We start from the raw sequence: 56,570 nt of genomic DNA on the forward strand, positions 1-56,570 counted from the left end.
CCGGTGGGCATGCGCTTTTTCAGGCTGTTGGCGAATTTCATGACTGCAGTACCACGCCGCTGTCGTCGTACCAGCTGATGTACACCGACTGGTCCCAGGTCGGCCGGGCGACGTGGCGCTCGGCGTTGGCCATGAAAGCCTGGACGATCATCCCGGAGGCCAGCTTGATGTAGTACACCGAGTGGCCGCCAAGGTAGGCGATGTCGTAGACGGTGCCCTGGGCCCAGTTGTGCCCGGCGTGTTCCAGGTTGTCCGGCTTCTGCGCGCTGATCATCACCTTCTCCGGCCGCAGCGCGTAGGTGATGCGCTTGTCCTCGGCGCGGGTGCTGATGCCGTGGCCGATGTAGATCGGGTTCTCCAGCTGCGGGCAGGCGATCACCGCATGGTCCTGCACGTCCTCCACCAGCACGCCGTCGAACAGGTTGACGTTGCCGATGAACTCACAGACCAGGCGGCTCGCCGGGGTCTCGTAGATGTCCATCGGGCTGCCGATCTGCTCGATGCAGCCCAGGTGCATGATGGCGATGCGCTGGGCCATGGTCATGGCCTCTTCCTGGTCGTGGGTCACCATCACGCAGGTCACGCCGACGCGCTCGATGATCTCCACCAGTTCCAGTTGCATCTGCGAGCGCAGCTTCTTGTCCAGCGCGCCCATCGGCTCGTCGAGCAGCAGCAGCTTCGGCCGCTTGGCCAGCGAACGGGCCAGGGCCACCCGCTGGCGCTGGCCGCCGGAGAGCTGGTGCGGCTTGCGCTTGGCGTACTGGGTCATGTGCACCAGCTTGAGCATCTCGGCCACGCGCTCGTCGATCTCGGCCTTGGGCAGGCCGTCCTGCTTGAGGCCGAAGGCGATGTTCTGCGCCACGCTCATGTGCGGGAACAGCGCATAGGACTGGAACATCATGTTGATCGGTCGCTCGTAGGGCGGCAGGTCGGTGATGTCCTGGCCATCGAGGAAGATCCGCCCCTCGGTGGGCCGCTCGAAACCGGCGAGCATGCGCAACAGGGTGGATTTACCCGAGCCGGAGCCGCCGAGCAGGGCGAAGATCTCGCCCTTGTTGATGGTCAGGGACACGGTGTCCACCGCCAGCGTCTCGTCGAACTGCTTGGTTACCCGGTCGATCTTTACCAGCACCTCTTTCGGCTGCTGGTTGCCCTCTAGGGCTTTCTTGTAGGCACCGGAGGCTATCGCCATTACCACAACTCCCAAGTCGTTGAGCCCGGTCACGCTACCGGGCGGAATTTGAACTTATTTGCCGGTCTTGATCCGGGTCCAGGTACGGGTCTGCAGGCGCAGCACCTTGGCCGGCAACACGGCGGAAACGTAGAGCTTGTCGAGCACGGCCTGCGGCGGATACACCTCCTCGCTGTCGCTGACGCTCTTGTCCATCAGCGGGCGGGCCCCCGGTATCGCGTTGGCGTAGCCGACGTAGTCGCTGACCTTGGCGATCACCTCCGGACGCAGCAGGTAGTCGATGAACGCATAGGCGTTATCGGCGGCCTTGGCATCGGCGGGAATCGCCATCAGGTCGAACCACAGGTTGGCGCCTTCCTTGGGAATCACGTACTGGATGTCGATGCCCTTGCCGGCCTCTTCGGCGCGGGCAGCGGCCTGGAAGACGTCCCCGGAATAGCCGAAGGCGACGCAGATGTTGCCGTTGGCCAGGTCGGAGATGTACTTGGAGGAGTGGAAGTAGCTGACGTAGGGGCGAACCTTGGTCAGGACTTCCTCGGCCTTCTTGTAGTCCTTCGGGTCGTGGGTGTTGGGATCCAGCCCCAGGTAGTTGAGGGCGGCGGGCAGCATCTCGTCACCGCTGTCCATGAAGGCCACGCCGCACTTGGCGAGCTTCTTCATGTTCTCCGGCTCGAAGAGGATGGCCCAGGAGTCGATCGGCTGGTCACCGAGGACTTCCTTGACCTTGGCCACGTTGTAACCGATGCCGTTGGTGCCCCACAGGTAGGGAACCGCGTACTGGTTGCCCGGGTCGCTGACCTCCAGTTGCTTGAGCAGCGCCGGATCGAGGTTCTTCCAGTTCGGCAGCTTGCTCTTGTCCAGCTTCTGGAAGGCACCGGCCTGGATCTGCTTGCCGAGGAAGTTGTTCGACGGCACCACGATGTCATAGCCGGAGTGGCCGGAGACCAGCTTGCCCTCGAGGGTCTCGTTGGAGTCGAAGACGTCGTAGCTGACGTCGATCCCGCTCTCCTTGGTGAAGTCCTTGAGGGTGGTGGGAGCGATGTAATCGGTCCAGTTATAGATGTGCAGGCTCTTCTTCTCCGCCTGCACGGGGCCCGCGATCGCCGTAGCCAGAGCGGCTACCAGCAGTGTCTTGCCAATGGAATGTTGCATGTCCGACTCCTGTTCCGGGCCTTTTCACGGCAGCACCCTGCCTGTTCGACCCGTGTTCTTCAAGTGCCGATGTAAGCCCAGATCACTCGGGTTTCATGACAACCCGACGATTCCGCCGGGAAACATGAGTGAGCTGGGTTCCCTACCGGCGTGTTGGTTTCAGGTTTTCCGGGCCCTCGGCCCCGGTGCGAGCGACACGACCGGCCCCGGCGCGGCAGATTGGCGCAGCGCCCATGGCAGCGTCTTCGTCGTCGATACTGCGTCCGGTCGTCGGGCCCCCAGGAGGAAGCGTCTGGACGAACGGGCAAAAGAGTCGAACCTCTTCGCAGGGGAGCGTGGCCGGAGGAAACCCGGCCGCGTTCCGGTTCTCTCGTGCCGGAGCGCCGGCGGCTTCAGGCGCCGCCGGGCTCCTCGCGGATCACTTGCCGGACTTGATCTTGGTCCAGCTGCGGGTCATCGCCCGCTGGGTCTTGGCCGGCAGGTCGGGGAAGGTATACAGCTTCTTCATGACCTCTTCGCTCGGGTAGATGCCCGGGTCGTTGCGGATCGCCTCGGACACCAGCGGGGTGGCCGCCGCGTTGCCGTTGGGGAACTGAACCACGTCGGTGATCTCGGCCATGATTTCCGGCTTCATCAGGAAGTTGACGAAGGCCAGGGCGCCCTCGGTGTTCTCGGCGTCCTTCGGAATGGCGACCATGTCGAAGAAGCTGCCGGCGCCTTCCTTGGGAATGTTGTACTTGACGGTGACCTTGTTCTTCGCCTCTTCGGCGCGGGACTTGGCCTGGTAGATGTCGCCGGAGTAGCCGATGGCGACGCAGATGTTGCCGTTGGCCAGGTCGGAAATGTACTTCGACGAGTGGAAGTAGGTGACGTAGGGACGGATCTTCAGGAACAGCTCTTCGGCCGCCTTGAGTTCCTTGGGATTGTCGGTGTCCGGCTTGTAGCCGAGATAATGCAGGGCCGCCGGGAGGATCTCGGTCGGCGAGTCGAGGAAGCTGACGCCGCACTGCTTCAGCTTCTGGATGTTCTCCGGCTTGAATACCAGGTCCCAGGAATCCACCGGCGCGTTGTCGCCGAAGGCCGCCTTGACCTTGTCCGGGTTGTAGCCGATGCCGATGGTGCCCCACATGTAGGGAATCGCATGCTCGTTGCCCGGGTCGCTGACTTCCAGGGTGTGCATCAGGTCCTTGTTCAGGTTCTTCCAGTTCGGCAGCTTGGACTTGTCGAGTTTCTGGTAGACCCCGGCCTTGATCTGCTTGGCGAGGAAGGAGTTGGACGGCACCACCACGTCGTACCCGGACTTGCCCGCCAGCAACTTGGCTTCCAGCACTTCGTTGCTGTCGTAGACGTCGTAGACGACCTTGATCCCGGTTTCCTTGGTGAACTTCTCCAGGGTGTCCGGCGCGATGTAGTCGGACCAGTTGTACACGTGCAGCACCTTGTTGTCCGCAGCCTGCGCCATACCGGCCACAGAGCCCGCCAAGGTCAGGGCGAGCAGGGTCTTACCGAAACGTTTCATCATGCGGGGTAGCTCCATTTTTGTTGAAGTATCCGGGCGGTGGCGCAACCGATCGCGTCACCACCCGGTGAGCCTGGCCAACGCACTGGCGCAGTCTGGCAAAAGTCCGCTCAGGGACTCAAGCCAGGACGGCGGCGGCGGTCTGATCGAGGCACTTGCGCGCCAGGGTGATCAACTCATCGATCTGCGACGGATCGATCACCAGCGGCGGCGAGATAATCATAGTGTCGCCCACCGCGCGCATGATCAAACCGTTGCGGAAACAATGTTCCCGGCACAGCATCCCGACGCCCTTGTCGGTGAAACGCTCGCGGGTCTTCTTGTTCTTGACCAGCTCCAGGGCGGCGACCATGCCGACCCCGCGCGCTTCGCCCACCAACGGGTGGTCGGCCAGCTCCTGCCAGCGTTTCTGCAAATACGGTGCCGTTTCCGCCTTGACCTTCTCGATGATCTTCTCTTCGCGCAGGATGCGGATGTTCTCCAGGGCCACGGCGGCCGCCACCGGGTGACCGGAATAGGTGAAGCCGTGGTAGAACTCGCCGCCCTGGTTGAGCACTTCGACGATCTCGTCGCGCACCACCACCCCGCCCATGGGGATGTAGCCGGAGGTGAGGCCCTTGGCGATCGGCATCAGGTCCGGGGCGTTGCCGTAGTACTGGCTGCCGAACCACTCGCCGGTACGGCCGAAGCCGCAGATCACTTCGTCGGCGATGAACAGGATGTCGTACTTGGCGAGGATCTCGCGGATCTTCGGCCAGTAGGTGTCCGGCGGGACGATCACGCCGCCGGCGCCCTGGATCGGCTCGGCGATGAAGGCGGCGACGTTTTCCTCGCCCACTTCGAGAATCTTCTTCTCCAGCTGCTCGGCGGCCCAGACGCCGAACTCGTCCGGCGACATGTCGCCGCCCTCGCCGTACCAGTAGGGCTGGGCGATGTGGACGATGCCCGGGATGGGGAAATCACCCTGCTCATGCAACGCCTTCATGCCGCCCAGGCTGACGCCGGCGACGGTGGAGCCGTGGTAGCCGTTCCAGCGGCCGATCACCACTTTCTTCTGCGGCTGGCCCTTGGTCGCCCAATAGTGGCGGACCATACGCAGCACGGTGTCGTTGGCCTCGGAGCCGGAGCCGGTGAAGAACACGTGGTTCATGCCTTCCGGAGCGACGTCGGCGATCGCCTTGGCCAGCTCGACCACCGGCGGGTGGGCGGTCTGGAAGAACAGGTTGTAGAACGGCAACTCGCGCATCTGCCGGGTGGCGGCCTGGACCAGCTCCTCGCGGCCGTAGCCGACGTTGACGCACCAGAGGCCGGCCATCGCATCGAGGATCTTGTTGCCCTCGCTGTCCCAGATATAGACGCCTTCGGCCTTGGTGATGATCCGCGCGCCCTTCTCGTTCAACTGCTTGTAGTCGGTGAACGGCGGCAGATGGTGGTCGCGGCTCAACGCCTGCCACTCACGGGTCTTGGCATTGGTGATTTGGCTGTTCATGTCACACCTCTTCTATTCAAGACTGTCCGGGAGCGGCGGACCACGCCGGCCGCCCCCGGTCAGGATCAAACGGAAAGCAGGAGGAATTCCCGCTCCCAGGAGCTGATTACCCGCTTGAAATTCTCGTGCTCCGCACGCTTCACCGCGACGTAGCCGCTGATGAACTTGCTGCCGAGATACTGCTCGAGGGGCTTGCAGTTCTCCATGCGCTCTAGCGCCGCTTCGATCGTCAGCGGCAGGCGCAGGTTGCGGCGTTCATAGCCGCGACCTTTGACCTGGGCGCTCGGCTTGATGCCTTCGACCATGCCGATGTAGCCGCACAGCAGGCTGGCAGCCAGCGCCAGGTAAGGGTTGGCGTCGGCGCCGGCGAGACGGTTCTCGACCCGGCGGTTCTCCGGGCTGGAGTCCGGCACGCGCAGGCCGACGGTACGGTTCTCTTCGCCCCACTCGACGTTCACCGGCGCCGAGGTATCGGGCAGGAAGCGGCGGAACGAGTTCACGTTGGGCGCGAACAGCGGCAGCACTTCCGGGATGAACTTCTGCAGGCCGCCGATATGGTGCAGGAACAGCTCGCTCATGGTGCCGTCGGCATTGGAGAAGATGTTCTTGCCGGTCTTCACGTCGACGATGCTCTGGTGCAGGTGCATCGCGCTGCCCGGCTCGCCGGTCATCGGCTTGGCCATGAAGGTCGCGGCGACGTTGTGCTTGAGCGCGGCCTCGCGCATGGTGCGCTTGAACACCAGGATCTGGTCGGCCAGGTCGAGGGCGTCGCCATGACGGAAGTTGATCTCCATCTGCGCGGTGCCTTCCTCGTGGATCAGCGTATCCAGGTCAAGGCCCTGGGCCTCGCACCAGTCGTACATGTCCTCGAACAGCGGGTCGAACTCGTTGGCGGCGTCGATGGAGAACGACTGACGCCCGGTTTCCTGGCGTCCGGAGCGGCCCACCGGGGCCTGCAACGGATAGTCGGGGTCGTCGCTGCGCTTGGTCAGGTAGAACTCCATCTCTGGCGCCACGATCGGCCGCCAGCCCTTGTCGGCATACATCTTCAACACGCGCTTGAGGATGTTGCGCGGCGACAGCTCGATGGGATTGCCGAGCTTGTCGAAGGTGTCGTGGATCACCATCGCGGTGGGCTCGATGGCCCAGGGGACGAGGAACACGGCATTCTCGTCCGGGCGGCAGACCATATCGATGTCGGCCGGGTCGAGCAGGTCGTAGTAAATGTCGTCTTCCACGTAGTCGCCGGTGACGGTCTGCAGCAGAACGCTCTCCGGCAGGCGCATGCCCTTTTCCGCGATGAATTTGTTGGTCGGCGAGATCTTGCCGCGGGCGATGCCTGTCAGATCGGAAATCAGGCATTCCACTTCGGTGATCTTGCGTTCCTTCAGCCAGCTGGTCAGCTGGTCTAACTTGGTAGTCATAAAGACCTCAGGGTTGAGAGTCCGGCCCCAACAGCCGGACTCAACGTTGCCCCGCCCTCTTGCTGCAGGCCTTACCGAAAGCCTGGAAGATAGCGAGATAGTTGGGGTTCGTCAGAACCTGCCACTCCGGGTGCCATTGCACACCAAGAGCGAAGGCTTTTGCACCTTCTACGGAGATGGCTTCGACCAACCCGTCAGGCGCCAGTGCTTCTACTCGAAGGCCCGGCGCCAGACGATCAACGCCCTGGCCATGGATGGAATTGACCTGGAACTCGCTCGGCAAGCCGATACCGGCGAGCACTCCGCCCGGCTGCACATGCATGGCATGGCGCGGCGCGTACTGAACCTCGAGCGGCTGGTCGGCCGGCTCGCGGTGGTCCATGAAGGTTCCGACCTCGTGCACCTTCTGGTGCAGGCTGCCGCCGAAAGCCACGTTCATTTCCTGGAAACCGCGGCAGATGCCGAGGACCGGAATGCCGGCGTCGATGGCGGCGCGGACCAGCGGCAACGTGGTGGCGTCGCGGTCGGAGTCGTGGAGGGTGCCGGGCTCGCTCGCCGGTCCACTATAATGACGGGGCTCGACGTTCGACGGCGAGCCAGTGAAGAGCAAGCCGTCGACGCTGTCCAGCAGGGCTGCCTGGTCGATCGACTCGCCCAGCGCAGGAATGATCAGCGGGAGACCGCCAGCGCCGTTGACGACGGCACGCAGATATTTGTCGCCGGCAATGTGGTAGGGATGAAGACCGATCTGCTTGGTGCAGGCGGTGACGCCGATTAACGGCAGGCGAGACATGAGACACCCGTTGTTTGTAGATGTTATGGGGTTTGGCCGAGCTTAGCGTTGTTCATTTTTTTACACAATAGGCCTGTAAAAAATTGAACACGCACTCCTGAACACCCTTCGACGCGAGGTTTTTTTCGGCTTTTCGTCCGGCGAAAATGCCCTGAAAACGGCCTCAACGCCCCACAAGAGGGCATTTTTGGCGGCTATTGACATCCCACAGGCTTTCGGATTGACTCATAGCCTACCCCCCGCATGATTGAAATTTTTAACAAAAAAGGTGTTGCATCATGTCGGTACCCCAGCGTGCCGTTCAGCTCACTGAACCGAGCGAGTTCCTCAAGGAACATCCCGAGGTCCAGTTCGTCGACCTCCTTATTGCAGACATGAATGGCGTGGTTCGCGGCAAGCGGATCGAACGCAACAGTCTGAACAAAGTCTTCGAAAAAGGTATCAACCTTCCCGCTTCCCTGTTCGCCCTCGATATCACCGGCTCCACCGTAGAGAGTACCGGCCTGGGTCTCGACATCGGCGACGCCGACCGGATCTGCTACCCGATCCCCGGCACCCTCTCCATGGAACCCTGGCAGAAGCGCCCGACCGCGCAACTGCTGATGACCATGCACGAACTGGAAGGCGAGCCGTTCTTCGCCGACCCCCGCGAAGTCCTGCGCCAGGTGGTGGCCAGGTTCACCGAGATGGAACTGACCATCGTCGCCGCCTTCGAGCTGGAGTTCTACCTGATCGACCAGGAGAACGTGAACGGCCGGCCGCAACCGCCGCGCTCGCCGATCTCCGGCAAACGTCCGCAGTCGGTGCAGGTGTACTCCATCGACGACCTCGACGAATACGTCGAGTGCCTCCAGGACATCATCGACGGCGCCCGCGCCCAGGGCATCCCGGCCGACGCCATCGTCGCCGAATCCGCACCGGCGCAGTTCGAGGTCAACCTCAACCACGTCAACGACGCCCTCAAGGCCTGCGACCACGCGGTGCTGCTCAAGCGCCTGGTCAAGAACATCGCCTACGACCACGAGATGGACACCACCTTCATGGCCAAGCCCTATCCGGGCCAGGCCGGGAACGGACTGCACGTGCATATCTCGCTGCTCGACAAGCATGGCAACAACATCTTCACCAGCGAGGATCCCGAGCAGAACGCCGCATTGCGCCATGCGATCGGCGGTGTGCTCGAGACCCTGCCGGCCTCCATGGCCTTCCTCTGCCCGAACGTCAACTCCTACCGCCGCTTCGGTTCGCAGTTCTACGTGCCGAACGCGCCGAGCTGGGGCCTGGACAACCGCACCGTGGCCCTGCGCGTGCCCACCGGCAGCCCGGACGCGGTACGCCTGGAACATCGGGTGGCCGGTGCCGACGCCAACCCCTACCTGCTACTGGCAGCGGTGCTGGCAGGCGTTCATCACGGGCTGACCAACAAGGTCGAGCCGGGCGCGCCGATCGAAGGCAACTCCTACGAGCAGATGGAGCCGAGCCTGCCGAACAACCTGCGCGACGCCCTGCGAGAGCTGGACGAAAGCGAGATCATGGCGAAGTACATCGACCCGAAGTACATCGACATCTTCGTCGCCTGCAAGGAAAGCGAGCTGGAGGAGTTCGAGCACTCGATCTCCGACCTCGAGTACAACTGGTACCTGCATACCGTCTGAGGTAGCGGTATCGGCGCGCCGGTCCTGGGCCGGCGCCGTACGCAGCGAAATCCGGGGCGGTTTCGCAGACACTCAACGCGGGGGCGTCTGTGTCTGGGAAACCGCCCCGGTCCTTTTCTCGGAACCGGGAAATGTGCGCCACGGCACAGCCTGCCGCCACGCCTCCCGCCAGACTCGATGCTGGCCTGCATCAATGCCTCTGCCGCCTGGCTCCGGCACCATCGTCCGCTCCGTTCCGTCCAGCGAGAAGATTCCATGCCCCGCCTTTCCGCCCTGCTGTTCCTCGCCCTCGCACCCTGGCTGGCCCAGGCCGAGGAGACCCTGCGCGTCTACAACTGGAACGACTACATCGACCCACAGGTGCTCGAGTCCTTCCAGAAGGACACCGGCATCCGCGTCGAGTACCACACCTTCGCCACCGCCGAGGAACTGGACAAGGCGCTGCGCAGTGGCGAGGCGATCGACGTCGCCGTCCCCTCCCACGACACCCTGCCGGCCCTGCTGAAGGACAACCTGCTGCGGCCGCTGGACTTCACCCAGCTGCCCAACCGCAGCCATCTCGACCGTCAATTGCTGAGCAAACTGGCCGCGGTCGATCCTGACAATCGCCACGCCGTCCCCTATCTATGGGGTGCCGTAGGCCTGGCCATCAATACCCCGCAGGCCGAAGCCGCCTATGGCGGGCCGCTGCCCAACAGCTGGAGCCTGCTGTTCGACGCCAGCCAGAGCCAGCGCCTGAAAAGCTGCGGCATCAGCCTGCTGGACGCGCCGGACGAAACCCTGGCGATCCTCCTCAACTACCAGGGCCGCAACCTCGGTCGTACTGCGCCGAGCCAGGTACGCCGCGCCGCCGAGGCGCTGCACGGACTGCGACCGAACCTGCGCTACGTCGACAGCGAGCGCTACATCGCCGACCTCGAAGGCGGTCGCCTCTGCCTGGCCATGGCCTGGGTCGGCGACGCCCTGCGCGCGGCCAAGGCGGGCCAGCCGGTAAGTTTCGAGGTACCGCAGGAAGGCTCGGTGCTGTTCATCGACAACCTGGTGATCCCGGCCGGCGCCCAGCATCCACGCGAGGCGCACCGTTTCATCGACTACCTGATGCAACCAAAGATCGCCGCACAGATCACCGCCGCCACCCTCTACCCCAGCGGCAACGCCGACGCCGCCGGCTTCCTCGATCCCGCCCTGCGCCAGCAACCGGGCCTGTATCCGGACCGCGACACCAGCCGCCGCCTGTTCGCCCTGGAAACGCCGCCGGAAAAGCTCCGGCCGGTGGTCGACGAGATCTGGAAGGCCTTCCGCGGCGCCAGCCACTGAGCGGCTTGCTCCGGTCGCGTGAGCTGGCGTCCAATAGCCGCTCACGCCCGGAGACCCGCCATGCAGCCCACCTCGTCCACCCGCAAGCCCCGCGCCAGCAGCCAGGCCCGGATCGCCGCGATCCTCGACGCCGCCCGCGGCCTGCTCGCCGACGAAGGCATCGGCGGCCTGACCATCTATAGCGTGGCCGAACGCGCGGAAATGCCGCCATCGTCGGTCTACCACTTCTTCCCCAGCGTGCCGGCCCTGCTCCAGGGGCTGACCGGCGAGGTCCACGCCGCCTTCCGCGCGTGCCTCGAACAGCCGGTGGACCATGCAGGCCTGCGCTGCTGGCGCGACCTGTCGCGGATCGTCGAGGAGCGCATGCTGGCGGTCTACGCCCGCGACGCGGCGGCCCGCCAACTGATTCTCGCCAGCCACGGCCTGGCCGAAGTCACCCAGGCCGATCGCCAGCATGACGTGCAACTCGGCCAGGCCATGCGCGCCCTGTTCGAGCGGCATTTCCTGCTGCCACCGCTGCCGACCGATATCGAGATCTTCAGCCTGGCCATGGAGCTAGGCGATCGCGTCTACGCATTGTCGGTCCAGCGTCACGGGATCATCGACGCACGCCTGGCGGAAGAAGGCATGCGGGTGTTCGACGCCTACCTGGGGCTCTACCTGCCGCCGATCCTGGAAAAGCGTAGCGAACCATTATCCGGATTTATATCCGATTTAAATCGATAGAAAATCCATGACACCCTCTTAAACCGCTTCACAGTCCGATTTTTATCGGATATAAATCCGCCCATCACTCGATCGGGCGCGACACCCCGTTCCCGCCCGCCCGACCCACAACCGGCCGCCGCCAAGCCCGGCAGCCATCCGAGCCAGCACACGAGGTGCTCCATGACCCGCAACGTCACCGTCGCCGCCACCCAGATGGCCTGCTCCTGGGATCGTCCGGCGAACATCGCCCGCGCCGAGAAACTGGTGCGCCAGGCCGCCGCCAGGGGTGCGCAGATCATCCTGATCCAGGAACTGTTCGAGACCCCCTACTTCTGCCAGAAGCCGAACCCGGACTACCTGCAGCTGGCCACCACGGTCGAGGAGAACGCCGCCATCGCCCACTTCCAGGCCCTCGCCCGGGAGTTGCAGGTGGTATTGCCGATCAGCTTCTTCGAACGCGCCGGGCGCGCCCGCTTCAACAGCATCGCGGTCATCGACGCCGATGGCGGCAACCTCGGGGTCTACCGCAAGAGCCACATCCCGGACGGCCCGGGCTACCACGAGAAGTACTACTTCAATCCGGGCGACACCGGCTTCAAGGTCTGGCAGACCCGCTACGCACGGATCGGCGTCGGTATCTGCTGGGACCAGTGGTTCCCCGAATCGGCGCGCAGCATGGCCTTGCTCGGCGCGGAACTCCTGTTCTACCCGACCGCCATCGGTAGCGAACCGCACGACGCCAGCATCAGCTCGCGCGATCACTGGCAGCGCGTGCAGCAAGGCCATGCCGGAGCCAACCTGATGCCGCTGGTGGCTTCCAACCGCATCGGCCGCGAGGAGCAGGATGGCTACGACATCACCTTCTATGGTTCTTCGTTCATCGCCGACCCGTTCGGCGAGAAAGTCGAGGAGCTGAACCGCACCGAGGAAGGTATCCTTGTCCACACCTTCGACCTCGATGCGCTGGAGCGCACCCGCAGCGCCTGGGGCGTGTTCCGCGACCGCCGGCCGAACCTCTACGGTCCGCTGAAGACCCTGGACGGTTCGCTGGAGTCGTGAGGCCTCGGGAAACGATCCGCGCGGGGACGCCCCGCGCATTCCGCGCCGGCGTCCGCCGCGCATAGCAACGATTTCAGGAGCAGCGATGAGCAACCCGACCAGCACCCCACGCGCCGACGGCTTCCGCATGCCCGCCGAATGGGAACCCCACGAGCAGACCTGGATGGTCTGGCCGGAACGCCCGGACAACTGGCGCAACGGCGGCAAGCCGGCCCAGGCGGCCTTCGCCGCGGTGGCCAAGGCCATCGCGCGCTTCGAGCCGGTCACCGTCTGCGCCAGCGCCGGGCAGTACGAGAACGCGCGCGCACGCCTCGACGACGGCAACATCCGCGTCGTGGAAATCAGCAGCGACGATGCCTGGGTCCGCGACACCGGCCCGACCTTCGTCATCGACGACAAGGGCGATGTACGCGGCGTCGACTGGGGCTTCAACGCCTGGGGCGGCTTCGAAGGCGGCCTGTACTTCCCCTGGCAGCGCGACGACCAGGTGGCACGCAAGATCCTCGAGATCGAACGGCGCGCCCGCTACCGCACCGACGACTTCGTCCTCGAGGGCGGCTCGATCCACGTCGACGGCGAAGGCACGCTGATCACCACCGAGGAATGCCTGCTCAACCACAACCGCAACCCGCACCTGAGCCAGGCGGAGATCGAGCGGACCCTGCGCGACTACCTTGCGGTGGAGAGCATCATCTGGCTGCCGAACGGCCTCTACAACGACGAGACCGACGGCCACGTCGACAACTTCTGCTGCTACGTGCGTCCCGGCGAGGTGCTGCTGGCCTGGACCGACGACCAGGACGACCCGAACTACCTGCGCTGCCAGGCCGCCCTCCGCGTGCTGGAAGAAAGCCGCGACGCCAAGGGACGCAAGCTGGTGGTACACAAGATGCCGATCCCCGGCCCGCTGTACGCGACCCAGGAAGAGTGCGACGGCGTGGATATCGTCGAGGGCAGCCAGCCGCGCGATCCCTCCATTCGCCTGGCCGGCTCCTACGTGAACTTCCTGATCGTCAACGGCGGCATCATCGCGCCGAGCTTCGACGATCCCAAGGACGCCGAGGCCAGGGCGATCCTCCAGCGCGTGTTCCCCGAGCACGAGGTGGTGATGGTCCCGGGGCGCGAGATCCTCCTCGGCGGCGGCAACATCCATTGCATCACCCAGCAGCAACCGGCGCCGCGCAAGGCCTGACGGGCATCCCGCAGGGCGGATGGCCAGCCGCGGCGCTGTTCGCCCTGGCCGGCCCGGCACGCCGAGTGGCGCCATGAATGAAAAAAGCCCGCGTCCTCCAGGAGGACGCGGGCTTTTTCCTGTCCGGCCGGAGCTTACAGCAGCGGCAGGGTGTAGCTGACGATCAGGCGGTTCTCGTCCTGGTCGCGCTGGTTGTTGCTCGAACCGGCAGCCGGCAGGCCGCTGCGGAAGGAGGCGTTCTTCCAGGTGAAGCCCAGGCCCTTGAAGGTGCCGTCCGGGATCACGTAGGCCAGGGAGATATCGCGTTCCCACTCGCTCTGGTCGCCGCGGGCGGTCTTGATCTTGTCGCCGCTCAGGTAAATGGTGTTGAAGGTCAGGCCCGGCACGCCGACGGTGGCGAAGTCGTAGCCGTAGCGGACCTGCCAGGTGCGCTCGCCGGCACGCTGGAACTTGCCGATCTGCACGTCGGTGATCAGGTACGCGGTAGAACCTTCGCCATCGCCACGGTTCAGGAACGGGAAGTCACTGTCGCCGTTGAGGATCTGGTAGCCGGCGCCGATGCTGTGGCCGCTGACGGTATAGGTGAAGAGGCCGCTGAAGGCGCGGTTGTCGACTTCGCCCTTGGTCACGCCGCTGCCGTAGTAGCCGCTGCTGACGTAGCCGTCGGCACGGCCGGAACGGCTGCCGTTCTTGCCGTCGGAGCTGCTGTCGAAGGCGCGCAGGTCGGTCTTCAGGACGCCCGGGCCAATCTGCCAGTTGTGGATCAGGCCGAGGAAGTGCTGCTTGTAGAAGTCGTCCAGGTTGCCGTAGTAGTACTGCAGGGTCAGGTCCTTGTTGACCTTGTAGTCACCACCCGCGTAGTAGAACTTGTTGCTGTCGCGCGAACTGGCGCTGCTGCCGTTGGCGCCGGCGATGCTCAGGCTGCGGTTGTCGGTGGAGTTACGGCCCTTGGAGTGTTCCAGTTGGCCGGCAACCAGGGTGAAGTCCTTGAGGTCGGTCGAGGTGACCTGGCCGCCCTCGAAGGTGACCGGCAGCAGGCGGCCGTCGTTGTAGGTGACCACCGGCAGCTTCGGCTGCAGGGTGCCATAGCGGAACTCGGTGTTGGATACCTTGGCCTTGGCGGTCAGGCCCAGGCTGGCGAAGTCGTGCACCGGCTCGCCGTTGCTTTCCAGCGGGAACACGGTGCCCGGCTGGCGGTCCAGGCCGCTCTTGCCGGCACGGCCGCCGCCGTCCAGGCGCACGCCGAGCAGGCCCAGCGCGTCGACGCCGAAGCCGACGGTGCCCTGGGTGAAGCCCGACTGGTAATTCAGGATGAAGCCCTGGCCCCACTCTTCCTGCTTGCTCGGCGAGGCGGTGCCATTGCGGTTGTCGGTATTGATGTAGAAGTTGCGCAGGGTCAGCGATGCCTTGCTGTCCTCGATGAAACCGGCGGCGACCGCCTGTTGCGCCAGGGCACCGAGGGTACCGGCAGTGATGGCCAGGGCCAGTCGTGACTTGTTGATCTTGCGACTCTTCATTGGTCTTTTCCCCATTGGTATTGCTAATTGTCTTCCGGTCGGGGGAAGTGGAACGCGTGGGCCCGACCGGTCGTTGAAACACTGAGCGCCGTACCATCCCGGAAGATGGCGCGCGCGAAACTCGGCATTCGATGGATCAGGAAACGGCGCAACCCGCGACGATGGAACGACGGGGCAGGCAAGCAGGCAGGGAGGCAGCGAACGGAAGCGTGTGCATGGGCGTACTCGTGTCTTGTTATTGTGCGGCGGGTGTCTCGACCCACCGCCAGTGAAGGCAATTTGTAAGCCAATCTTTCCATCGGGCTCCGCCTTCGCGTCCTCTCGGGCTTCCTGCCCTTCTCCCGGCTGACGGGCCGAAGGGTGTCGGCAGAAAACCGCCTATTACAGCTTCCTTTCTGGCGAGTTACCGCCACGTTTCAGAATTCGTTATTTCCCGCGCTTTATAGCGCGTGGGTAATAAACAGTAAAATATCCGCAATAAACCTAAAAAGAATTAATTATTCATATTTAATAGCTTTAAGGAATATTGTACCGCAGTCGCGACCTGCCGGTCGCCTCCCCAAAGAGGTATTCCGTGGCGCCGTCGACAAAACGGAAACGTTTGCCCAGCGGTCAGCCCACGACGATGCAGTCCTTGCCCTGGCGCTTGGCCGAGTACATCGCGGCGTCGGCCCGGCTGTAGAGGGCACCGAGTCCCTCGTCATCGGCCTGGAGGACCGTCAGGCCCTGGCTGACGGTGATCCCGAAGCTGTGCTCGCCCTCCTGGAAGCGCAGGCGTTGCACCTCGCGCTGCAGGCGTTCGCCGATCTGTCGCGCGGTCTGCTCGTCGCAGCCGGGCAGCAGCACGGCGAACTCCTCGCCGCCGATCCGCCCGAACAGGTCGCCACGGCGCAGCGCGGCACTGCCGCTCTGGGCGATACGCTGGAGGACCTGGTCGCCGACCTGGTGGCCGAAGCGGTCGTTGATCTTCTTGAAATCATCGACGTCCAGCAGCAGGAACGCCAACGGTATCCCCTCGCGGCGACACTCCTTGAAGGCCGCCTCGGCACTGTCGAAGAAATAGCGACGGTTGCTGCTCTGGGTCAGCACGTCGGTGGTGGCCAGCCGTTGCAGCTCGCTCTCCATGTGCTTCTTGTCGGTGATGTCCTCGGCGATGCCCACCACCATCAGCGGCAGTCCCGCCTCGCCCTGGCGGCTGACGAAGCACTTGTCGTTGAGCCAGCGGACCTCGCCGTCGCCACGCACGATGCGGTATTCGCGTTGTTCCACGGCGCCACGTTCGAGCACCTGCAGCAGGCTGCTGTCGGCGTAGTCGAGGTCGTCCGGGTAGATGCTGTTGCGCCATTCCTCGTAGTCCGCCAGCAGCAGCGCCGCGGAACGGCCGAAGATTTTCTCGTAGGCGGGACTGACGTAGACCATTCGCCGGTTCTGCCAGTCGTAGGCCCAGAGCACCGAGTTGACGCTGGCCAGCAAGGCGCTGAAGAGTTGCTCGCGCTCCTTCAGCCGGGCCACTTCGGCACGGCTGTGCAGCAAGGCCAGCGCGGCCTCCTGCGGGTCTTCGGGAATGCCGGTTAGGTCGTCCATGGATCGTCGCTCTGCTCGCGGAACGGGTTCGACCGCCAACTTAGCGCAGGGGTCGCGGCGATACAGAAATGCCCGCCGAACGGCAGGGAAAGGCTCCAGCCAGTGCGCTTGATCACAATTGCCGAGCGATGCCGTTCGTATTCGCCGGAGCCTGCACGCCCAGTTGTTTCTGCGCCTCGAACAGCGAGCGCAGGAACAGGGTCAGGGTCGGTCGTTCTTCGTGTCCCTGACGGGTAATGCAATGGAATTCCGAGTCGTAGGCCAGTTGCCGTGGCCGGATCGCCCGCATGCGCCCTTCGGCGACCCAGGTGGCGGCATAGTGCGTCGGCAGGTAGCCGATGTAGGTGCCGCTGAAGACCAGGGTAGCGATGGCCTCCATGGTGTAGGCGTCGGTCCCCTGGTTGAAGCGCAGGTCGTGCGGGCGATGGTTTTCCGCCATGTAGCCGCGGCCGACATAGTCGGCGGCGCAGATCTCGTCCAGTGTCGGCTCGTCGTCCGCCCGGGCGAAGAAGGGGTGCGCGCTGCCGCAATAGAGGTTCTGCTCCTCGCGGAACAGGGGTTGGTAGTAGAGCCCGGACAACCGGTGGTGAAAGGCCCCCACCGCCAGTTGCAGGCGCTCTTCCAGCACCGCGTGCTCGAGTTCGTCGGGACGCCGCGTGTGCAGCTTGAGCAGCACCTCCGGGGCGCGCTGGCGAAACAGCCGGATGGCCAGCGGCAACGGCAGGCAATGCTGGCCGATGACGCCATCGACGCAGCCCAGGTGCAACGCCTCGCGATCGCGCCCGCCGAGGCCGCGGACCTGCTCGCGGAAACGGGCGATGTCGCTGAACAGGCCGAGCGCGGCGTCGTAGAGCTCCTGCCCCTCCTCGGTCAACTGGAAACCGCCGTTGCCGCGCCGGCACAGGGAATAGCCCAGGCGCACCTCCAAGTCGCGCACCAGCACGCTCAGGCGCGACAGGCTGGTGTTCAGGCGCGCCTGGGCGGCAGTGAAGCCGCCGGCCTCGACGATGGCGCAGAAGGTGCGCAGCATGCGCAGGTCGATGTCGTTGAGGTTGCCCAGCATTCCCGCCCCCATGGCGTTCGGTCCGCCTTCGTTATAGCGCCAAAGCCAGGCCGGCGGAACGCCGTCAGGCGCTTCGCGCGGCCGACTCGGCAAGCAGGCAGAGCAGTTCGAACATCATGGTCGCCCCCACCAGCGCCGTGGCGCCGCCGACATCGAACGGCGGCGAGACTTCCACCACGTCGGCGCCGACCAGGTCCAGCCCGCGCAGGCCGCGGACCAGTTGCTGGGCCTGGAGGCTGGTCATGCCGCCGATCTCCGGGGTGCCGGTGCCAGGCGCGAAGGCCGGGTCGAGCACGTCGACGTCGAAACTCACATAGGTCGGCCCGTCGCCCACCACCCGCCGCGCTTCGGCCAGGGTCGCCTCGACGCCCAGTTCGACGAACTCTTCCATGTGGATCACGCGGATGCCGCACTCGCGGGCGAAAGCGTCGTCGTCCGGCGAATACACCGAGCCGCGAATGCCGATCTGCACCGTGCGCAGCGGGTCGAGCAGACCTTCCTCGATGGCCCTGCGGAATGGCGTGCCGTGGGTGTAGGGGTTGTCGCCGAAGTAGCGGTCGTTGGTATCGGAATGCGCATCGAAATGCACCATGCCCAGCGGCCGCTCGCGACCCAGGGCGCGAAAGATCGGCAGGGTCACCAGGTGGTCGCCACCGACCGACAGCGGCAGGGTACCGGCGGCATGGACCTGGCGATAGAAGCCTTCGATGCGGCGCAGCGAATCGAGCAGGTCGATGGGATTCACCGGCGCATCACCGAGGTCGCCGACCCGCACCAGGTCGTAGGGCGCGATGCGGCTGACGTGATGCACCTTGCGCATCAGGCTGGACAGGTTGCGCACCTCGCGCGGGCCATGGCGGGCACCGGCGCGGTTGGTGGTGCCGCCATCCCAGGGCACGCCGATCAGGCCGACCTGCAGCGCCGCCGGGTCGGTGAACGCCGGCAGGCGCATGAAGGTCGGGATGCCGGCGAAGCGTGGAATCTCGGCGGCGTCGAGGGGCTGCGGATGGTCGTTCGACATGGGGCGTCTCCGTGTGGCGGGAAGAAAGCGCCGGGCGCCGCCCGGCGCGGTGGGTTCATTCCGGCTGGGCTCGCAGGCTGGCGGCAGGACGGGTAGCCAGGCTGACCGCGACGAAGGTCGCCAGGCTGGCCAGCAGGCCGTAGACGATTGGCGAGTTGGCGAGCAGGCCGTCGCGGGCCATGCAGGCGATCACCGCCAGGCAACCGGCGACGATGCTGGCGATCGCCCCCTGCGGACTGGCCCGGCGCCACAGCAGCGCGCCGACGATCGGCACCAGCAGGCCGCCGACCAGCAGGTTGTAGGCGATGCTCAGGGCCGCGATGACATCGTTGACCAGGCACGCCAGGACCAGCATCGCCACGCCCATCAGCAGGGTGATGCAACGGCTCAGGCGGATGTCGCTGGTGGTACCGGGGCGCAGGAAGCGCGCGTAGATGTCTTCCTGCAGCACGGTGGCCGCCGCCAGCAGGCACCCACTGGCGGTGGACATGATCGCCGACAGCGCGGCCGCCACCACCAGGCCGCGTAGGCCCGGCGCCAGTACCTCGCGAGTGATCTCGGCGTAGGCGTTCTCCGGCACCGCCAGGTCCGGCAGGAGGACCCGCGCCGCCGCGCCGATCAGCGCGCAGGCGGCGCCGTAGAGCATGCAGTAGACGCCGGCGCCAAGCCCGGCGTAGCGCACCACCGTCTCGCTGCGCGCGGTGAACACCCGCTGCCAGATGTCCTGGCCGATCAGCGCACCGAAGAAGTACAGGAGGAAGTAGGTGAGTATGGTATCCAGGCCGATGTGGCCGAGGTCGAAGAAGCCCGCCGGCAGCACCTCCTGCATGCGCGCCAGGCCACCGGCGCCGTCGATCGACAACGGCAGCAGGACCAGGAAGATACCGACGGTCTTGATCACGAACTGGATGATGTCGGTCAGCGTAAGGGACCACATGCCGCCGATCACCGAATAGACGATGACGATCCCGCCACCGCAGAGGATCGCCGGGATCCGCGGGATGCCGAATACCACCTCGGTGACCGAGCCGATGGCGATGGTCGCGGTGACCGCCACCATCAGGTCGTAGGCGACCATGACCACCCCGCCGATCAGGCGCGAGGAGGCCTGGTAGCGCTGCTCCAGCACCTGGGTCACGGTGAACACCCGCAGGCGCGCGATCTGCCGCGAGAACACCAGGCTGAGGACGATGATCCCCAGGCCGAGCATGAACACCAGCCACAAGCCGGACAGGCCGAACTGGTAGCCGAGCTTGACCGTACCGATGGTCGACGCGCCGCCGAGCACCACCGCGGCCATGGTTCCCAGGTAGAGGCCGGGGCCGAGGCGGCGTCCGGCGACGAGGAAATCGCTCTGGCTCTTCGCCTTGCGCATTCCGTACCAGCCCAGGCCCAGCATGGCCAGGGCGTAGACCAGCATGATCAGGTAATCCAGCAACATCGCCCGCGCTCCTTTTCTTGTTGTTCTGCGTGACGCCCGGCGTGGCGCCTGGGCACGCCGAAGATAGGCCGGGCGCCGCCCGGGCTGAATCCCGGATCGGGCAAGTCGACTTGCGGAGGAAGAGAAGTATCGGCGGGGCGTCGCATTGGCGACGCCGAAACGCAACGCGCCGGCAGGAGCCGGCGCGTTGCAGAGGCGGCTGACGCACCCGCGAGGGCGCGCCAGGCGTCAGGCGGGACGCAGCGAGTAGGTCTTCAGTTGCGCGGCGAACTCCTTCAACGACTGGATACCGCTGGCTTCCGCCTCATGCACCCAGTCCTTGATCGCCGCCAGCATGTCGTGGCCATTGGCGCTGGTCTTGGCCCAGATCTGCTGCAACGCCAGGCGCTTCTCGTAGATCACCTTCAGCGCCTGGCTGTGGGCGAGCATCGAGTCGATGCGCACGTGGTGGCGGTCCTGCAGCAGGCTGGTCTCGCGCGACAGCAGGCGCTTGGCGCGGCGGAACAGGTGGCGCACCGACTCGTCGGCCTTGGCCACTTCCTGTTTGACCAGCGGCGCGATCACCAGCTTGCGGTACTGCGCCATGATCTGGAAGCGGTTGTTGAGGATCGCCATGGCGGTGTCCATGTCCAGGCTGTGCTTGCCCTCGACCCGATGGGCGATCGGCGCGACCCGGGCGACCCTGGCCAGGCGCAGGAAGCTGAACAGCTTGATCCAGGCCCAGCCCAGGTCGAATTCCCACTTCTTCACCGACAGCTTGGCCGAGTTCGGGTAGGTGTGGTGGTTGTTGTGCAGCTCTTCGCCGCCGATGAGGATGCCCCAGGGCACCAGGTTGGTGGCGGCGTCGCGGCATTCGAAGTTGCGATAGCCGACCGCGTGGCCGAGGCCGTTGACCACGCCGGCGGCCCAGAACGGAATCCATACCATCTGCACGGCCCAGACGGTCAGGCCAAGGGCGCCGAACAGGGCCAGGTCGATGAGCGCCATCAGCACCACGCCGCCGATCGGGAAGCGCGAGTAGAGATTGCGCTCGATCCAGTCGTCCGGGCAGTTCTTGCCGTAGATGCGCAGGGTGTCCTGGTTCTTCGCCTCGGCCTTGTACAGCTCCGCGCCTGCGCGCAGGACGGTGAACAGGCCCTTGTGCACCGGGCTGTGCGGATCCTCGACGGTCTCGCACTTGGCATGGTGCTTACGGTGGATCGCGGTCCATTCGCGCGTGTTCATCCCTGTGGTCAACCACAACCAGAAACGGAAGAAGTGCTGCAGCGCGGGGTGCAGGTCGAGTGCACGGTGGGCGGAATAGCGATGCAGGTAGACGGTCACGCTGACGATGGTGATATGCGTCAGCACCAGGGTAACTGCCACCAGTTGCCACGGCGACAGGTCGAGAAAACCGTTGAACCACATAGGCAGTACTGAACCTCGGGGGGACTTGGGAGTGATGAGGGCCTTGTCTGACAAAACCTGGGGGCATTATCACCAAGCGGCTGGGGATTACCATCCGTTCTTTTAGATATGAACAGGGCCGGATGGCCATCATTTATACTGCCCGGCCAATAATTGCCCACTGAAAATCCCATGAGCCCCCGCCTGAGTGCCCTTCGCCTGAGCCTGGCTTATCTCGCAATCGCCATCGCCTGGGCGTTCCTGAGCGATCATTTGTTACAAAACCAGGTCCAGGACCACGACCAACTGGTGTTCTGGATGACCGCCAAGCGGCTGTTCTTCTTCGCCGCAACCGGCCTGCTCCTGTACCTCTACCTGGTACGCCAGTTCCGCCGCAAGGCCCAGGCCTACGACGAACTGCACGGCAGCGAGCAGCGCCTGAACCGCGCCCTGGAAGCGGTGCGCGACGGACTCTGGGACTGGGACCTGGTGACCGACCGGATGTTCGTCTCGCCGGGCTACGCCGCGCTGATCGGCCTCGCTCCGGAGGAACTCGGCGACCCCATCGAGACCTGGAAGAAGCGCCTGCACCCCGAAGAGTACGCCACCGTGCTGGAGGCCCACCGCAACCACCTGCAGGGCCTGACCGACAATCTCGACCACATCTACCGCCTGCGCCACAAGGACGGCGACTACCGCTGGATCCACTCGCGCGGCCGGGTCCTCCGCGACGCCCTGGGCAAGCCGCTGCACTACACTGGCGTGGCCCGCGACATCACCCTGCAGCGGCTCAAGGAAGACCACCTGCGCCAGGCCGCGGCGGTATTCGACAGCACCCGCGAGGGCGTTCTGGTCACCGATGCCCAGGCGGTGATCGTGCACGTCAACCCTTCCTTCGAGCGCATCACCGGCTACCGCTCCGAAGACGTGCTCGGCAAGACCCCGGCGATCCTCCGCTCCGGCCGCCAGGACCAGGCGTTCTACCAGCGCCTGTGGCTGGCCCTGCGCGAGCAGGACGTCTGGAGCGGAGAAATCTGGAACCGGCGCAAGAGCGGCGAGATCTACCCGCAGTGGCTGCACATCCGCGTGGTGCGCAACGACCAGGGCCAGCTGACCCACTACGTCGGGGTGTTCTCCGACCTGAGCAGCATCAAGCGCTCGGAGAACGAGCTGGACTTCCTCGCCCACCACGACTCGCTGACCGGCCTGCCCAACCGCGTGCTGCTGCGCGAGCGCATCGAGCAGGCGCTGGAGAACGGCAAGGACCGGACGGTGGCCGGGGCCCTGCTGCTGATCGACCTCGACCACTTCAAGCACATCAACGACAGCCTCGGCCATACAACTGGCGACATGCTCCTCAAGGAGGTCAGCAAGCGCCTGCAACACCAGCTCGACGAGCGCTGCCTGCTGTCGCGACTGGGCGGCGACGAATTCGCCATCCTCGTCGAGAACGACGACCCGGAAGCCGTCGCGCGACTCTCGCAGCGCATCCTCGACGGTTTCAACGCGCCGTTCGACATCCACTGCCAGCCGATCTATATCAGCGCAAGCCTCGGTGTCAGCCTCTACCCGGAAGACGCCAGCGACGTCGACCACCTGATGCAACACGCCGACGCCGCGCTGTTCCAGGCCAAGGACAGCGGGCGTAACGCCTACGCCTTCTACACCCGCGTGCTGACCGCCCGGGCCCGCGCCCATGTCCAGGTGGAATCGGCCCTGCGCCATGCGCTGGATCACGACGAACTGCGCGTCCACTACCAGCCGGTGCACGACCTGGCCAGCGGGCGGATCGTCGGCGTCGAGTCGCTGGTGCGCTGGCAGCATCCCGAGCGCGGCCTGGTGCCGCCAGGCGAGTTCGTCCCGGTGGCGGAGGAATGCGGGCTGATCGCCGCGCTGGACAACTGGGTGCTCAAGCGTGCCTGCCGGCAGATGCGCGAGTGGCAACAGCGCGGCGTCGAGCTGGAGTTCGTCGCGGTCAACGTCTCCAGCCGGCTGTTCAACCGCGGCGGCCTGGAGGAAAGGATCGCCAATGCCCTGGAAGAGTCCGGGCTGGAGCCCCGCTACCTGGAGCTGGAAGTCACCGAAAGCGCGGTGATGGAGGACTTCGAGCAGTCCCTCAACCTGCTCTGCCGCCTGCGCATCCTCGGCGTGAACCTGGCCATCGACGACTTCGGCACCGGCTATTCCTCGCTGATGCGCCTCAAGCGGCTGCCGGTGCACAAGCTGAAGATCGACCAGGGCTTCGTCGCCGGCCTGCCCGGCGCGGTGGACGACGCCGCGATCGCCCGGGCGATCGTTGCCCTGGCGCAAAGCATGGGGCTGCGGGTGGTTGCCGAGGGCATCGAGCACCAGGACCAGGCGCTGTTCCTGCGCGAACATGGCTGCGACTTCGGCCAAGGCTACTGGTACGGACGGCCGCAACCGGCGGAAGCGCTGCGCTTCGACCTGCCGCCCGTGGCGCTGCCGGAAGACTGAGCCTGGCGGCGAAGCCGGGCCGCTTCGCCGTCTTATAACCACTTTACCTATAAAGATTCTTAAACAATATTTTTAAGAATATTGCCCACTGCTTACTATGCGCCTCACGCCGCCTCCACTTCGTCGAGCAACGCGGCACCTCGAGCCACAGGAGCAGAGACCCATGAGCGCAACCCTCAGAAGCCTGGATGGCCAGGACGAAGCCACCATCCTGCGTGAAATCCAGAGTGCCCTGCGCGGCCTGCGCTTCGGCGCCGTCGAGATCACCGTGCACAACGGCCAGGTGGTGCAGATCGAGCGCAAGGAAAAATTCCGTCTGCAGCAACCGGCCGTCAAGCAGGCCTGAAGCACACGACCCGACTGGACCACCGGAGGCGTCTCGCCATGAACATCCGTTCGATACCCCATCCGCACCGGTACTGCAGCTGTCGGCCGCGAATGCGCGCCTGACGCCCCGTGTTCCCGTCGTTCCGCCAACACCCCATTAGAACAATCGAAACAGCACACACCTAGGAGCTGCACATGTCCCTTCGTCGTTTCGCCCTGGCCGCACTCGCCAGCGCCCTGGTCTCCGGCCCGGTTGCCGCAGCCACGCAACTGCTGAACGTTTCCTACGACCCGACCCGCGAGCTGTACCAGGCCTACAACGCGGCCTTCATCAAGCACTGGAAGGCCCAGGGCGGCGAGGACCTGACCGTCCAGCAGTCCCACGGCGGCTCCGGCAAGCAGGCCCGCGCGGTGATCGACGGGCTCAAGGCCGACGTGGTGACCCTGGCCCTGGCCGGCGACATCGACGAACTGCACAAGCTCGGCAAGCTGCTGCCGGCCGACTGGCAGGCACGCCTGCCGGACAACAGCACCCCCTACACCTCGACCATCGTGTTCCTGGTGCGCAAGGGCAACCCCAAGGGAATCAAGGACTGGGGCGACCTGACCAAGGAAGGCGTGGAAGTCATCACGCCGAACCCGAAGACCTCCGGCGGCGCGCGCTGGAACTTCCTCGCCGCCTGGGCCTGGGCGAAGAAGCAGTACGGCAGCGACGAGAAGGCCAAGGACTACGTGCAGGCGCTGTACAAGCACGTACCGGTACTCGACACCGGCGCCCGCGGCTCGACCATCACCTTCGTCAACAACCAGATCGGCGACGTGCTGCTGGCCTGGGAGAACGAGGCGTTCCTGGCGAAGAAGGAACAGGGCGGGGAAAACTTCGAGATCGTCGTACCCTCCATCTCCATCCTTGCCGAACCGCCGGTCGCGGTGGTCGACAAGGTGGTCGAGAAGAAAGGCACCCGCAAGGTCGCCGAGGCCTACCTGCAATACCTGTACAGCGAGGAAGGCCAGCGCATCGCCGCGCAGAACTTCTACCGGCCGCGCAACCAGAAGGTCGCCGCCGAGTTCGCCACGCAGTTCCCGAAACTGAACCTGGTCACCGTCGACTCCGATTTCGGCGGCTGGAAGACGGCCCAGCCGAAGTTCTTCAACGACGGGGGCATCTTCGACCAGATCTACCAGGCGCAATGATCGCGACGGCAGACCCGTCGCCCGAACCACGGCCCCTCTCCCAGACCCTCTCCCGGACGGGCGAGGGGGCTAGCAGGCCCGGTCCCGTACCGGGCCCACTGCCGGAAGGAACCGGCACCGGGAGAGCCACCAAGCGTTCCAACGCAGAGTAAGGACAGAACATGTCACGACGCATTTCCCCGGTCATACCCGGCTTCGGGCTGACCCTGGGATACACCCTGGTGTACCTCAGCCTGCTGGTCCTGATCCCGCTGGGGGCCATGTTCCTCAAGACCACCCAGCTCAGCTGGGAGCAATTCTGGGCCATCATCAGCGCGCCGCGGGTGCTCGCCGCGCTCAAGCTGAGCTTCGGCACCGCGCTCGCCGCCGCCGTGCTCAACGGCTTGATCGGCACGCTGCTGGCCTGGGTCCTGGTGCGCTACGAATTCCCCGGACGGAAGATCATCGATGCCATGATCGACCTGCCCTTCGCCCTACCCACCGCCGTCGCCGGTATCGCCCTCACCGCGCTCTATGCGCCGGCCGGCCTGGTCGGACAGTTCGCCAGCGACCTCGGCTTCAAGATCGCCTATACCCCCCTGGGGATCACCCTGGCGCTGACTTTCGTGACCCTGCCGTTCGTGGTCCGCACGGTGCAGCCGGTGCTCGCCGACATTCCCAAGGAAGTCGAGGAAGCCGCTGCCTGCCTCGGCGCCAGGCCGCTGCAGGTGTTCCGCCATATCCTCGTGCCGGCGCTGCTGCCGGCCTGGCTGACCGGTTTCGCCCTGGCCTTCGCCCGGGGCGTCGGCGAATACGGCTCGGTGATCTTCATCGCCGGCAACATGCCGATGAAGACCGAGATCCTGCCGCTGCTGATCATGGTCAAGCTGGACCAGTACGACTACACCGGCGCCACCGCCATCGGCGTGCTGATGCTGGTGGTGTCCTTCATCCTGCTGCTGCTGATCAACCTGCTGCAGCGTCGCATCGAAACCCCGTAAGGAGGGCGCCATGTCCAGTGCAAGCATTTCCGCTGCCACCGCCAGCGCCTCCCGCCGCGGCAACGCCGGCGGCCGCCTGGCCCTGATCGTCCTGGCCTGGCTGGTCTTCGCCCTGTTCCTCCTGCTGCCGCTCTACGTGGTCCTGAGCGAGGCGCTGAAGCAGGGTTTCGGCACCTTCTTCGAGGCGATCCTCGAACCCGACGCGCTGGCCGCGCTGAAGCTGACCCTGATCGCGGTGGCCATCTCGGTGCCGCTCAACCTGCTGTTCGGTGTCGCCGCCGCCTGGTGCGTGAGCAAGTTCGAGTTTCGCGGCAAGAGCATCCTGGTGACCCTGATCGACCTGCCGTTCTCGGTCTCGCCGGTGATCGCCGGCCTGATCTACGTGCTGTTGTTCGGCGCCCAGGGCTACTTCGGCGAATGGCTGAGCGACCACGACATTCAGATCGTCTTCGCGGTGCCCGGAATCGTCCTGGCGACCCTCTTCGTCACCGTGCCCTTCGTCGCCCGCGAACTGATCCCGCTGATGCAGGAGCAGGGCACCCAGGAGGAGGAAGCCGCCCGCCTGCTCGGCGCCAACGGCTGGCAGATGTTCTGGCACGTGACCCTGCCGAACATCAAGTGGGGCCTGATCTACGGCGTGGTGCTCTGCACCGCGCGGGCGATGGGCGAGTTCGGCGCGGTGTCGGTGGTTTCCGGGCATATCCGCGGTGTCACCAACACCCTGCCGCTGCACGTCGAGATCCTCTACAACGAATACAACCATGTCGCCGCCTTCAGCGTCGCCAGCCTGTTGCTGCTGATGGCGCTGGTCATCCTTCTGCTCAAGCAGTGGAGCGAATCCCGCATGTCCCGACTGAAAAGCAATGCTGACGAGGAATGAACCATGAGCATCGAAATCCGTAACGTCAGCAAGAACTTCAACGCCTTCAAGGCCCTGGACAACATCAACCTGGATATCCAGAGCGGCGAGCTGGTGGCCCTGCTCGGCCCCTCCGGGTGCGGCAAGACCACCCTGCTGCGGATCATCGCCGGGCTGGAAACCCCGGACGCCGGCAACATCGTGTTCCATGGCGAGGACGTCTCGCAGCACGACGTGCGCGACCGCAACGTCGGCTTCGTCTTCCAGCACTACGCGCTGTTCCGCCACATGACGGTGTTCGACAACGTCGCCTTCGGCCTGCGCATGAAGCCCAAGGGCGAGCGGCCGGGCGAGTCCGCGATCAAGGCCAAGGTCCACGAGCTGCTCAACATGGTGCAGCTCGACTGGCTCGCCGACCGCTATCCAGAGCAACTCTCCGGCGGCCAGCGGCAGCGTATCGCCCTGGCCCGCGCGCTGGCGGTGGAGCCGAAGATCCTGCTCCTCGACGAACCCTTCGGCGCCCTCGACGCCAAGGTACGCAAGGAGCTGCGCCGCTGGCTGGCGCGCCTGCACGAGGAGATCAACCTGACCTCGGTGTTCGTCACCCACGACCAGGAAGAAGCGATGGAAGTGGCCGACCGCATCGTGGTGATGAACAAGGGCGTGATCGAGCAGATCGGCTCGCCCGGCGAGGTCTACGAGAACCCGGCCAGCGATTTCGTCTACCACTTCCTCGGCGACTCCAACCGCCTGCAACTGGGCAACGATCAGCACCTGCTGTTCCGCCCCCACGAAGTGTCGCTGTCGCGTTCCGCGGTGGCCGAGCACCGCGCCGCCGAGGTCCGCGACATCCGTCCGCTGGGGGCGATCACCCGGGTAACGCTGAAGGTCGACGGCCAGGACGAACTGATCGAAGCCGAAGTGGTGAAGGACCACGACAGCCTGGCCGGCCTGGCCCGCGGCGAGACCCTCTACTTCAAGCCGAAGGCCTTCCAGCCGGTGGCCAATCTCTGATCCCGCGGCGGGTTCAGCCCGCCGTGCGCTCCGCCAGGCCGCGCAGTCCCGCGCGGCCCTTCGACGACACCTGCAACGCCCGCGAGCCGTCCTGCGGCCGCAACCAGCCCTGGCGCAGACAGGCCTCCAGCAACGCCGCCCCCAGCGCGCCGCCGAGGTGCGGCTTGCGTTCGCTCCAGTCGGGGCAGGCGCAGGCGAACTGCCGACGGCGGCGGCGGACCTCCCCCAGGTCGATTCCCAACCTGGCCAGCCCGGCCTCGCCGGTCGCGCTCAGGCGCAGCGTCCTGCCCTCCTGCTCGATCCAGCCGGCATCCAGCATCCGTGCGAACACACCGACCGCGAGTTCGCCGGCCAGGTGGTCGTAGCAGGTCCGCGCCTCGCGCAACGCCGACGGCGTGCCGTGGCTCGGCGGCAGGCTGCGCCGCTGCGGCTGCAGGGCCAGGGAGGCGCTGGCCAGCGCTTCCACCGCCTGTCCCACTTCCGGCCCGGCCAGGCGATAGAAGCGATTGCGCCCGCGCGCCTCCAGGCTCAGCACGCCGCCCTCGACCAGCCGTCCCAGGTGGCCGCTGGCGGAGGACGGCGAGACGCCCGCCAGCAGCGCCAGCTCGCTGGCCGGGCGGGCGCTGCCATCCATCAGTGCCCAGATCATCTGCGCGCGGCCGGGATCGGCGAGCAGCGCCGCCAGCGAACTGAAGCCGGGATTGAATTGCATGCTTCACCTCCGGATGAAACATTGCCTGTCGACGACGAGAGATACTGGCCGCCATCGCCCGTTCGCGCCAGCCCGAGACAAGGAAGAACCCGCATGTCCGTCGACCTCCACGCCCTGATCCCGCTGATCGCCCTCAGCTTCCTTCTCGCCGGCTTCGTCAAGGGCGTGGTCGGCCTGGGCCTGCCGACGGTCTCGGTGGGCCTGCTCGGCCTGGCCATGCCGCCGATGCAGGCGGCGGCGCTGCTGATCGTACCGTCGATGGTGACCAACCTCTGGCAGCTCGCCTGCGGCCCGCGCTTCCTCGGCTTGATGAAGCGCCTGGCCGGCCTGCTGCTCGGGGTGATCGTGGGCACCCTGCTGGTCGGCGCATGGCTCGGCGGCGACGCACCAAGGCAGGCCACCGGCGTGCTCGGCCTGGCCCTGGCGGCCTACGCGCTGCTCGGCCTGGCCGCGATCCCGCTGCACCTGCCGGCACGCCACGAGCCCTGGGCCGGCCCGCTGGTCGGGCTGGCGACCGGCGCGCTGACCGCGGTCACCGGGGTTTTCGTGATTCCCGCGGTGCCCTACCTGGGAGCCCTAGGATTGCAGCGCGACGAACTGGTCCAGGCCCTCGGCCTGTCGTTCAGCGCCTCGACCCTGGCCCTGGCGGTCACTCTCGGCGTGCACGGCGACCTGCTCGAACCGCAGATGCTCGGCGCCTCTCTGCTGACCCTGGTCCCGGCGCTGGGCGGGATGCTCCTCGGCCAGTGGCTGCGCCAGCGGATCAGCGCGACGCTGTTCAGGCGCTGCTTCTTCGTCGGTCTCCTGCTGCTCGGCGCCGACCTCGCCTGGCGCGGTTTCCACTGACGCCAGGGACGCATTGCGCACCCGCCAGGGCGGGCCTGCGGCCTTCGCGGGACTTCCGACGAACGGCACAAGTCGCTATCATCCGCCGCCGCGCGACCCCCACCGGGCGCGCGGCACCGGGCGGAACACGCCCGTCCGGCACGGAACGCCACCTATCGCAAGGAGCACACGATGAAGACCCGTCTTTCCCTTTCCGCCCTGGCCCTCGCCTGCGCCACCCTGGCCGGCTGCCAGAACCTGCCCCAGGGGGACCTCATGCAGCACGGCATGATGGCGGTGAAGGCTGCAACCCTGAGCGACGCCGAGGTCCGCCAGGTCGCCGACCAGGCCTGCGCCGAGTCCGACCAGCAAAACCGCATCGCCCCGGCCAACAGCAAGTACGGCCAGCGCCTGGACAAGATCGCCAAGGCCCTGGGCGACCAGATCGACGGCGTGCCGGTGAACTACAAGGTCTACCTCACCGAGGAGGTCAACGCCTGGGCCATGGCCAACGGCTGCATCCGCGTCTACAGCGGGCTGATGGAGCTGATGAGCGACAACGAGATCGAAGGCGTACTCGGCCACGAGATGGGCCACGTCGCCCTCGGCCACACCCGCAAGGCCGCCCAGACCGCCTACGCGGCCGCCGCGGTGCGCGGCGCCGCCGGCGCCTCGAAGAGCGGCGCGCTGGCCGCCCTGTCCGGCTCCCAGCTGGGCGAACTCACCGAATCGCTGGTCAACGCGCAGTTCTCCCAGTCCCAGGAATCCGACGCCGACGATTTCTCCTACGAGCTACTGAAGAAGCGCGGAGTGAACACCCAGGGCCTGGTCACCGCCTTCGAGAAGCTGGCCAAGCTGGGCGGCGGCGACAGCAGCATGTTCGATTCGCACCCGGGCTCCCAGGCCCGCGCCGATCACATCCGCCAGCGCATCGCTGCGGATCGCAAGTAACGCTCCCACCCCGGTCTCCCGCGCTCGCGGGAGACCGCCTCACGCCGCCCGCTTGTGCTCGCGAATGCAGGTCGGGCCGGCGCGCTCCTCGACCTCGCGCTGCACGTCGCCGCGCAGCCCCAGCAGAAAGGCCAGTTCCGCCAGCACGAAGAGCGGACCGACGATCAACCCGCTGAGATCGTCGACGAAGGCCGGCTTGCGCCCTTCGTAGTAATGACCGACGAACTGGATGATCCAGCCGACCACGAACAGGCCGACGCCCCAGCCCAGCCAGGCCGCGGTAGTCCCCGCCGCCAATTGCGCAGCGCCCCACACCGTCAGCGCCAGCAGCGCCGTCATGGCCACGCCGAAGCGCAGGTCCAGGCGCAGGTAGAACAGCGCCGCGGCGAGCGCCAGCAGCAGCGCCGGAGACAGGCCGAACCCCAGCGCCGGCCGCGCCAGCAACACGGCGATGGAGAGGACGATCATCGGAATGCCGATGAAATGGCTGAAGATGTTGCGCCGGTCGCGGTGGTAGGCGGCGTATTGCGCAAGGTGATCGACTAGGGTTTTCATTGTTGTGGTCTCACGCCAGGGTTCTCGCATCATCGCGCCGCCCCGGTTTTCCACTCTGTCAGCTAGACGACAAACATGAACGAGCGTACCGACTACCGTTCGCAACTCCAGGCCGGCCGCTGGTTCCAGGGTTTGCCGGAGGCCTTGCAGACGCACCTGCTGGCACTCGCCCAACCGCGCCAGTTGCCGCCGGGCCAGCGCCTGTTCGCCCGCGGCGACGCGCCCTGCGGACTGTACTGCGTGGTCGAGGGCGCGATCCGTATCAGCGCGGTCAGCGAGAACGGCAAGGAGGCGCTGCTGATCCTGGTGGAAGCGCCGCACTGGTTCGGCGAGATCGCCCTGTTCGACGGCCAGGCGCGCACCCACGATGCCTACGCCGAAGGCCACACCCAGCTACTCCAGGTACCGCAGGCGGCGCTGCTCGAACTGCTTCGCCGCGAGCCGCACTACTGGCGCGACGTGGCCCTGCTGATGAGCCACAAGCTGCGCCTGGCATTCATCGCCCTGGAAGAGATGGCCCTGCTGCCGGCCGCACAACGCCTGGCGCGGCGCCTGCTGATGCTCGCCGAGGGCTACGACAACAGCCGCAGCCGGCAGGTCCTGCACCTGCCGCAGGAGCAGTTGGCATTGATGCTGTCGCTGTCGCGGCAGACCACCAACCAGATCCTCAAGGACCTCGAAGCCCAGGGCATCCTCCAGCTCAGCTACGGCGGCATCGAGATTCTCGACCTCGCCGGCCTGCGCGCGGCCACCCACGGCTGAGCGCGAATCACACTTTCGAACGCTTGCAGGCGCGCCATGGCCGGCTACCGTGTGCAGGGCACCTGCCCTCGGTGCGGATATCCATAACGACAACAACAGGATCTCCCCATGCTCCGTCCCGCGCTTCCCGCTGTCCTCTGTCTTTACTGCCTGCTGCTGGCGCTGCCGGCGCGCGCTGCCCTCGACGACCAGCAACGCGCCCTGCAACAACTGCAGGTCCAGGCCTGTCGCGCGGTGGGCAGCCTGTTGTTGCTGCGCGGCGAGGGTTTCCAGGAACAGCACGCGGCGCAACTGGAGAAGGACCTCGCCAGCCTCGATCGGGCGCTCGCCGCCGCCCCCGAGGGGGTGCTCCTGCGGCAAGGCGAAAAGACGCTGGTGGCGCGCATCCGTGAAGGCGCGGCCTACGGCCCCCGCGAAGAGGACCTGCCCTGGCGCTACCCGCAGCAACTGAGCCGCGCCCTGCGTGACTTCCTCAACCTGGTGGAACGCCAGGTGCCGCCGCCCCCGCCAGGCCAGCCCCTGCCGCTCTGGCAGTTGCCGGTGCGGGTCGAGTACCTGTCCCTGCAATACCTGGCGCGCGCCTACCTGGGCGGGCTGGAGACTGCCCGCGAGCAGCCCCGGGACTATCTCGGCCAGGACGAGAGCGTGCTGGTCCCGCTGATCGACCGGCGCATCGCCCTGCTGGTGGCGCAAAGCGCCAACCCGGCGGGACTGAAGAAACTGGAAAACCGCTGGGAGTACCTGAGCCAGGCCCTGCGCGACCTGAACAGCAAGAGCAGCGCGCTGGTCAGCGCTTCCGGCAGGCCCTGGGCGCCGATCATCGTCGACCGCCACGCGCGTGCCCTGAGCGAAAGCCTGATGCGCTTGAGTGCGGAGTGAGGCCACGCGCCGCACGGGGCGGATAACCTCGCGACTCGCAACGTTGCGCCAGCGTCCGCCCCGACTCCCTGGCCAGCGCATTTTTTCGAATCCGCCCTGCGGATTTTGATTTGCCGCCACGCCCTGGCGCAGGCGCAATGGTGCTCCCGAAAGGAGATCGCCATGCCCACTGCCAACCCACCCGGCCGCACCCTCTGGCTGATGGCCGCCATCGTCCTGGTCGGCCTCAACCTGCGGCCCTCCATGGCCGCCGTCGGCCCACTGCTGAACGCCATGCGCGGCGAGATCGCGCTCAGCTTCGGCGACGTCTCGCTGCTGACCGCCCTGCCGATGCTGACCCTCGGCCTCGGCATGTTCTTCGGCCTGGGCATCGCCCGCCGCGTCGGCGAGTGGCGTTCGGTGGCCCTCGCCCTGCTGCTGATCGGCGCCGCCAGCGCCCTGCGCCTGGGCAGCCGAGGCCTGCCCGACCTGCTCGGCAGCGCCATGCTCGCCGGTCTCGGCATCGCCCTGATCCAGGCGCTGATGCCGGCCCTGATCAAGGCCCGTTTCGGCGCGCGCACGCCGCTCTGCATGGGGCTCTACGTCACCGCCATCATGGCTGGCGCGGCGCTGTCCGCCAGCGCCGCGCCGACCCTGGCGGAGCACGCCGGCTGGCGGCTCGGCCTCGGTGCCTGGGCGGCGCTCGCCGCGCTCGCGCTGCTGGCCTGGTGGCTGCAACCCGGCACCCGCCTGCGCCTGCCCGACGCGCAGCCGGGCAGGAGCCTCCTGCGCTATCCGCGGACCTGGCTGCTGGTCCTGTTCTTCGGCCTCGGCACGGCCTGCTACACCTGCGTGCTGGCCTGGCTCGCGCCCTATTACCTGGAGCAGGGCTGGAGCGCCCAGGAATCCGGGCTGCTGCTCGGTTTCCTGACGGCCATGGAGGTGCTCTCCGGGTTGCTCGCGCCGGCCCTGGCCAGCCGCTCGCGGGATCGCCGCCCGGTGCTGGTCGGGCTAACGGCGCTGATGCTGGCCGGCTTCCTCGGCCTCGCCTGGGCGCCGGCCAGCCTGCCGCTGCTCTGGGCGCTGTGTCTGGGACTGGGCATCGGCGGGCTGTTCCCCATGGGCTTGATCGTCTGCCTCGACCACTTCGACGCGCCGCAACGCGCCGGTCAACTGGCTGCCCTGGTACAAGGCGCCGGCTACCTGATCGCCGGGGTCTCGCCATGGATCGCCGGGCTGCTGCGCGACAGCCTCGGCAGCTTCACCGGAGCCTGGCTCGGGCTGGCCACGGTGGCGGCGCTGCTACTGGGGCTGGGCCTGCGCTTCGACCCGCGGCGCTATGCGGCACTGTTCGCCGAGCGGCAGGCGCGAGGCGTCGGCGCCGAAAGCTTGCGCTGAGGAAAGGGACGGGTTCTGATGGCGCTCCCGACGCCGTCAGGACGCCCCGATGCTGATCGCCAACGGCCTGCGCAAGGTCGACATGCAGGACCTGCTGGTCTTCCTCCAGGTCCACCAACGACAGAACCTCGTCGAGGTCGCCGAACACCTGAACCTCAGTCCGTCGACGGTCAGCTACTGCCTGAAGAAGCTGCGCCAGGCCTTCGACGACGAGCTGTTCATCGCCACCCGCGGCGGCATGCAGCCGACCCACAAGAGTCGCGCCATGCTGCCCCACGTGGAGGAAATGCTCGCCCGCATCAACGCCTGTCACGCCGCCCAGGGCAGCTTCGACCCGCGTGGCGAGCCGCGGACCTTTACCCTCTGCGCGCCGGAATACGTCGAGCTGCTGATCCTTCCGGCACTCCTGCGACGGCTCGCCGCCAACGGCCCGAGGATCGGCCTGGACATCCGCCGCCTGGGTCCCGAACTGCCCACCGAAGCATTGCTCGACGGCCAGGTCGACCTGGTCTTCGACTTCGGTCCCGAGTACCACCGACCGGCACCGGAGCTACAGGCGCTCGCCCTGTTCAGCGACGAGCTGCTCTGCGTACAGGATCGTGCCCAGCCGCGCCACGAGCGCCTGGAACTGGACGAGTTCTGCAGGCGCCGCTTCGTCTTCCCGACCCCGCTCGACGCCAGCAACGCCAACCTGGTGGACACGTGGCTGCGACGCCAGGGCCGCAGCCGCGAGGTCGCCGCGCGCGCCAACAGCTACGTCGCCGCCCTGCAACTGCTGTCGGGCAGCGACTTCGTGCTGATGCTGCCACGGCGTATCCATGCACTGCTCGACGATGGCCGCCATCACGCCTGCCTCGCACCGCCCGGGCTGCCGCCGTTCGCCCTGCACCTGTCATGGAGCCGCGCCGCCGACCAGGACCCGGCGAACCTCTGGCTGCGCGAGCAGGTACTGATCGTCTGCGCCGAGCTGGGTTTGCTCTAGCCTGCGTCATCCTGCACTTCGAGGCTCGCCGCCAGGGAGCGCCAAAGCACTTCGGCGAATACCTGCTGGATGCCGCCGGCCAGGTAGTCGAACATCTGCTGCGCTTCCCGCCACTGGCTGCACACCAGCCAGAGATCCGGCTCGAGGGCGTCCCTGCGCACCTGGTACTCCAGGCAACCCGGTGCCTCCAGCCCCGGTTCGACCAGTTGTTGCAGGCGCAGGCCAAGCCGTTCCGACTGACCATTGCGCGCGCGAATACGGATGACCTGGCTGGCGCTCATGACGGACGCTCCTCCGGGCGAACGAGCGACGCCTCAGTGGGCGCCGCGCTCCAGTGGCTTGAGGATCGGGTCGCCCTCCTTGAGCAACTCCCAGACCAGCAACTTGGCCGGCTTCATCGGATCGGGATTGCGTGCCAGCAGGTGCGGCACGTTCGCCGGCTCGTACCAGCTCTGGCCCACCGTGTAGGTCTCCACCGGGCCGCCTTCCAGTTGCGTCTGCACGGTGCCTTCGAGCACGTAGACGAACACCGAGCCGGGATGCACATGGGGCGCGGAGACCTGGCCGGGCTTGAACGACACCGTCAGCATCAACCCACGATGGCCGGGAAACTCGGCCAGGGCCTGGTCGTGCAGGGTTTCCACCTTCTCCGCAACATGGGCGCTGGCCAGCGTCGGCAGCGCGGCGAGCAGCAGGCAGGCGATCGATCGATTGGCCTTCATCGCCGTCCACCTCATTCCGGTTGCATGCCCATGCCGACGCCGAAGCGGTTCCAGGCGTTGATGGCCGAGACCGCCAGGGTCAGTTCGGCGATCTCCTTGTCGTCGAAGTGCTCGCGCAGTTCGTCGAGCAGGCCGTGCGGCAACGCCCCCTGGCTGAGGCGGGCGAGTTGCTCGGTCCAGGCCAGGGCAGCGCGCTCGCGCGGGGTGAAGTAGGGGGTTTCCTGCCAGACGCAGAGCGCTTGCAGACGCTGCTCGGTCTCGCCGGCCTTGCGCGCGTCGTTGGCATGCATGTTCACGCAGTAGGCGCAACCGTTGATCTGCGAAGTGCGCAGGTAGACCAGTTCGATCAACGGGCGCTCCAGGCCGGCCTTGGCCAGGGCCTTTTCCAGGCCGAGCATGGCGGCATAGGCGTCGGGGGAGGCTTTGGCCCATTCGAGGCGGGTGGTCATGGCGAATCTCCTTGGCTGATTGGCAGCCGCGAGAGTGGAAAGCGGCGCGGCATGGGGTAACACTAAGCCTGCCTTTGGCTTCCACGAAGAGCCAATTACCAGAAATACCAGGTAGCCAATTTCGCCATGGAACTGCAACTGATCCTCGACGGCCGCCACGACCTGGTCGGCCAGCTCTATCGCCAGCTGCGCGACGCGATCCTCCATGGTCGCCTGGCCACCGGCGATCGCCTGCCAGCCACGCGCTACCTCGCCGAACGCCTGGAAGTGTCGCGCAAGACCGTCAGCGAAGCCTACGAGCGCCTCGCCAGCGAGGGCTTCCTCGAAGGCCGGGTCGGCAGCGGCACCTTCGTCGCCCGCGGGCCCGCCGGGGAAGCGCCGCCGCAGCGCGCCGACGGTCCGTTGCGGCCGGCCGCGCGCTGGGCACGCATCGAACCGCAGTCCGGTCTGATGGACCAGCGAGCACCGCTCCGCTACAGCTTCGCCGGCGGCACGACCGACAAGCGCCGCTTTCCCTTCGATACCTGGCGTACCTGCGTGCTCCAGGCGCTACGCCTGCAACAGCGCTCGCCGGCGTTCTACAAGGAAACCGAAGGCGACCCCGAGCTGCGCCTGGCGATCTCCCGCTACCTGGCGATCAACCGCGCCGTGCAGTGCGACTGGAACGCCCTGATGGTCACCCAGGGCGCCCAGCAGGGACTCGACCTGCTGGCCCGGGTGATGCTCGACCCCGGCGACCTGGCGGTGGTCGAGGAACCCGGTTATCCGCCGGCCCGCGCCAGCCTGCTGGCCACCGGCGCCGAGGTGCGCGGAGTGCCGGTGGACGCCGAGGGGCTGCGCGTCGACCTGCTGCCGGACAACGCCAAGCTGGTCTACGTCACCCCGTCGCACCAGTTCCCGCTGGGCATGCCGATGAGCCTGGAGCGGCGCCTGCAGTTGCTGGACTGGGCGCAGCGCCACCGGGCGCTGATCATCGAGGACGACTACGACAGCGAGTACCGCTTCGACGGGCGTTCGCTGGAGTCGCTGCGCAGCCTCGACCGGAACGGCCAGGTGGCCTACCTCGGGACCTTTTCCAAGACCCTCTTCCCCGAGCTGCGCCTCGGCTACCTGCTGCCGCCGGCAAGCCTGCGCGAAGCGGTGCTGGCGGCGCGCAAGCTGGTCGACCGGCACAGCGAGACCTTGCAGCAACGCGCCCTCGCGCTGTTCATCCAGCGCGGCGACTTCGCCCGCCATACGCGCCGCCTGCAACGCGAATACGCCCAGCGTCGCGGGCGCCTGCTGGAACGCCTGCACGGCGACCTGAGCCCCTGGCTCGAAGCGCTGCCGGCGGTGGCCGGGATCCACCTCGCGGCGCGCTGTCGCGAACCGCTGGATGTGCTGCGCATCGCCCGTCATTTGCGCCAGCAAGGCCTGGAGGTCGGCACCCTGCCGCCCTTCTACGCGGAAACCCCGGCACAGGCCGGCTTCCTCTTCGGCTTCGGCTGCATCGAACGGGACGACATCGACCCGGCGCTGGACCTGTTGCGCGCCGAGCTGCGGCGCTAGGCTCGCTCCCGCCCATCCACGGCCGGCAACTCGGCGGCGTGCGTAGGAGCCGATCTCCCCGGCAAGAGGCTCGATTGCAACCGCGCCCATGCCCAGCGGCGCATGACGCGCCGCGTTATCCGCCCTATGGGACAAAGGCCCGGCGAGGACGGCTCAGGGCTGCAGCAGTTTCGCCAGTCGTTCGCCGTCCAGCCCGAGCATGCGGGCAGCCTTGCTCTCGGCCAGTTGCTCCGCGTCGTCCTCGGGCAGGCTGGCGGCCTGGGTCGCCAGGCTGAGGATCAGCTCTTCGCGGGAAAGCACGCCACCGAACTGGTACGCCGCAGCGATCAGCCGGCGCAGCTCCAGCGGCAGCCGCCAACGCGCCCGCAGGGCCGAGCCGAAGCTGGCGCCGAAACGCCCCAGCAGCTCGTCGAGGCGCGCCTCGTCCAGCGCGCCGCCGCCATCGCACCAATCCTGCAATGTCCGCAGCAGCGCCAGGTCGCCCAGGCGATGCAGCAGCCCTGCGGTATAGCAGCGCTCGACGTCCGCGCCGAGGGCGTCGGCCAGTTCCCAGGCGATGTCCGCGCAACGTTGCGAAAGATCCCAGAAGTGCATGGCGCGCTCGGCCAGTAGCGGCTCGCCGAGCTGGATGGCCCGCTGCAGGCTGAAACCGAGCACCAGGTTCAGGCTGTGCCCGAGTCCCAGCCGCCGCAGGGCCTGGCCCAGGGTCTGGCAGGCCGGACCGACGTGCCGGGCGGCGCTGTTGGCGGCGGCGATCAGGCCAGCGGTGATCTGCGGATCGCGGCCGAACTCATCCTCCAGCACGCGCAGCGGATGCTCCTCGGCGCTCAGGCAACGATCGCTGGCGGCACGCACGTCGGCCAGCAACGGCGCCCCCTCCGCGGAGTCGCGCGCGCGTTCGAGGAAAGCCTCCAGGTTCTCGCCCGCGTCCCGCTCCGGCAGCGGACAGGCGACCACTTCGTCGCCCTTCAGCAACAACCCTCGCAGGCGTTGCATCAGGTTCTCGGCCTGGAACGGCTTCACCAGGTAGGCGGTCGGCGCCAGTGCCACGGCGGCGCGCACGCTGGCCTGGTCGGCGCGGTCGCTGATCAGGATGAACGGCTGCTCGGCGACCGAGCGGCGCAGGCGCGCTTCGCGCAGCAGCTCGAAGCCATCCACCTGCGGCAGGTTCAGCTCGGCCAGGATCAACGCGAAGCGCCGGCGCCGGCAATGCGCCAGCGCTTCTCCGCCATCGCCGCAGAGGACCAGCCGGGCATCGCAACGCACGCCGAGGACCAGTTGGCCAAGCAAGTCGCGACTCCAGGGGTCCGGGTCGGCAATCAGGATGACGGGGGCCTTTTTCGCGGCACTCATGGCGTTCCTCTTCGAACCTGGCGAACCGAGCGGGACGCACCAGGCATGACAGGCGGGCACGACACGGCCCGCGGGCACACAAGGGTATGACGGACGAACACGGTGCGCCTCTAGGACCTGTCCTAATCGCCACGAACGGAACGACCGGAGGAATGCGGGAGGATTCGTATGCGCCAGGCGCCCAAGGGTAACAGGCGAAAACCGTTCGTCGGGCGTTTCGCGGAAAACCCTGGCAGAAAAAAGAGGCTTCCGTTTCCGTGAAGCCTCTGAAAGAAAGGCCCGCGCGGACGCGCGGGCCTCGGGGGTATCGCTTTGCCGGTGCAGCTTAAGCGAGTTCGTCGAAGCACTCGGCCAGGATGGCCAGGCCCTTCTCCAGTTGCGCGTCGGGGATGGTGACGGGCATGAGGAAGCGGATGACGTTGTAGTAGGTGCCGCAGGAGAGCAGGATCAGGCCCTTCTCGCGCGCACGGACGACGATCTTGCTGACCAGCTCGGCGGCCGGCTTGTGGGTATCGCCGCCCTCGAACAGCTCGATGGCCACCATCGAACCCAGGCCACGAACGTCGCCGATCACCTTGTGCTTGGCCTGGATCTCGCGCAGGCCGGCCTTGAGGCGCTCGCCGACGGCTTGCGAACGTTCCAACAGCTTCTCTTCCTCGAACACCTTCAGCACGGCCAGTGCCGCGGCGCAGGCGATCGGGCTGCCGGCATAGGTGCCGCCCAGGCCGCCGGGCGCGATGGCGTCCATGATCTCGGCCTTGCCGGCCACGCCGGAGATCGGGAAGCCGCCGCCGACCGACTTGGCGAAGGTGGTCAGGTCAGGAACGATGCCCAGTTGCTCGGTAGCGAAGAAGGTGCCGGTACGGCCGGCGCCGGTCTGCACTTCGTCGGCGATCAGCAGGATGCCGTGCTGGTCGCACAGGGCGCGCAGGCGCTGCATGAAGGACTTGGAGTTGATGTAGAAGCCACCCTCGCCCTGCACCGGCTCGATGATGATCGCGGCGATGTCCTGGGGCTGGGCATCGTTCTTGAAGATGCGCTCGATGCTGGCGATGGAGTCGTCCTCGCTCACGCCGTGCAGCTCGCAGGGCGCCAGGGCGCGGAAGATGCCGCCCGGCATCAGGCCCATGCCGGCGGAGTACGGGACCACCTTGCCGGTCAGGCCCAGGGTCATCATGGTGCGGCCGTGGTACGCGCCGGTGAAGGCGATCACGCCAGCGCGGCCGGTGGCGGCGCGGGCGATCTTGACGGCGTTCTCCACGGCTTCGGAGCCGGAGGTGACCAGCAGGGTCTTCTTCGGGAAGTCGCCCGGCACGCGCTTGGCGATTTCCTCGGCCAGCTCGATGTAGGGTTCGTAGGCCAGCACCTGGAAGCAGGTGTGGGACAGCTTGCCCAGTTGCTCCTGGACCGCGGCGATCACCTTCGGATGCAGGTGGCCGGTGTTCAGCACGGCGATGCCGCCGGCGAAGTCGATGTACTCGCGGCCTTCCACGTCCCAGACGGTGGAGTTCTCGGCGCGCTCGGCGACGACCGGGTGGATCTGGCCCACGCCGCGGGGTACCGCGGCCTGGCGACGCTTCAGCAGGGATTCGTTGGTCTTGCTCATGGCTTCCTCAGTGGCCGCTCATCGGGTCGGCCGGGTCAAAGGATGAAGGCGGGAAGGAAGCTCCCCAAGGCAGCATGCGATGATCGACTGCCTCGGGACTTGCAGGCCCGCCAGGGCTCGGAGCCGCTTCGCGATCGGCGACCGCGTCTCCCGGTTCGTCCGGTGCCACCACCGGCAACGTCGACACCGGACGGCGCAGCTCTTGCCTGCCGTCCGGCCCCTCCGGATGCGTTCCTCGCCGGGCTCAGATACCGCCCAGGCAGAGGTACTTGATCTCGAGGTAGTCCTCGATCCCGTACTTGGAACCTTCGCGGCCCAGGCCCGAGGCCTTGATGCCGCCGAACGGCGCCACTTCGTTGGAGATCAGGCCGGTGTTGATGCCGACCATGCCGTACTCCAGTTGCTCGGCGACGCGGAACACGCGGGCCAGGTCGCGGGCGTAGAAGTAGGACGCCAGGCCGAACTCGGTGTCGTTGGACATGGCGATGACCTCGGCCTCGTCCTTGAAGCGGAACACCGGCGCCAGCGGGCCGAAGGTCTCGTCCTTGGACACCAGGGCGTTCTTCGGCACGTCGACCAGGATGGTCGGCTCGAAGAAGGTGCCGCCGAGGGCGTGCGGCTTGCCGCCGGAAACCACCTTGGCGCCCTTGGAGACCGCGTCGGCGATGTGTTCCTCGACCTTGGCCACGGCCTTGGCGTCGATCAGCGGACCGGTGGTCACGCCGGCTTCCAGGCCGTTGCCGATGTTCAGCTTGGCCACGGCGGCCTTCAGCTTGTCGACGAAGGCGTCGTACACGCCGTCCTGCACGTACAGGCGGTTGGCGCAGACGCAGGTCTGGCCGTTGTTGCGGTACTTGGAAATCAGCGCGCCCTCGACGGCGGCGTCCAGGTCGGCGTCGTCGAACACGATGAACGGCGCGTTGCCGCCCAGCTCCAGGGACACCTTCTTGATGTCCTGGGCGCACTCGGCCATCAGTTGGCGGCCGATTTCGGTGGAACCGGTGAAGGTCAGCTTGCGCACGATCGGGTTGCTGGTCAGCTCGCCGCCGACTTCGCCGGCGCTACCGGTGACCACGCTGAACACGCCCTTCGGAATGCCGGCGCGCTCTGCCAGTTCGGCCAGGGCCAGGGCGGAATACGGGGTCTGCGAAGCAGGCTTGAGCACCATGGTGCAGCCGGCGGCCAGGGCCGGGCCGGCCTTGCGGGTGATCATCGCCGAGGGGAAGTTCCACGGCGTGATGGCCGCGGTCACGCCGATCGGCTGCTTGATCACGATGATGCGCTTGTCCGGCTGGTGGCCGGGAATGGTGTCGCCGTAGATGCGCTTGGCTTCTTCGCCGAACCATTCGAGGAAGGAGGCGGCGTAGGCGATCTCGCCCTTGGCCTCGGCCAGCGGCTTGCCCTGCTCGATGGTCATCAGGCGGGCCAGGTCGTCCTGGTTCTCGATCATCAGGTCGAACCAGCGGCGCAGCTTGTTGGCGCGCTCCTTGGCGGTCAGCGCGCGCCAGGCCGGCAGGGCCTTGTCGGCAGCCTCGATGGCGCGGCGGGTCTCGGCGGCGCCCATCTTCGGCACGCTGCCGATGATCTCGCCGGTGGCCGGGTTGTTCACCTTGATGGTCTGGCCGTTGTCGGCATCCACCCAGGCGCCATCGACGTAGGCTTGTTGACGGAACAGCTTGGCATCTTTGAGTTGCATGACCTGTCTCCTTCGAGGAATGCCGTGAGCAGCGGGTCTACCTCGACTACCCCGCGTGCCTGGTTGTCTGGTTCGGTTGTAACCGGAAAGTGTTGCCTGCTGGTTATTCGAAAGGGCCAGCGCCCCGGTGTTCCATTTCCTGCGCCCTGTGCCAGCGGCGTCGCCGTTACCGGCCGGCCACCGTGCGCAACGGGCGGACGCGGAAGAACGCGACCGCCGGCAGGCGTCGGGGAGGATACGAAAGGCTCGTGCGGGAAAGGGAACGCGGACGAAACGCCACGCCGGCACCACGGCGGCCCGGCAGCGCGAAAGGCCGGACGAGCGACGGGCAGGTCAGAAAGAGGTCATTCCAGGGGCACGCGGCCGGCTGAACTGATGCCAATTCCCCGGTCTCCTGTTGTTGTGGCTTTGGGGGCGTTTGAAATCTCAAACGAATCCTAGGGCCACCACTGACAAAGGGCAATACCCCGTTCGATAAAATCAACGAAAGTCGGAAAATTCTGCTGCTTTTCTGAGCACATCCTCGACGGACGGTCATTTTCGTTCGAAATCACGAACGTACGCACATGGAATGGACTCCCGCCGACGAGATGCGTATGATTGCGGCCTGCCGCGCGAGCCGCGGCGCTGCATCCGTAGCTCAGTTGGATAGAGTACTGCCCTCCGAAGGCAGGGGTCGTGGGTTCGAATCCCGCCGGATGCGCCATACAAATCAAGCACTTACCAAAAGTCATTAGCCACAAGCCACCTCTCATGGGTGCATGGTGGGTGCAGTAAGCCTAAAGGAAAGCCCCGTCCTGAATCGCTCAGGCGGGGCTTTTTATGCCGGCCAGCTCAAATGTCTGTCGTCAGTTCCAGCAGGGCAACCGGGTGGCCTGCGTCGCTCCCGGTAAGTTCGATCCCCTGGCGATTGGTCAGGCAAGGTGGGATTCTCCTCACTTCCCCCATTGGTGGTTGTGAGATAGCGCCGCGTTAGCCCATGGCTCAGTTCGGAGCCATCGCTGGTCGCGCCAAGGGGCGCACTTGAAATGCGCCCCTTCCCGGTAACGCGATCAACGTTAGTCCACCGTTAGCCAACGTTGCTCCAACGTTAATGCCCGAGGCCGTAACTCAGCGGGGTCGCCATCTCCACAAAATTGCGGCCACGGTCGCGCGATCATCTCCTGAAAAATCAGGGCATGTTCACTACGAATATTTTGTAGTGGCGGCTTCAGCCGGTGGCTGGAGTGAGAGTTTTACGAGACTCTCGTAATACCCCGAATCTGGGGGATTTTGTGCGTCCGAAATTCGGACGCACAAAACACCGACTGACGACGAATTTCGTCCGCAGTCAAAAGGACGTTTTGCGTACTTTTGAAGCCGGGTTTTCAAATGCGGGATATTCCCGTATTTGCGCTTGAACGCAGCGAGCCTTTGTCTGCAATGCAGGAGATCCAAAACCGGCGATTTGCCGGTTTTGAGGTCAGACTATCCGACTTCAAGCCGGCCACCCGCATTTGAACGGCGGTTCGCCCCCATTGGGGGAATACCGGCTGAGGGAGAGGTCACGCATACGGTGGAAAGGTGAGCTTGTACCGGCTGGGCTTGGTGAACGTTTGGACAATCAGACTACCCGTGCTGAAGCGTTGTTTGGATAGGGGCAGAGGCAGAAAATACTCCGACCATTCAGCCTCACAATCCAAAAGCCATTGTGCAACTTTTTGGTGGATAAAGCTGTGGATAGAACGCTAGGGAACAAACACCCAAAGAGCTCCGAGAGAATGCGCAACTTTTTGCAAGCGGTGTGCAAAAAGTTGCGCAATTTTCAGTGTTCTTCCCATGAGAATCGCCAGCGAATTTTTGGCTTCCCCCAATAACGCCTTGATGGAAAAGAGTTTCAAGACTAGTGGCACGGTTCTTGTCTAGCACCGATGCCCCCGGCATATCGCCTGGGCACTTTCAACGACAAGGAACGTATCCATGGCAACCCCCGCCTACATGTCCATCACCGGCACCAAGCAGGGCCTGATCACCGCCGGCGCCTTCACCGAGGATTCGGTCGGCAACACCTACCAGGAAGGCCACGAGGACCAGGTGATGGTCCAGGGCTTCAACCACGAAGTGATCATCCCGCGCGACCCGCAGTCCGGCCAGCCGACCGGCCAGCGCGTGCACAAGCCGGTGGTCATCACCAAGGTCTTCGACAAGGCCTCGCCGCTGCTGCTGGCCGCCCTGACCTCCGGCGAGCGCCTGACCAAGGTCGAGATCCAGTGGTACCGCACCTCCGCCGCCGGCACCCAGGAGCACTACTACACCACCGTCCTGGAAGACGCGATCATCGTCGACATCAAGGACTACATGCACAACTGCCAGGACCCGGGCAACGCCCACTTCACCCACCTGGAAGACGTGCACTTCACCTACCGCAAGATCACCTGGACCCACGAAGTCTCCGGCACCTCCGGCTCCGACGACTGGCGCTCGCCGGTGGCAGGGTGAGTTGACAGGCACACCGGTCGTACACCTGTGCGGCCGGTTCTCCGTCGAGCCGAAAATGTCCGCGACTTCGCGAAATCGACACAGAGCCAAAGACTTTCGGCGCCGGCTGAGCAAGAGTAACGTGGCTTGCTCCTCCAATGGATTGGAAAGGAACTGCCCACCCGGAACAGGGAACGATCCATGCGTCAAAGAGACCTGAAATTCACCTTCGTCGTTGGCGAAGGGAACCTTGCGTTCGATGTCGTCGAGTTCGAACTGGAAGAAGCGCTCTGCGAGCCTTTCCGCCTGAGCCTGAAGCTGGCCAGCGACAAGAACGCCATCGATTTCAAGCAGGTACTCGACCAGCCGGGCACCTTCACCCTCTGGCAGGACGGCCGTCCGGCCCGCTACGTCCATGGCATCGTCAGCCACTTCACCCAAGGCAGCTCGGGTTTTCGCCGGACCCGCTACGAACTGCTGCTGGAACCACAGTTGGCGCGCCTGGAGCTGTGCTGCAACTGGCGGATCTTCCAGGAGAAGAGTGTTCCGGAGATTCTCCAGGCGCTGCTCAAGGAACACCGGGTGCTCGACTACGAACAGCGCATCTACCATGAGCACCTGCCGCGCGAATACTGCGTGCAGGCCGGCGACAGCGATCACTACCTGCACGACCGGCTGGCTTTCGAGGAAGGCCTGGTCTACTACTTCCGCTTCGACGAACACCGCCACACCCTGGTCTGCAGCGACCGGCTCTACGTCCAGGAGCGTATCGCCGGCGGCCCGGTGCTGTTCAGCGCCCAGCCGGAGGGCGACAACCCGCAGCCGGTGCTTCATTCTTTCCGCTACAGCGAAAATGTTCGTACGGCTCGACAGACCCAGCGGGACTACAGCTTCAAGCGCCCGACCTACGACCAGGAGCATCATCTCGCTGGCGAGGCGCTCGAGCATCAGGACTCGTCCTACGAGCGCTACGACTACCCCGGTCGCTACAAGCGGAGCGGCGCGGGCCGGCCTTTCAGCGAAAGCCGCCTCAGAGGACATCGGCGCGATGCACGGGTGGCATCGGTCAGCGGCGACGACCCGCGGCTGATCCCGGGCCACGCCTTTGCCCTGGAAGGTCATCCGCGTGCCGACTTCAACGCCTGGTGGCGGCCGGTGCGGGTGGTCCATCGCGGCACCCAGTATGCCGGCCAGGAGGAAGAGTCCGCCGACGCCCCTCTGGGGGTGAGCTACGACCTGCGCGCCGAACTGGTACCCGAGGACGTCGAATGGCGTCCCGCACCGCTGCCTCGGCCGCGTATCGATGGTCCGCAGATCGCGACGGTAGTCGGCCCGGCAGGGGAAGAGATCCATTGCGACGAGTGGGGACGGGTGAAAGTCCAGTTCCCCTGGGATCGCGAGGGACGTCACGATGAATTCAGTACCTGCTGGATACGGGTCGCGCAGAACTGGGCGGGTGCCGACTGGGGGCACATGGCGATCCCGCGGATTGGCCAGGAGGTGATCGTCGATTACCTGGACGGCGACTGCGACCAGCCGATCGTCACCGGGCGTACCTACCGGGCGACCAACCGGCCGCCCTACGCGCTGCCCGACCACAAGATCCTCAGCACCATCAAGAGCAAGGAGTACAAGGGCAGCCGGGCCAACGAGCTGCGCATCGACGACACCACGGCGCAGATCAGTGCGGCGCTGATGAGCGACCACGGTGCCAGCGCGCTGCACCTGGGCTACCTGACCCATCCTCGGCCCGAAGGCGGCAAGCCGCGCGGCGAGGGCTTCGAACTGCGCACCGACGAACATGGCGCGGTGCGTGCGGCCAAGGGGCTGCTGCTGAGCACCGAGGAGCAGCTCAGGGCCGGCGCCGGCCATCTCGACCGAGGCGTCGTGGTGCAGGTGCTGGAGGCGGCGCTGGAGCTGGCCCGCGAGCTGGGCGACTACGCCGGGGAGCACCAGGGCGTGGGGCACGACGCGGCGCCGCAGCAAACCCTCCAGGAAGCCGTGCGCGACCTCGGCCACGGTGCCAACGACGAGTCCGGCAAGAGCAACGGAGGCAAGCCGGCGATCGCCTTGAGCGGTCCGGCAGGGATCGCCGCGGCGACGCCGGCGAGCCTGACCCTGGCCGCCGGCGAGCACGTCGACAGCGTGGCCCGGCAGAACCAGCAGGTGACCGCCGGGCAGAAGGTGGTGATCAACGCCGGCAGCGACATCGGCCTGTTCGCCCAGGGCGGCGAGCTGCGCCAGATCACCCACCAGGGGCCGATGCTGCTGCAGGCGCAGAAGAACGACATCCGCCTGGAAGCCGAGCAGAGCGTGGAGGTCAGCGCCAGCCAGCAGCACGTGCTGGTCACCGCGAAGGAGCACATCACCCTGATGTGCGGCGGCGCCTACCTGACCCTCAAGGGCGGCAACATCGAGCTGGGCATGCCCGGCAACTTCGTGGTCAAGGCGGCGAAGCACAGTCATGTCGGCGCGGCCAGCCTGGAAGCCGAGCTGCCGCAGTTCGAGGTGGGCGAGACGCAGCGGCGGTTCGTCCTCAAGCAACTGGACGGGCAGACGGCCATGCCCAACGTGCCCTATACCATCACCATGGCCAACGGCGAGGTCATCGAGGGCGTCACCGACGCCGAAGGCGCTACCCAGCTGCTGCAGAAGGATGCGATGAACATCGCCAAGGTCGATATGAAACACACGAAATCGCCCGCCTCCGCAGTTGCCGGGATAGCAGCGGCGGTTGGCGCGGCGGTTGCAGTCGGCAAGCTCCTGAGTGGCCCCGACGCCGAGGCCGGACGTGCTCTCAGCGAAGGGGAAATCAGCCTGGCGAAAGGCGTATTCGGCGATTCCATCGACTATTCCACGGTCCGCCTGCGCGACGAGGACTATGTCCCCTGGCAGGGCAAGGACTACGTGATGGCGCCGAACGGCCACATCTACTTCGGCGAGGAGTTGCGCGGCGTGGCGGACTGGAGCCTGGAGAGCCTGCAGCGCCAGGGTCTGTTCATTCACGAAATGACCCATGTCTGGCAGCACCAGCATGGCGTCAACGTCCTTCTGGTGGGGGCCTACCAGCAAGCCAGGCAGTTTCTCCTAGGCGACCAGTACGCCTACCGGTTGGAGCCGGGAAAGACGTTGAAGGACTACAACATCGAACAGCAGGGAGACATCGTTCGAGATTATTTCCTCGAGAAGAACGAGTTCGGGGAAGCCTCTGCGAACAGCAGGTTCGCTGGCGTACTGAAAAACTTCCCAACGGGATACTGACCAATGAAATGCAAGACCTTGCTCATTGCCTGCCTGTTCGGCCTGGGAAGCGCCCAGGCCCTGGCCGTTTCCAAACTGCCACCGCAGATCCCGGTGCACGCCAGCTCCGGGCGCGTGACACTGGATCTACGCCCCTTGCTGGCGGAAACCAACGACGTCGAGATCACCCGTGTTTCGGTATGTCGGCGGGTCGGCAGCCATTGCCAGGAAACGCTGTGGCGGATCGAGCTCCCGCCCGGGTGGCGTGCCGGGGAGATCGAGGTCTTCGGCGACTATCCCGGCTCCAGCGTGCTCCTGCGCCGGCCGGAGCGCTTGCAGCCAGATGGGAGCTACAACGCATTCATTCATTTCAACGAGCGTAGCCGTCGGCACCAGCAAACGGTTTCCAGCATTGCCGTCGAATTCTGCCTGGCCGGCGAACCTGGCAACTGGATGCTGCTCGACGAAGCGACCTGCCTGGCACGACGCAACGCCGAGGAGCGGCAAGGAGAGAAGCCATGAACGATAGGGTTCGGTCGAGGACGATCGTCTCTGCCCAGTCCATCACCTTGCCCAAGGGCGGCGACGTGCACCTGGTGCCGCCTCCGCCCAAGCCTTGCGTGACCATCGTGGTGCATGGCGTCAACGATCTCGCGGGTTGCTACGAACGGATCGAGCGAGGGCTCTGCCAGGGGCTCAACGAACGCCTGGACATGCCGCCGACCTTGCCCGGCGGGCAGGCCAATCCCGGCTACCTGACGCCGGCGGGCTACAGCCTGCCGGCGGACGACGAAGGCAAGGCAGAGAACCCCGACGTCGTCTACTACCGGCGCAAGTTCGCCAGTGGCGCCGGCGGGGCCGCCGTACGCAGCGTAGTCGTACCTTTCTACTGGGGCTTCCGCGAGGAAGAGCAATACATCAACAAGACCGCGGCCCACGGCGAATGGCTGGACCGCAACGGCAACCGGCTGGACAAGTCCGGCACCAAGGAAGGCGGGCAGTTCGTCAATGCCACCACCAACCTGCCGGACATGTGGGGCCAGGGTTTCAACGGCAAGCTGTTCGGTTTCATCTCGCTGGACTGGTTCGGCGGCACCATGACCCATCCGCTGTTTTCGGCGGCAGGGCGCAAGTACATGGTCCTTGCGGCCATGCGCCTGGCCATGTTGATCAAGATCATCCGCAAGCGTTACCCGGACGACACCATCAATGTCGTCGGGCACAGCCAGGGCACCCTGTTGACCCTGCTGGCACATGCCTTCCTCAAGGATGACGGCGTGGCGCCGGCGGACGGGGTGATCATGCTCAACTCACCCTACGGCCTGTTCGAACCCCTCAACGAGAAGCTCCAGGGCTGGAGCAGCCAGCAGACCAGAGAGGCGCGGCTGGCCACGCTCAAAGGTATCCTCGAGTTCATCTGCGGCCGACGCCATCCGGTCCCCGCGCTGAGCAGCGTCGCGTTGCGCAACTGCCAAGGCTACGGCGCGATAGGCGGCCCCGGCTGGGTGGGTGGCCAGGGCTGCCAGACGACCATCGACGGGGAACGGCTCAGCTTCGATGAGCGCGACAATCGCGGCAGTGTCTACCTGTATTTCACGCCCCAGGACCAGACGGTGGGACTTGCCAACGTCCAGGGTATCGGCTGGCGCGGCATTGCTGAGCAGGTCAAGGGGCTCCCGGGAAGGACCGGGCTGCCGCAGGGTTTTCACCAGCGCATCTTCACCGTACGCAAGCGCAATGGCGAGAAGGAAAAGATCGGCGGGCACGCCCCTCCCCATGTCTATCCTCTTCTGCTGGCCGGCGAGAAGACCTGGGAAGACACCGGGCTGGGCGGCAAGGACAGATTCGGCCGGGCGAACTTCGACCAGGGCGACAGCGTGCTGCTGACCGCGCCGCGTCTGCCGTTGCCGACGGAAGCGCGATTCGATTTCGACGGAGCCGTCACGGCGCCGGGAGAGAACTCCGCCAGCGGCGTCTATCAGGTGCGCGATACCCTCGATCCGATCGACGCCGCCATCGGCGTAAGCAACGGCGGCTGGAAGGAAAAGGACAGCGGGCACGCCGTCGCGCAACAGGTGGACGCCGCGCTGGCGTACCGCTACGGGCGCGACGCGCGCAGCGTGGAGAGGGCGTTGAACGAAGGCAAGGAATTGGCCCAGCAGACCCATGTGTTTTCCGCTCGTGAACTGGGCACCGGCATGGTTCTGGTCACCCGCGCGGAAACTCCCTACGAGGCCCGGCTGCGCCTGCAGACGGCGGAGGGCCATCTGGAGCCCTTGTCGTTCCACTCGGCCATACCCAACAACCCGGAGCATAGCCGGCGGGTACTGGCCTATGACCTGGCCATCGGGGCCGGGGACAGCGTGGATGATGTGGTTTTCTATCAGTATCTGTGTCGGGTGGCGGATTGGCGGTTGGATTGGAAGGCTTCGGACAAAGGAATATTTAGTCAAGGTGATGCGTCTGTTGATCTGCCGGATGAAGAGGTGCGTGCTTTGTACCGTGCGGAAGAATCTAAAAACAGCCAGTTAATAGACGCCACCGTAGCTTACCGCAAGAGTGGCGAGTTCCCTGTGGTAGTAGGAAATAGACTGCCTTCCCTGGTCGGGACACAAACCATCCTAGATCGTTACCACGAGCAGGCGGTGCGCTTTGGGGGGACAATCTAATGCGCTTGATGCTCTCAGCTTTCTCTCTCGTTGGCGTCCTTTTGAACTGCCCTGTGGGGCAGGCGGCCGAGTCGCCGCTATCCTCGATGCGCTGCTTTGCCAGTCCGGCCACGTCCGTTACCGCCTACGCCCCGGCCAAGGAGGCCACCATGTCCGCTGATGCTTATCACCCACCGACAACCTCGCCGCGCCTGGAAACCCTGGACGTGCTCAGCATAGGCATGAGCCTGGATGTGTTTCGCCAGGGGCAAGTGTGGAAGGCCTTGCAGGAGCAGAATGCCGCACAGGCCGAGGCGTTGCATGTCGGCAGCATCCTGCCGATGGACCCGAAGAAGTATCCGACGTCTGCGGATGACAAGGATATGGCGTATGAAAAGCGCCAAGCGGACGCCTTGGAACTAGGGCTGAAAAACTTCCTGGAGAAATGGCCGATACCGACGGTGACGGTGGTGCGTGGTTGGGATCCGAGCACTCCTAACCTACGCTTCACTCCGGAGGAGACGCGGGAAAGCCTGTCAGTAAAAGTCAATGATCTCCGTGTTCCGGCTGGACTGCATTGGCATCGGATTGCCAATTTGCAGGATGGCATTATCTGTAACGATACGCCTGAAGGAGTACTGGAGGCGTTGTTCAGTTTATTCGAACGCAACCCTGACTTGCCAGCAGTGTTGGTGTATGCGAATGAAGGCATCAGTATGGCGGGGGCGCTTTCCAGTAGAGATGTAACATTGAAGTCACTAGGCGCTGTGTCAGGCCCTCGGATACCTGGAACGCTTACGGATGCAATGGTCGCCCTGATCGTCGGCCGCCCCGAGCGGGTCGACTGGCTACGCCAGTTCGCCCCCTACACCAAGGTCAACGAAAACCGGATCGACCCCGAGTTCCGTGGCTGGGGCTGGCGCAAGCCACCGGTTGAGTTCCGCCCCACGCCGTTCATTCCCCAGCCCTGGACCGAGCGGGCTCTGGAGCAGTGGGATGCGTTGCCGGTGCTGGCCAGGCTGCATCGACCGGTGAGTGTGCCGCTGACCCGCCCGGATACCGGCGAACGGCTCAAGCGCGAAGCTCTCACCGCACAACTGGCCGCTGCCTGGAAGACGGCCAGTGCCGGGCTCAGGCCGGCGCCCGCCCGGCTGTTCTACGACGGCGGGTTGAACGCCACGCCGCTGGCCGAACTCACCCCGGCGCTGGGCGCCGCGCAGAGTTCGCTGGACTTGCTGGACTCGCGGGAAAGCTACGACCTGACCCAGCGCCTGGGCGACACCGGCGCGGCCTCGCCCTTCGTTGGCATCGCCCTGGCGACCATGGCCAGCTACCTCAACGGCGACAGCAGCATGGTGATGCCGTTGCGGCGCAAGGACCAGGCGACCCTGATCGGCATCAGCTCGCCGACGCCTGGGAAGAAGCCCGCTCACGACCCGTTCGGCGTCGACCTGCTGCCGCAGACCGCCAGCGGCGACGGTCCGCCGCCATCGGCCGACCCGGTGGCGCCCGCCAGTCGGCTCACGACCCGGTTGCCGCCCGGCGAAGACTATGCCCTGGAAGAGTTCCTGAGCAGCCTCAAACCCAGCACCGACTGGCAGGACGATTTGTAGGTCGATGGTGTCCCGCGCCAGATGGAGTTTTCGTCAGATGACAAGGACAGGTGACCTACAAGCAGGCCCAGGTGCGGTATGGCATCCAGGGCCGGTCGACGGTTCTGGTATGGTTGCGCAAGCATGGTCGGCAGGATTGGAGCCAAGGGGCGTCGATTCGGGCCGAGAGGAGTTGCGCGATGTCTGACCCCAAAACGCTCACTCCAGAGCAGCGGATCAAAGAGCTTGAGCAGCAGCTTGAGTTGATGAGCCAGAAGGCTCAGTTCTTCGAGACCGTCGTCGATGTCCTGAAAAATGATTACGGTGTATCGGTCGTAAAAAAGCGATCCGGCAAGTCCTCTCGCAAGGTCAAGTCGCAGGACTGAGCATTGCCAGGGCTTGTCAGTTTCTTGGCATGAGCCGACAGGCTTACTACAAGCGCAATCGAGCTGCTGATAGCAAAGCACGCCAGGCAGATCGGGTTGTCGAATTTGTTCAACAAATCCGGATACGTCAGCCACGACTAGGCACACGAAAGCTGCACTATCTGCTGCATTGCCAGCCTGATAGGCGGCTCCAAATTGGCCGAGACCGACTATTTCAGGTCCTGGGAGAGCGCCGTTTGCTGGTGTTGCCCAAGCGGGCGTATCACAAGACAACACAAAGCTTTCACCGCTTCTACCGCCATCCGAACCTACTCAAGTCAGGCCCGAACCAGGTTGTCCCGTCAGGACCGGAGCACGTTTGGGCGGCGGACATTACTTACCTGCCAGCCAGTAGCGGCCCGCTGTACCTAAGCCTGGTAACGGATGCGTATTCCAGAAAAATTGTTGGCCACCATGTGCATGAAAGCCTGCATGCCAAGTCAGTTGCACAAGCCTTTAGGCAGGCCCTACGCAAACGGCAGCGTCGCCAGTCACTGGTCCACCACTCGGATCGCGGTATTCAAGGTGGATTCAACCGGTCGTTGCAACACCTTTGATCGTGGAGGTGTTTATGGGGCGACCTGCAGGGTGGATGCAGGAGTTGACGGGGCGAGGGGCAATGCGCTCGCCAGGTGCCCCGTCACTTCGCCGAGAGATCGAGCGGCTATTCTGGGAACAGATCGCAACCGGGATCACAAGCGAAAGGGCGGCAGAGGCTATTAGCGTATCGCCAGCGGTAGGCACACGCTGGTTCCGTCATCGCGGCGGAATGCCATTATTCATGTCGAACCACATATCAGGAAGGTACTTGTCGTTCGCTGAGCGAGAAGAGATCGGGCTGCTCCGGGCGCAAAGTGTTGGTGTGCGTGAGATTGCTCGCCGTCTTGGACGAAGTCCGTCGACCATTTCACGGGAGCTGACTCGTAACGCAGCAACTCGTAGCGGCCGGCTCGAGTATCGCGCTTCAGTCGCGCAGTGGAAGGCTGAATTGGTTGCCAAGAGACCGAAGCCGGCGAGATTGGTGACCAACCCGCAACTGCGCCATTACGTGCAAGAGCGCTTGGAAGGCAAGGTTCATAACGCTAATGGCCGTGAGATTGCCGGTCCTCTACAGGCACCATTCAAGGGACGAAATAAACCACATCGTGGTGACCGTAAATGGGTCAATGGTTGGTCACCCGAACAGATTGCCAACCGGCTGCAAATCGACTTCCCGGATGACAAGTCCATGCGTATTTCTCACGAAGCCATATATCAGGCTCTCTACATTCAAGGGCGAGGCGCTCTCAAGCATGAACTGGTGAGTTGCCTGCGTACTGGGCGGGCGTTGCGCGTACCAAGAGCCAGGGCGCAGGCCAAGGCATGGGCACATGTCAGCGAGGATGTCATGATTTCCAGCCGTCCTGCTGAGGTGGAGGATCGTGCCTTACCAGGGCATTGGGAGGGTGATCTGATCATTGGCCTGAACCGATCCGCCATCGGGACGCTGGTCGAGCGCTCAAGCCGATTTACCATGCTCGTTCATCTGCCTCGCGAGGAAGGTTACGGGCTGACTCCCCGGACGAAGAACGGCCCCGCTCTTGCTGGCTACGGTGCTGTCACCATGACCAATGCATTGAAGAGGGCCGTGACTGGCTTACCCGTTCAGCTGTGGCGATCATTGACTTGGGATCGTGGAAAGGAGTTATCGGATCACGTCCGCTTTACCATTGAGTCTGGAGTAAAAGTCTTCTTTGCCGACCCTCACAGTCCATGGCAGCGCGGTACGAACGAGAATACAAACGGTCTTCTACGGCAATATTTCCCGAAAGGCACCGACCTGTCTCGTTGGAGTTACCAAGAGATCCAAGCCGTAGCCCATACGCTGAACACTAGACCCAGGAAAACGCTCGGCTGGAAAACACCTGCCGAGGTACTGAATGACTATCTAACATCTATTCAGCAACCCAGTGTTGCGACGGCCGATTGAATCCACCCAATATTGCTCGGCGCTGTATCAGTCACTGCATGCACGGCATGGCGTCCAGTGCTCGATGACTGACGGATATGACTGCTACCAGAACGCGCTAGCTGAGCGCATCTACGGGATCCTCAAAACAGAGCTGCTGCTGAGTAGCCCTGAAAATCTGGAGCAGGCAAGGAAGATGGTTGCTGAAGCCGTGCAGATCTACAACACAGAGCGGCCTCACATGGCCCTGAAAAACAAAACGCCCGATGCGGTGCATCGGGCGTTTTGAGGCCTATCGGCCTACCTGAGCAGGTGTAAACCTATTTCAGGACTAGACAAGACCTGCCTCACCGCCACCCGCTCCGCCGAGCAGCGCCTGTCCCTCGCCGCGAGACCAGAGCAACCGATCCTGTCCGGCCGGGAATGGCACTCAAGGCCGGGGCCAGATGAAGGGTCGATCGGCGGATAGTTCCTCGGGGCTGGCCGTTTCACGTCTATAGTTCTGCATGCTCGGATGCCGTTCCTACCAGGACTCCCACAGGAGCAACAGGATGCGCTCATGGCATGGCGTAGTCACGAAAATCGCCAAGCAAGGCAAGGGCGCCGTGGTCAAGAATCGACTCGGCCCGGAAGAGCTTCTGGTGCCCTTCACAGTGAGTACGCTCGTCGAGGTCGACCTGGACGCAAGGATCTACGGAACGGATGTGGACGACACGCCCTGGGCGGAGGGCGACGAACGAAAGGAGGTGCTGGTCGGTACCGAAGTAGAACTGCTGACCGATACGGATACCTTTCCTACCCATGCGTCCCAGGTGCTCAGCGCCAATTTCCGTTTCGCCCTCGACATCGTCAAGGGAGGGCTCAGCGGCCCGGTCAGGAAAGGGGCGGTCCTGGTCATCTACCACGACTTCCAGCAGGAGATCCGGAGAGGCGACTCCGGCAGCGCCTTCGCGGAGGCGGTCGTCGCCTATGCGCGGAACAAGCTCTACAAGCCGGCCTTCGCGATCAAGGCCGATACCAACTACGCCCAGTTGGTTCGGGATCTAGGCAAGGTTGCCGCGGAGAGCGGCGAACAGTACTTCATCGATACGATCCTCATCGCCACCCACGGCACGGCTGGCCAACTCTGGCTGGGCAACCCCCACGGCGAGAGCACCGCGGACGTCATGGCCCGGCGTGTCCAGGGCAAGCAGTTCGTCGAGCCCCAGGCCTTTGGTGCGACCCTTCTCGAACTGTTCGGCAAGGAACTGGCCATCGCCCTCTACGGGTGCGACTTCGCCGGGGACGAGGACGGAGAAGCGGCGGCCCTCGAGCTGCGCATCGCCGCCAACGCGAGAGCGGTCTACGCCGGCAAGGGCACGGTGTATCTCAATGCCAGCAAAGAGGGTCGTTCCACGGTGACCTGCAGCAAGGCGATGGTGGTCTACCGGACCGACAAGATCGAGGTACTGGGTGGAAACCAGGTACCGGTATTCGATATCT

Annotated in this window: 46 protein-coding genes, 1 tRNA gene and 2 pseudogenes (2 of these 49 running past the window's edge); 28 read left to right on the forward strand and 21 right to left on the reverse strand. The window is 65.4% G+C overall.

The features are described 5' to 3' along the window. The 7 genes from HMPREF1224_RS25935 to HMPREF1224_RS25965 form a co-directional block, all read right to left on the reverse strand. A protein-coding gene (locus HMPREF1224_RS25935) for an ABC transporter permease subunit (RefSeq protein WP_003121722.1) crosses the window boundary here: on the reverse strand, nt 1-11 show its 5' end (the start). The gene continues 871 nt to the left of window position 1, outside the view; the window shows 11 of its 882 coding nt (coding positions 1-11); it begins with the start codon at nt 9-11; its stop codon lies beyond the left edge, outside the window. A gap of 26 nt (nt 12-37) precedes the next feature. Next, on the reverse strand, nt 38-1,192 hold the full coding sequence (gene potA, locus HMPREF1224_RS25940) for a polyamine ABC transporter ATP-binding protein (protein WP_003084303.1): 1,155 nt from the start codon (nt 1,190-1,192) through the stop codon (nt 38-40). Between the two features lie 54 nt (nt 1,193-1,246). Continuing rightward, the gene (spuE, locus tag HMPREF1224_RS25945; protein ID WP_003084301.1) at nt 1,247-2,344 is read right to left on the reverse strand and encodes a spermidine-binding protein SpuE; all 1,098 of its coding nucleotides are present in this window, start codon (nt 2,342-2,344) and stop codon (nt 1,247-1,249) included. A 418-nt stretch (nt 2,345-2,762) separates the two neighbouring features. Then, entirely contained in the window at nt 2,763-3,866 is a 1,104-nt protein-coding gene (spuD, locus tag HMPREF1224_RS25950; RefSeq protein WP_003084299.1) for a putrescine-binding protein SpuD, read from the reverse strand. 115 nt (nt 3,867-3,981) lie between these two features. Next, the gene (gene spuC, locus HMPREF1224_RS25955; protein ID WP_003084297.1) at nt 3,982-5,352 is read right to left on the reverse strand and encodes a putrescine--pyruvate aminotransferase; all 1,371 of its coding nucleotides are present in this window, start codon (nt 5,350-5,352) and stop codon (nt 3,982-3,984) included. 65 nt (nt 5,353-5,417) lie between these two features. Beyond that, on the reverse strand, nt 5,418-6,776 hold the full coding sequence (locus HMPREF1224_RS25960) for a glutamine synthetase family protein (protein ID WP_003084290.1): 1,359 nt from the start codon (nt 6,774-6,776) through the stop codon (nt 5,418-5,420). Nucleotides 6,777-6,816: 40 nt separating this feature from the next. Beyond that, on the reverse strand, nt 6,817-7,569 hold the full coding sequence (locus HMPREF1224_RS25965) for a gamma-glutamyl-gamma-aminobutyrate hydrolase family protein (protein WP_003112938.1): 753 nt from the start codon (nt 7,567-7,569) through the stop codon (nt 6,817-6,819). 278 nt (nt 7,570-7,847) lie between these two features. Here HMPREF1224_RS25965 and HMPREF1224_RS25970 point away from each other — a divergent pair, with 278 nt between their 5' ends. From HMPREF1224_RS25970 to aguA, 5 genes are all read left to right on the forward strand, one after another. After that, a complete protein-coding gene (locus tag HMPREF1224_RS25970) occupies nt 7,848-9,224 on the forward strand; it encodes a glutamine synthetase family protein (RefSeq protein WP_003112937.1) in 1,377 nt (458 codons plus the stop codon). Nucleotides 9,225-9,479: 255 nt separating this feature from the next. Next, nucleotides 9,480-10,541 (forward strand): polyamine ABC transporter substrate-binding protein, encoded by a 1,062-nt coding sequence (locus HMPREF1224_RS25975; protein WP_003107781.1) that lies wholly within the window; start codon nt 9,480-9,482, stop codon nt 10,539-10,541. Between the two features lie 60 nt (nt 10,542-10,601). Beyond that, complete coding sequence (locus HMPREF1224_RS25980) at nt 10,602-11,267, forward strand: TetR/AcrR family transcriptional regulator (protein ID WP_003107783.1); 666 nt, start codon at nt 10,602-10,604, stop codon at nt 11,265-11,267. 162 nt (nt 11,268-11,429) lie between these two features. Next, on the forward strand, nt 11,430-12,308 hold the full coding sequence (gene aguB, locus HMPREF1224_RS25985; RefSeq protein WP_003111119.1) for an N-carbamoylputrescine amidase: 879 nt from the start codon (nt 11,430-11,432) through the stop codon (nt 12,306-12,308). Nucleotides 12,309-12,393: 85 nt separating this feature from the next. Next, entirely contained in the window at nt 12,394-13,500 is a 1,107-nt protein-coding gene (gene aguA / locus HMPREF1224_RS25990; protein ID WP_003118139.1) for an agmatine deiminase, read from the forward strand. Between the two features lie 134 nt (nt 13,501-13,634). Here the strand turns inward: aguA and HMPREF1224_RS25995 are convergent, their stop codons facing one another. From HMPREF1224_RS25995 to desA, 6 genes are all read right to left on the reverse strand, one after another. After that, nucleotides 13,635-15,017: an OprD family porin gene (locus tag HMPREF1224_RS25995; RefSeq protein WP_003084265.1), complete on the reverse strand. Its 1,383-nt coding sequence runs from the start codon at nt 15,015-15,017 to the stop codon at nt 13,635-13,637. Nucleotides 15,018-15,629: 612 nt separating this feature from the next. Beyond that, nucleotides 15,630-16,601, reverse strand: coding sequence for a GGDEF domain-containing protein (locus HMPREF1224_RS26000; RefSeq protein ID WP_003104500.1), 972 nt, complete (start codon nt 16,599-16,601; stop codon nt 15,630-15,632). Nucleotides 16,602-16,713: 112 nt separating this feature from the next. Continuing rightward, nucleotides 16,714-17,676, reverse strand: a complete 963-nt coding sequence (locus HMPREF1224_RS26005) for a LysR family transcriptional regulator (protein WP_003118724.1) — start codon at nt 17,674-17,676, stop codon at nt 16,714-16,716. 52 nt (nt 17,677-17,728) lie between these two features. After that, nucleotides 17,729-18,685, reverse strand: a complete 957-nt coding sequence (speB, locus tag HMPREF1224_RS26010) for an agmatinase (RefSeq protein ID WP_003104498.1) — start codon at nt 18,683-18,685, stop codon at nt 17,729-17,731. 55 nt (nt 18,686-18,740) lie between these two features. After that, nucleotides 18,741-20,126: a sodium:solute symporter family protein gene (locus HMPREF1224_RS26015; protein ID WP_003104497.1), complete on the reverse strand. Its 1,386-nt coding sequence runs from the start codon at nt 20,124-20,126 to the stop codon at nt 18,741-18,743. A 228-nt stretch (nt 20,127-20,354) separates the two neighbouring features. Continuing rightward, nucleotides 20,355-21,533, reverse strand: coding sequence for a delta-9 fatty acid desaturase DesA (desA, locus tag HMPREF1224_RS26020; RefSeq protein ID WP_003104496.1), 1,179 nt, complete (start codon nt 21,531-21,533; stop codon nt 20,355-20,357). Between the two features lie 171 nt (nt 21,534-21,704). Between desA and HMPREF1224_RS26025 the strand changes: the two genes are divergently transcribed. The 6 genes from HMPREF1224_RS26025 (at nt 21,705) to HMPREF1224_RS26050 (ending at nt 28,361) form a co-directional block, all read left to right on the forward strand. Then, on the forward strand, nt 21,705-23,987 hold the full coding sequence (locus HMPREF1224_RS26025; protein WP_003118721.1) for a putative bifunctional diguanylate cyclase/phosphodiesterase: 2,283 nt from the start codon (nt 21,705-21,707) through the stop codon (nt 23,985-23,987). A gap of 163 nt (nt 23,988-24,150) precedes the next feature. Beyond that, the gene (gene oscA / locus HMPREF1224_RS26030; protein ID WP_003084246.1) at nt 24,151-24,333 is read left to right on the forward strand and encodes a sulfur starvation response protein OscA; all 183 of its coding nucleotides are present in this window, start codon (nt 24,151-24,153) and stop codon (nt 24,331-24,333) included. Nucleotides 24,334-24,509: 176 nt separating this feature from the next. Next, a complete protein-coding gene (locus HMPREF1224_RS26035; RefSeq protein WP_003084243.1) occupies nt 24,510-25,508 on the forward strand; it encodes a sulfate ABC transporter substrate-binding protein in 999 nt (332 codons plus the stop codon). 161 nt (nt 25,509-25,669) lie between these two features. After that, a complete protein-coding gene (cysT, locus tag HMPREF1224_RS26040; protein WP_003084241.1) occupies nt 25,670-26,488 on the forward strand; it encodes a sulfate ABC transporter permease subunit CysT in 819 nt (272 codons plus the stop codon). A 10-nt stretch (nt 26,489-26,498) separates the two neighbouring features. After that, nucleotides 26,499-27,368 (forward strand): sulfate ABC transporter permease subunit CysW, encoded by an 870-nt coding sequence (gene cysW, locus HMPREF1224_RS26045; protein WP_003084239.1) that lies wholly within the window; start codon nt 26,499-26,501, stop codon nt 27,366-27,368. Between the two features lie 3 nt (nt 27,369-27,371). After that, nucleotides 27,372-28,361 (forward strand): sulfate/molybdate ABC transporter ATP-binding protein, encoded by a 990-nt coding sequence (locus HMPREF1224_RS26050; protein ID WP_003104490.1) that lies wholly within the window; start codon nt 27,372-27,374, stop codon nt 28,359-28,361. Nucleotides 28,362-28,374: 13 nt separating this feature from the next. Here HMPREF1224_RS26050 and HMPREF1224_RS26055 read toward each other — a convergent pair whose 3' ends face one another. Next, nucleotides 28,375-29,073, reverse strand: a complete 699-nt coding sequence (locus HMPREF1224_RS26055; RefSeq protein WP_010793557.1) for an ArsR/SmtB family transcription factor — start codon at nt 29,071-29,073, stop codon at nt 28,375-28,377. 93 nt (nt 29,074-29,166) lie between these two features. Here HMPREF1224_RS26055 and HMPREF1224_RS26060 point away from each other — a divergent pair, with 93 nt between their 5' ends. Both HMPREF1224_RS26060 and HMPREF1224_RS26065 read left to right on the forward strand, forming a co-directional pair. Continuing rightward, a complete protein-coding gene (locus tag HMPREF1224_RS26060; RefSeq protein WP_003160947.1) occupies nt 29,167-29,919 on the forward strand; it encodes a sulfite exporter TauE/SafE family protein in 753 nt (250 codons plus the stop codon). A gap of 171 nt (nt 29,920-30,090) precedes the next feature. Continuing rightward, nucleotides 30,091-30,849 carry a metalloprotease LoiP gene (locus HMPREF1224_RS26065; RefSeq protein WP_003084230.1) on the forward strand — a complete coding sequence of 253 codons (759 nt, stop codon included), beginning with the start codon at nt 30,091-30,093 and terminating at the stop codon, nt 30,847-30,849. A 39-nt stretch (nt 30,850-30,888) separates the two neighbouring features. Here the strand turns inward: HMPREF1224_RS26065 and HMPREF1224_RS26070 are convergent, their stop codons facing one another. Further along, a complete protein-coding gene (locus HMPREF1224_RS26070) occupies nt 30,889-31,404 on the reverse strand; it encodes an Mpo1 family 2-hydroxy fatty acid dioxygenase (protein WP_003107722.1) in 516 nt (171 codons plus the stop codon). A 75-nt stretch (nt 31,405-31,479) separates the two neighbouring features. On the opposite strand from HMPREF1224_RS26070, the gene HMPREF1224_RS26075 reads away from it, so the two are divergent. The 4 genes from HMPREF1224_RS26075 (at nt 31,480) to HMPREF1224_RS26090 (ending at nt 35,404) form a co-directional block, all read left to right on the forward strand. Further along, nucleotides 31,480-32,166: a Crp/Fnr family transcriptional regulator gene (locus HMPREF1224_RS26075; RefSeq protein WP_003107720.1), complete on the forward strand. Its 687-nt coding sequence runs from the start codon at nt 31,480-31,482 to the stop codon at nt 32,164-32,166. Between the two features lie 108 nt (nt 32,167-32,274). Next, complete coding sequence (locus HMPREF1224_RS26080) at nt 32,275-33,045, forward strand: hypothetical protein (RefSeq protein WP_003112930.1); 771 nt, start codon at nt 32,275-32,277, stop codon at nt 33,043-33,045. A gap of 162 nt (nt 33,046-33,207) precedes the next feature. Then, on the forward strand, nt 33,208-34,422 hold the full coding sequence (locus tag HMPREF1224_RS26085) for a CynX/NimT family MFS transporter (protein ID WP_010793558.1): 1,215 nt from the start codon (nt 33,208-33,210) through the stop codon (nt 34,420-34,422). 49 nt (nt 34,423-34,471) lie between these two features. Beyond that, nucleotides 34,472-35,404, forward strand: a complete 933-nt coding sequence (locus HMPREF1224_RS26090) for a LysR family transcriptional regulator (RefSeq protein WP_003106255.1) — start codon at nt 34,472-34,474, stop codon at nt 35,402-35,404. Here HMPREF1224_RS26090 and HMPREF1224_RS26095 read toward each other — a convergent pair. Genes HMPREF1224_RS26095 through HMPREF1224_RS26105 form a run of 3 tightly spaced genes read right to left on the reverse strand, consistent with a single transcriptional unit; the run spans nt 35,401 to nt 36,575 of the window. Continuing rightward, nucleotides 35,401-35,685 (reverse strand): antibiotic biosynthesis monooxygenase family protein, encoded by a 285-nt coding sequence (locus tag HMPREF1224_RS26095; protein WP_003106257.1) that lies wholly within the window; start codon nt 35,683-35,685, stop codon nt 35,401-35,403. The two genes, HMPREF1224_RS26090 and HMPREF1224_RS26095, sit on opposite strands and share 4 nt — an antisense overlap. 33 nt (nt 35,686-35,718) lie before the next feature. Next, a complete protein-coding gene (locus HMPREF1224_RS26100) occupies nt 35,719-36,126 on the reverse strand; it encodes a cupin domain-containing protein (protein WP_003106259.1) in 408 nt (135 codons plus the stop codon). 11 nt (nt 36,127-36,137) lie between these two features. Beyond that, the gene (locus tag HMPREF1224_RS26105; RefSeq protein ID WP_003106260.1) at nt 36,138-36,575 is read right to left on the reverse strand and encodes a carboxymuconolactone decarboxylase family protein; all 438 of its coding nucleotides are present in this window, start codon (nt 36,573-36,575) and stop codon (nt 36,138-36,140) included. Between the two features lie 126 nt (nt 36,576-36,701). On the opposite strand from HMPREF1224_RS26105, the gene HMPREF1224_RS26110 reads away from it, so the two are divergent. Continuing rightward, nucleotides 36,702-38,123: a MocR-like pyridoxine biosynthesis transcription factor PdxR gene (locus HMPREF1224_RS26110; protein WP_003106262.1), complete on the forward strand. Its 1,422-nt coding sequence runs from the start codon at nt 36,702-36,704 to the stop codon at nt 38,121-38,123. 153 nt (nt 38,124-38,276) lie between these two features. On the opposite strand, the gene HMPREF1224_RS26115 is transcribed toward HMPREF1224_RS26110, so the two are convergent. The 3 genes from HMPREF1224_RS26115 to gabD form a co-directional block, all read right to left on the reverse strand. Further along, nucleotides 38,277-39,476: an HDOD domain-containing protein gene (locus HMPREF1224_RS26115; protein ID WP_003084206.1), complete on the reverse strand. Its 1,200-nt coding sequence runs from the start codon at nt 39,474-39,476 to the stop codon at nt 38,277-38,279. Nucleotides 39,477-39,801: 325 nt separating this feature from the next. Further along, nucleotides 39,802-41,082, reverse strand: a complete 1,281-nt coding sequence (gabT, locus tag HMPREF1224_RS26120; RefSeq protein WP_010793559.1) for a 4-aminobutyrate--2-oxoglutarate transaminase — start codon at nt 41,080-41,082, stop codon at nt 39,802-39,804. Between the two features lie 244 nt (nt 41,083-41,326). Further along, a complete protein-coding gene (gene gabD / locus HMPREF1224_RS26125; protein ID WP_003106269.1) occupies nt 41,327-42,778 on the reverse strand; it encodes an NADP-dependent succinate-semialdehyde dehydrogenase in 1,452 nt (483 codons plus the stop codon). Nucleotides 42,779-43,407: 629 nt separating this feature from the next. On the opposite strand from gabD, the gene HMPREF1224_RS26130 reads away from it, so the two are divergent. From HMPREF1224_RS26130 to HMPREF1224_RS26160, 10 genes and pseudogenes are all read left to right on the forward strand, one after another. Then, a tRNA-Arg gene (locus HMPREF1224_RS26130) sits at nt 43,408-43,484 on the forward strand. A gap of 1,253 nt (nt 43,485-44,737) precedes the next feature. Continuing rightward, nucleotides 44,738-45,256, forward strand: a complete 519-nt coding sequence (locus tag HMPREF1224_RS26135; protein ID WP_003083317.1) for an Hcp family type VI secretion system effector — start codon at nt 44,738-44,740, stop codon at nt 45,254-45,256. A gap of 180 nt (nt 45,257-45,436) precedes the next feature. Then, entirely contained in the window at nt 45,437-48,496 is a 3,060-nt protein-coding gene (locus HMPREF1224_RS26140) for a type VI secretion system spike protein VgrG2b (protein WP_010793560.1), read from the forward strand. 3 nt (nt 48,497-48,499) lie between these two features. After that, nucleotides 48,500-48,997 (forward strand): type VI lipase immunity protein Tli3, encoded by a 498-nt coding sequence (locus HMPREF1224_RS26145; RefSeq protein WP_010793561.1) that lies wholly within the window; start codon nt 48,500-48,502, stop codon nt 48,995-48,997. Then, nucleotides 48,994-51,144: a type VI lipase effector Tle3 gene (locus HMPREF1224_RS26150; RefSeq protein ID WP_010793562.1), complete on the forward strand. Its 2,151-nt coding sequence runs from the start codon at nt 48,994-48,996 to the stop codon at nt 51,142-51,144. The genes HMPREF1224_RS26145 and HMPREF1224_RS26150 overlap by 4 nt, the downstream gene beginning before the upstream one ends. After that, nucleotides 51,144-52,736 carry a type VI lipase adapter protein Tla3 gene (locus HMPREF1224_RS44385; RefSeq protein ID WP_275874830.1) on the forward strand — a complete coding sequence of 531 codons (1,593 nt, stop codon included), beginning with the start codon at nt 51,144-51,146 and terminating at the stop codon, nt 52,734-52,736. Before HMPREF1224_RS26150 ends, HMPREF1224_RS44385 begins: the two co-directional genes overlap by 1 nt. 41 nt (nt 52,737-52,777) lie before the next feature. Continuing rightward, nucleotides 52,778-53,664: pseudogene (locus tag HMPREF1224_RS44390) on the forward strand (IS3 family transposase); the annotation flags it as partial. A 68-nt stretch (nt 53,665-53,732) separates the two neighbouring features. Continuing rightward, nucleotides 53,733-55,109: an IS30-like element ISPa37 family transposase gene (locus HMPREF1224_RS44395; RefSeq protein ID WP_078451229.1), complete on the forward strand. Its 1,377-nt coding sequence runs from the start codon at nt 53,733-53,735 to the stop codon at nt 55,107-55,109. Nucleotides 55,110-55,116: 7 nt separating this feature from the next. Beyond that, a pseudogene (locus tag HMPREF1224_RS0112225) lies at nt 55,117-55,377 on the forward strand (transposase); the annotation flags it as partial. 262 nt (nt 55,378-55,639) lie between these two features. Next, a protein-coding gene (locus HMPREF1224_RS26160; RefSeq protein WP_003106171.1) for a hypothetical protein crosses the window boundary here: on the forward strand, nt 55,640-56,570 show its 5' portion. The gene runs 2 nt beyond the window's last position; only the first 931 of its 933 coding nucleotides appear in the window; the start codon lies at nt 55,640-55,642; only part of the stop codon is in view: it crosses the right edge, with 1 base visible at nt 56,570.

This window comes from Pseudomonas sp. P179, assembly GCF_000478485.2.
GTDB classification, from domain to species: domain Bacteria; phylum Pseudomonadota; class Gammaproteobacteria; order Pseudomonadales; family Pseudomonadaceae; genus Pseudomonas; species Pseudomonas aeruginosa.

What these genes read in the sequence shown, in the direction of transcription:
- potA (WP_003084303.1), bottom strand. Translation starts at nt 1,192, where the DNA reads ATGGCGATAGCCTCCGGTGCCTACAAGAAAGCCCTAGAGGGCAACCAG.
- spuE (WP_003084301.1), bottom strand. Translation starts at nt 2,344, where the DNA reads ATGCAACATTCCATTGGCAAGACACTGCTGGTAGCCGCTCTGGCTACG.
- spuD (WP_003084299.1), bottom strand. Translation starts at nt 3,866, where the DNA reads ATGATGAAACGTTTCGGTAAGACCCTGCTCGCCCTGACCTTGGCGGGC.
- spuC (WP_003084297.1), bottom strand. Translation starts at nt 5,352, where the DNA reads ATGAACAGCCAAATCACCAATGCCAAGACCCGTGAGTGGCAGGCGTTG.
- HMPREF1224_RS25960 (WP_003084290.1), bottom strand. Translation starts at nt 6,776, where the DNA reads ATGACTACCAAGTTAGACCAGCTGACCAGCTGGCTGAAGGAACGCAAG.
- HMPREF1224_RS25965 (WP_003112938.1), bottom strand. Translation starts at nt 7,569, where the DNA reads ATGTCTCGCCTGCCGTTAATCGGCGTCACCGCCTGCACCAAGCAGATC.
- HMPREF1224_RS25970 (WP_003112937.1), top strand. Translation starts at nt 7,848, where the DNA reads ATGTCGGTACCCCAGCGTGCCGTTCAGCTCACTGAACCGAGCGAGTTC.
- HMPREF1224_RS25975 (WP_003107781.1), top strand. Translation starts at nt 9,480, where the DNA reads ATGCCCCGCCTTTCCGCCCTGCTGTTCCTCGCCCTCGCACCCTGGCTG.
- HMPREF1224_RS25980 (WP_003107783.1), top strand. Translation starts at nt 10,602, where the DNA reads ATGCAGCCCACCTCGTCCACCCGCAAGCCCCGCGCCAGCAGCCAGGCC.
- aguB (WP_003111119.1), top strand. Translation starts at nt 11,430, where the DNA reads ATGACCCGCAACGTCACCGTCGCCGCCACCCAGATGGCCTGCTCCTGG.
- aguA (WP_003118139.1), top strand. Translation starts at nt 12,394, where the DNA reads ATGAGCAACCCGACCAGCACCCCACGCGCCGACGGCTTCCGCATGCCC.
- HMPREF1224_RS25995 (WP_003084265.1), bottom strand. Translation starts at nt 15,017, where the DNA reads ATGAAGAGTCGCAAGATCAACAAGTCACGACTGGCCCTGGCCATCACT.
- HMPREF1224_RS26000 (WP_003104500.1), bottom strand. Translation starts at nt 16,601, where the DNA reads ATGGACGACCTAACCGGCATTCCCGAAGACCCGCAGGAGGCCGCGCTG.
- HMPREF1224_RS26005 (WP_003118724.1), bottom strand. Translation starts at nt 17,676, where the DNA reads ATGGGGGCGGGAATGCTGGGCAACCTCAACGACATCGACCTGCGCATG.
- speB (WP_003104498.1), bottom strand. Translation starts at nt 18,685, where the DNA reads ATGTCGAACGACCATCCGCAGCCCCTCGACGCCGCCGAGATTCCACGC.
- HMPREF1224_RS26015 (WP_003104497.1), bottom strand. Translation starts at nt 20,126, where the DNA reads ATGTTGCTGGATTACCTGATCATGCTGGTCTACGCCCTGGCCATGCTG.
- desA (WP_003104496.1), bottom strand. Translation starts at nt 21,533, where the DNA reads ATGTGGTTCAACGGTTTTCTCGACCTGTCGCCGTGGCAACTGGTGGCA.
- HMPREF1224_RS26025 (WP_003118721.1), top strand. Translation starts at nt 21,705, where the DNA reads ATGAGCCCCCGCCTGAGTGCCCTTCGCCTGAGCCTGGCTTATCTCGCA.
- oscA (WP_003084246.1), top strand. Translation starts at nt 24,151, where the DNA reads ATGAGCGCAACCCTCAGAAGCCTGGATGGCCAGGACGAAGCCACCATC.
- HMPREF1224_RS26035 (WP_003084243.1), top strand. Translation starts at nt 24,510, where the DNA reads ATGTCCCTTCGTCGTTTCGCCCTGGCCGCACTCGCCAGCGCCCTGGTC.
- cysT (WP_003084241.1), top strand. Translation starts at nt 25,670, where the DNA reads ATGTCACGACGCATTTCCCCGGTCATACCCGGCTTCGGGCTGACCCTG.
- cysW (WP_003084239.1), top strand. Translation starts at nt 26,499, where the DNA reads ATGTCCAGTGCAAGCATTTCCGCTGCCACCGCCAGCGCCTCCCGCCGC.
- HMPREF1224_RS26050 (WP_003104490.1), top strand. Translation starts at nt 27,372, where the DNA reads ATGAGCATCGAAATCCGTAACGTCAGCAAGAACTTCAACGCCTTCAAG.
- HMPREF1224_RS26055 (WP_010793557.1), bottom strand. Translation starts at nt 29,073, where the DNA reads ATGCAATTCAATCCCGGCTTCAGTTCGCTGGCGGCGCTGCTCGCCGAT.
- HMPREF1224_RS26060 (WP_003160947.1), top strand. Translation starts at nt 29,167, where the DNA reads ATGTCCGTCGACCTCCACGCCCTGATCCCGCTGATCGCCCTCAGCTTC.
- HMPREF1224_RS26065 (WP_003084230.1), top strand. Translation starts at nt 30,091, where the DNA reads ATGAAGACCCGTCTTTCCCTTTCCGCCCTGGCCCTCGCCTGCGCCACC.
- HMPREF1224_RS26070 (WP_003107722.1), bottom strand. Translation starts at nt 31,404, where the DNA reads ATGAAAACCCTAGTCGATCACCTTGCGCAATACGCCGCCTACCACCGC.
- HMPREF1224_RS26075 (WP_003107720.1), top strand. Translation starts at nt 31,480, where the DNA reads ATGAACGAGCGTACCGACTACCGTTCGCAACTCCAGGCCGGCCGCTGG.
- HMPREF1224_RS26080 (WP_003112930.1), top strand. Translation starts at nt 32,275, where the DNA reads ATGCTCCGTCCCGCGCTTCCCGCTGTCCTCTGTCTTTACTGCCTGCTG.
- HMPREF1224_RS26085 (WP_010793558.1), top strand. Translation starts at nt 33,208, where the DNA reads ATGCCCACTGCCAACCCACCCGGCCGCACCCTCTGGCTGATGGCCGCC.
- HMPREF1224_RS26090 (WP_003106255.1), top strand. Translation starts at nt 34,472, where the DNA reads ATGCTGATCGCCAACGGCCTGCGCAAGGTCGACATGCAGGACCTGCTG.
- HMPREF1224_RS26095 (WP_003106257.1), bottom strand. Translation starts at nt 35,685, where the DNA reads ATGAGCGCCAGCCAGGTCATCCGTATTCGCGCGCGCAATGGTCAGTCG.
- HMPREF1224_RS26100 (WP_003106259.1), bottom strand. Translation starts at nt 36,126, where the DNA reads ATGAAGGCCAATCGATCGATCGCCTGCCTGCTGCTCGCCGCGCTGCCG.
- HMPREF1224_RS26105 (WP_003106260.1), bottom strand. Translation starts at nt 36,575, where the DNA reads ATGACCACCCGCCTCGAATGGGCCAAAGCCTCCCCCGACGCCTATGCC.
- HMPREF1224_RS26110 (WP_003106262.1), top strand. Translation starts at nt 36,702, where the DNA reads ATGGAACTGCAACTGATCCTCGACGGCCGCCACGACCTGGTCGGCCAG.
- HMPREF1224_RS26115 (WP_003084206.1), bottom strand. Translation starts at nt 39,476, where the DNA reads ATGAGTGCCGCGAAAAAGGCCCCCGTCATCCTGATTGCCGACCCGGAC.
- gabT (WP_010793559.1), bottom strand. Translation starts at nt 41,082, where the DNA reads ATGAGCAAGACCAACGAATCCCTGCTGAAGCGTCGCCAGGCCGCGGTA.
- gabD (WP_003106269.1), bottom strand. Translation starts at nt 42,778, where the DNA reads ATGCAACTCAAAGATGCCAAGCTGTTCCGTCAACAAGCCTACGTCGAT.
- HMPREF1224_RS26135 (WP_003083317.1), top strand. Translation starts at nt 44,738, where the DNA reads ATGGCAACCCCCGCCTACATGTCCATCACCGGCACCAAGCAGGGCCTG.
- HMPREF1224_RS26140 (WP_010793560.1), top strand. Translation starts at nt 45,437, where the DNA reads ATGCGTCAAAGAGACCTGAAATTCACCTTCGTCGTTGGCGAAGGGAAC.
- HMPREF1224_RS26145 (WP_010793561.1), top strand. Translation starts at nt 48,500, where the DNA reads ATGAAATGCAAGACCTTGCTCATTGCCTGCCTGTTCGGCCTGGGAAGC.
- HMPREF1224_RS26150 (WP_010793562.1), top strand. Translation starts at nt 48,994, where the DNA reads ATGAACGATAGGGTTCGGTCGAGGACGATCGTCTCTGCCCAGTCCATC.
- HMPREF1224_RS44385 (WP_275874830.1), top strand. Translation starts at nt 51,144, where the DNA reads ATGCGCTTGATGCTCTCAGCTTTCTCTCTCGTTGGCGTCCTTTTGAAC.
- HMPREF1224_RS44395 (WP_078451229.1), top strand. Translation starts at nt 53,733, where the DNA reads ATGCAGGAGTTGACGGGGCGAGGGGCAATGCGCTCGCCAGGTGCCCCG.